This is a genomic window from Clostridium saccharobutylicum DSM 13864 (assembly GCF_000473995.1).
Lineage (GTDB): Bacteria > Bacillota > Clostridia > Clostridiales > Clostridiaceae > Clostridium > Clostridium saccharobutylicum.
Genome location: NC_022571.1, coordinates 765857 through 823527, shown reverse-complemented (window position 1 = coordinate 823527; position 57671 = coordinate 765857). Strand labels below are relative to the sequence as shown.

The following is a 57671-nucleotide window of genomic DNA, read 5'->3' as shown; positions in this document are numbered from 1 at the left end:
TTATATTATTATTTAATAAAAGCAAGTCATGCAAATAAAATTCAACTTATCTATAATAGCCCTCTGTTATATACCTATTTAATTACAATATAGGAATGTTACATTGACTATAAATCAAATAAATGATTTCATTAAATGCAAAACTTGCTTCTATTATTTCACTATTCTATTACTTTTTATTATTTTACATACTCTTTTCTAGTTTTACATATTTATCTTACTTCACACATCTTTATTCATATCTCTTTTTATAGTTTTACTTTTAAAAAATAACCTATTTTTAATTATTAATCTTTATATTAGTTACTACTTTTATTGCTTTTCCAACAACATTTTCTACAGTAAATCCAAATTGCTCAAATAAAATTTCTGCTTTTCCTGATGCGCCAAAAGTATCAATTGATATAATTTCACCATCAAGTCCAACATATTTATGCCATCCAAATGAACTTGCAGCTTCCACTGCAATTCTTGCTCTTACGCATTTTGGCATAACACTTTCTTTATAGCTTTCATCTTGTGCATCAAATAATTCAAAACTTGGAACACTTACAACTCTTGCATCTATTCCTTTATTAGCTAATTCATCTGCAGCCTTATATATTAATTCAACTTCTGAACCTGATGCCATAAGAATTACATCTGGTGTTTCTTTTTTAGAATCTTTAAGAATATATCCACCCTTTAAAGCTTGTTTACCACTCTCATCATATAACGGTAAACTTTGTCTTGTTAATACCAATGAAGTTGGAGAATTTCCATTAGTAAGCGCATAATACCATGCTGCTGCAGTTTCCTTTGAATCCGCTGGTCTAAATACAGTCATATTAGGTAAACTTCTTAATGCTGCTAATTGTTCAATAGGCTGATGAGTTGGTCCATCTTCTCCTACACCTATGCTATCATGAGTTAATACATAAGTTACTGGTAATTTCATTAATGCTGATAATCTCATGGCACCCTTCATATAATCACTGAATACAAAGAATGTTGAGCAATATGGTACAAGTCCACCATGAGCACATATTCCATTTGTTATTGCTGCCATAGCATGTTCTCTAACACCAAAATGAAGATTAGATCCGCTTCTATCTTCTGCTGAAAAATCGCCGCGTGTATTCATATGAGTTTTATTAGAAGGAGCTAAGTCAGCTGATCCCCCTATTAAATTAGGTACTATTTCAGCTAATCTGTTAATTATTTCTCCTGATGACTGTCTTGTAGCCATTGCTTTATCAAACTTCCAGAACTCTTCACTTTCTAGTGCTTCTCTATCTACTTTTCCACTAAACCAATTAGTATATTCTTCTGCTAATTGTGGATAAGACTCTTTATATTCTTTAAATAATTGATTCCATTTTTCTTCTTTGCAAATACCATTTTCAATATATTTATTCATATTACTATAAACTTCAGATGGTACATAGAACGCTGGTTCAGCTTTCCAATTTAAATTTTCCTTCAATTCTTTTACATTTTCAGCTCCTAATGGTTCCCCATGAGCTGATGCTTTTCCTTGCTTAGCTGGACAGCCAAACCCAATTTGATTTTTAACAATTATAATTGATGGTTTTGAAGTTTCCATTTTAGCTGTATCAATAGCATTAGATATTGCATCTATATCATTACCATCTTCTACCTTTAATACTTGCCATCCATAAGCTTCATATCTCTTAGCCACATCTTCTCTAAAAGCTATATCTGTACTTCCTTCAATTGAAATATTATTTGAATCATATAATACAACTAATTTTCCAAGTCCTAAAGTTCCTGCTAATGATGAAGCTTCTCCTGAAATTCCTTCCATAAGACATCCATCACCCACTATAGAATATGTATAGTGATCAACAATCTTATAATTTTCCTTATTAAATTTATTTGCAAGATGAGCTTCCGCTATAGCCATACCTACTGCATTACATATTCCTTGTCCAAGTGGTCCTGTTGTTATTTCAACACCTTCAGTATGTCCATATTCTGGATGACCTGGTGTTAAACTTCCCACTTGTCTAAAATTCTTAATATCATCAACTGTTACTCCATAACCAAATAAATGTAATAACGAATACTCTAACATTGAACCATGTCCAGCTGATAATATAAATTTATCTCTATTGTCCCAATGTGGGTTTCTTCCATTATGATTCATTTTAGTCCATAATGTAAAAGCCATAGTTGCTGCTCCAAGTGGTAATCCTGGATGACCAGACTTTGATTTTTCAATAGCATCTGCTGAAAGCACCCTAATCGCATTAATAGATAATTTATCTAATTCTCTACTCATATCTTTCCTCACTTTACATTAATTATTTTTTTATAATGTATATGTTGCAATAACCAAAATTCAATAAGTTAAATCTTATCGAGATTTGTTGTATATTAAAATTTACAACATATACAATTAGTTACAGTTAGTTAATCTTATTACTAAATATAATTTAAATGTACATTATACTTATTTTCCAAATGCAGCAGCCCAATCAGCTTTAAATTTTTCTAAACCTTGATCAGTCAATGGATGTTTTAGCATTTGCATAACTAAATTATAAGGAACTGTAGCTATATCAGCTCCTGCTTGTGCTGCTTGTATAACATGAATAGGATTTCTTACACTGGCAGCAATAATTTCTGTTTCTATACCATGTACTGCGAATATTTCTGCAATTGTTCTAACTAATTCCATTCCATCCATTGAAATATCATCTATTCTTCCTAAGAATGGACTTACATAAGCGGCTCCTGCATTAGCTGCAAGTAAAGCTTGAGTAGCTGAAAAAATTAAAGTAACATTAGTTTTAATTCCTTCTTTTGACAAAACCTTAACTGCTTTAAGTCCTTCAGCTGTCATTGGAATCTTTACAATCATATTTCTATGAATAGCAGAAATCTCTCTTCCTTCTTTTATCATGCCTGCTGCATCTTCGCTTATGACTTCTCCACTAATTGGCCCATCAACTATTTCAGTTATTTCTTTTATAACTTCATTAAAATCTCTGCCCTCTTTAGCAACTAATGAAGGATTAGTAGTAACACCACATATCACTCCCATTTCATTTGCCTCTCTGATGTATTCAACATTTGCTGTATCTAAGAAAAATTTCATTTCTTTATCTCTCCCATCCCTTTAATTTATTTTTTAATTTTATCTTATTAACATAATCTTATTGAAATTACTATATATAATTTCAATTTGCTGTTTAAGCTCCACATTAGTTATAATTCTATTTAAATACTTATTTCCCTTTTTATTACATATACTTTTTTATTTTTGCCCATAATAAGCATTAGCTCCATGTTTCCTAAGGTAATGCTTGTCTAATAAATATTGTTTAACTGGTTTTACATCTTTGTTTAATGTCATTGTTTTATATGCCATTTCAGCAACTTTATCTAGGACAACTGCGTTGTAAACTGCTGAATTACCATCTTTGCCCCACGCAAATGGGCCATGATTTTTAACAATAATAGCAGGGATTTCTAGTGGATCTTTATCTCCAATAGTCTCAACGATTACATTTCCTGTTTCTTTTTCATATTCTCCACTAATTTCTTCATCTGTTAAATCACGAGTACAAGGAATGTCGCCGTAAAAATAATCTGCATGAGTTGTCCCAAAAGCTGGTATAGACATTCCTCCTTGAGCAAATGTTGTTGCCCACTCTGAATGTGTATGAACAACACCTCCAATATTAAGGTAAGTTTTATACATAACTAAATGAGTTGGAGTATCAGTTGAAGGTTTATACTCTCCTTCTACTATATTTCCTTCTAAATCTACAACTACCATATCTTCTGGTTTCATAGTATCATAATCAACACCACTTGGTTTTATTACTACTAATCCAGTTTCTCTATCAATTTCACTAACATTACCCCAAGTATAAATTACAAGACCCTTTCTTTGAAGTTCCATATTAGCTTCATAAACTTTTTCTTTTAATTTCTCTAACATTTAAACACCCCTACCTCCTTGTTGTATATATGTACGTACAAGTGTACATAAAAAAAATAAAATCTAATGTATATATAATTAAATTCACCTTTACTTCAGGTACATGAAAATAAATAATAAGCCCATTTACCATGGATATTTTAGACTTGTTATTTATTTTTATGTACCTCAGTAGCCTTTAATCAAGTCGTCTAAAGCAAAGATAAAATTTAAACTCTAGAACAAGAATCCCTAACAATAAGTTCAGCATCATATGTATATTGAGGCTTGTCTATTCTTCCCTCAATCATATCTATAATACACTTAGCAGCCCTTATCCCCATGTCCTCTTTTGGATGCTTTATTGTTGTAAGCTTAATATCTGATGAAACCGCTAAACTAGAATCATCAAAACTTACTATTGATAAATCTTTTGGTATTCTTATATTATCTTTTCTACAATTATCTATTACTCTCAAAGCAACCTTATCATTATAACAAACAATTGCAGTTGGTCTTTCTTCGAGATTTAAAATCTTTTTCGTAAACTGATCTATATACATTTCTTCATTATCAGTTATATATTCTCCTACTATATTCTTGTTAAAACTTAAATTATATTCTTTAAGAGACTTTATGTAACCTCTTCTTCTTTTTTCACCTTGTAAATCATCCGCTTTAAATAATGCAGCTATATTTCTATGACCAAGTTCTAACAAATAACTTGTTAATTTATACCCACCTTGTTCATCATCAACTACAATATACGCAGAATTTTCTTCATCACAGTTAGCATTTATTGCAATGTATTTTATATTGTTCTTTTCTAATTTCTTAATACTATCATGATGAAGGTTGTTTATCGTACTTTGCGCAGGTTCAACTATCAGTCCTGCTATATCTTGATTTATAATATCTTCAAAACATTTTCTTTCATTTTGAATGTCATTATTACTATTGAATAGTAATAAGTTATATCCCTTGCGTCTTAGTTCTTCCTCTATACCTGATATAATTTTAGGAAAAATATAATCAGATATATAAGTTGTAAGAACTGCAACATTTTTCTTAGTTTCATTGCTTTTCTTGTTGGAGAAAAAGCTTCCTTTTCCTCTTTCTTTATATATCCAGCCTTCTTGTACCAAATAAGTAAGTGCTTGCCTTACTGTATGTCTACTTACATTAAATAAGTTGGCTATTTCATTTTCAGAAGGTAATTGGTCTCCTGCTGAAACCTTGTTTTCTTCTATTAGGCTGATGTAGTATTTTTCTATAATTTCATGCTTCGTCTCAGCTTCTTTCATTTCTCTCAACTACTTCCATCAAATAACTATGCGATAGATTCTTAGAGCTTTATTAGAAAATTAATTTTTATAATAAAGCTCTAAGCATTTGTACGCACTTGCTGATTTGATTATATATCTATTTTTTTTATATATCAATAGTTTTTTCTCAATTTATTTAGCTATCTACTTTAATATATATAATATATTTTTAAGATCTTTAATCTTCTTATTCAATATAAAGCACATGAAAGAACCTTACAACAAGCTTGCCTTCACATAATTTTAACTAATAATAATCTTTGCTACAAAAAAATATTATTATTATTTTTCATTTTACATCTTGTATGCACAACATTATTATATTATAATAAACTTGTACATACAGCAAAGCTTGTTTGTACTTATGAAAAGGTATACTTAATAAAAATAAATATTTTATATATGTAGGAGGAATGTTAAATGTTAAATGTTAAAAATTACGAATTCTGGTTTGTTACAGGAAGTCAACCTCTATATGGCCCTGAAGTAATAGATCAAGTATCTGATAACACAAAAATAATTGTTGAAGGTTTAAATACTAAAAATCTACCTTATAAAATCGTTTTCAAAACAGTTGCTACTGATTCTTCTTCAATTAGAAAAGTATGTAATGATGCTAATAACGATGAAAACTGTGCTGGAATAATTACTTGGATGCATACTTTCTCACCAGCTAAGATGTGGATTCATGGATTAACTGAACTTAGAAAGCCATTACTTCATCTTCATACTCAATTTAACAAAGAAATTCCTTGGGGTACAATTGATATGGACTTCATGAACTTAAACCAAGCAGCTCACGGAGATAGAGAATTTGGATATATTGGAGCTAGACTTGATATACCTCGTAAAATAGTAGTTGGTCACTGGACAGATGCTTCTGTTGCTGATGATATAGCTAAATGGATGCCATCAGCTGTTGCTGTAACTGAAGGCCGTACAATAAAAGTTGCTCGTTTTGGCGATAATATGAGAGATGTTGCTGTAACTGATGGTGATAGAATTGAAGCTGAAATTAAATTTGGTTGGACTATTGATTATTACGGAGTTGGAGATTTAGTTGAGTCTATAGATAAAGTAACTGAAGATCAAATCAGCAGCCTTATGTCTGTATATTCTGATTTATATGATATAGATCCTAATGCACCTGTTGAATCAATTCGTGAACAAGCTAAAATTGAAATCGGTTTAAAAACTTTCTTAGATAAAGGTGGTTATACTGCTTTCACAACAAACTTCCAAGCATTACATGGAATGAAACAACTTCCTGGCCTTGCAGTTCAACATTTAATGGCTGAAGGATATGGTTTTGGTGCTGAAGGTGATTGGAAAACTGCTGCATTAATTAGAGCTATGAAAATTATGGCAAATGGTAAAGGTACAGGCTTAATGGAAGACTATACTTACAATCTTGATTCTGACAACGGATTGATTCTTGGAGCACATATGCTTGAAGTTTGTCCAACATTAGCTGGAACAAAACCAGTTATTGAAGTTCATCCTTTAGGAATTGGTGACAAAGAAGATCCTGCTCGTTTGGTATTTAAAGGAGCTTCTGGTCCTGCTGTTGCTGCATCATTAATAGATCTTGGTAATAGATTCCGTCTAATTGTTAATAGTGTTGATGCTGTTGAAATGAAAGAGGACATGCCTAATTTACCTGTAGCAAGTGTTCTTTGGAAACCACAACCTTCATTAAAAGAAGGTGCTAAAGCTTGGATTCTTGCTGGCGGTGCTCACCATACAAGTTTCTCATTTGCACTTACAGAAGAACAACTAGTAGACTGGGCTGATATGGTTGGTATTGAATGTGTACTAATAAATAATGATACTAAACTTTCAACTTTCAAGAATGAATTAAAATTTGCTAGTGTTGCTTGGAAATAGATAGCTAAAATTTAAATTTATGTGGTAACTTACCGAAAAAAATGGTGCTCTTTTGTTCCGGTTACTAGAGAAAATAACTGTGGATTTCTAACAGCAGAAAGTTGTATCCATTCTTACATGTTCCTTAAACAAGTTAATGACAAGCAAGAATGGAACAACTTCGGCTGAAGAAATCCTACAATTATTTTCTCCATGTAACCCTCCACAAAAGAGCACCATTTCTTTCTGATATTAAGTACATTTCAAAATAAAAATCCAATAAATAGTAAAAAAATAAATACATATAATTTTATTAATAATCATCAATTTCTAAGCAAGCATTATTACGTTACAATTTTATTAAAAATAAATATTTTACTTAAAATTTTGTACTTGATAGACTCTTATAAATTCATGTTCTTATTAAATAATTATAGTAATAAAATTCACTTTATCACATACTACATCAATAATTTAATATTTCCTTAGATTTTTTAATTTATATATTAAAGTGTTCAAACACATATCTATTTTCATATTTAATATATAGAATTATATTGATCAAAAAAATGCAAATCCTCTTAATGTATCTTTAATTCTTAAATATTTTAAAAGCATTCATATTAAAATCCTTGATACTAACTATACCATGTCTCCCTAAGTACGCTTATTATACCATCTATATTATTTTCTCGTTCTCCATTTTAGAGCAAATGCTACATTGTGCCTCCTAATTATAGATAAACAAACTATAAATTATATTTATCCTTTGTAATGTATCCCAACTAGAAAGAAGCTGTATTCTTTTTCGGAGTGTTGCATTTATAATTCGGCTGTAGGCATTTCTTCAGTAGAAGTTGTTCTATTCCTGCTTGTCATCAACTTGCTTGAGGAGCATGCAGGAATAGAACAACTTCTGCTGTTAGAAATCCACAGCTGAATTATATAGCAACCGAGAAAAAGAATATAGCTTCTTTCGGTTAGTTACACCATAACTCGAAATTTCAAGTTGTTTATCTATGTTAATATTTTCCTTCTAAAACATTATAGATTGCTTTTGCAACACCTAAATTTGTATTAGTATCTGTAATATATTTTGCTACTTCTTTTATTTCTGGTATAGCATTTCCCATTGCAACTGATTCTGTAAATTCTTCAAACATAGAATAATCATTAAAACTATCCCCTATAACCATAACTTCTTCTCTCTTCAAGCCCATCTCTTTTGCTACCTTTGCTAATATAATTCCTTTTTGAGCTGTTATATGAGTTATTTCTATATTGTCTTCAAATGAAGAAGATACTGCAAGTCCCTCGATTTCTCCTATAACTCTTTTCATTTTGTTTATCAACTCTATATCATTGTGAAAAGCTACAAATTTTCTTATTTCTATATCACTATTCATAAATTCATTTAAATCACTTATATACTTAAGTTGCACAAAGTATGGCTGCTCTTTAGCAATTTCAATAGCTTCTTCTAACGTTAATGATGGATTAAATGATTTAGTCCTATAAGTCATTTCTTTCAATGCTTCCTCTTTAGTATCTGTAGTGTATATTCCTCTATTTGTAAATATACGTGCAGATACTTTAGCATCTTGTAATATATTTATAATTTTTGTTGCTACACTTTGTTCTATGTTGATTACTTCTAATATGTTTCCATCTTCATCTCTATATTCTGCACCGTTCATAAGCACACATTGGCATCTTATATCATTTACTTTAAGAAGCGGCTCAACATTGTCATATTCTCTTCCTGTTGAAATAGCAAATATTATTCCAGCCTCTTCTGCCTTATTTATTGCCATTACAGTTTCTTTATCTATCTCATGATTTGAATTTAATAATGTTCCATCCATATCTGATGCTATAAGCTTTATCATTATAAATCATTCCCTTCGTATATCTCTTTAGGTCATATTCAAAAAATAACAATTATATTTGCTTAATTAAAAACATCCACTGCAACTTGGGACTTGTTATTTATTTTCATATGCCTAATCTCATGTTGTACTTATTATCACACGTGTGATTAGCCAATTTTTCACTTTAATTTATTAACTTGTTTTTCAAAAGTAATAGAATGACCTCATTTTATATGTATTATTATTTCCATTTGGGGTGTAATCATCACTTATGCCATTTCATATATATGTCCATTTTATAATTATCATTACATATGTAATTATACTATCTTAAACTAAAGACATCAATTTAAATACAAAATCCTACATTTCTCATCTCATAAACAAAAAACGCATTGATTAAAGACCTATATTCTATCAATCAACACATTAAATATTTTATCATGAAATTCTGTAAGCAAACCTTACTGCTCGAAAATCTTATATTATCGTTCTTAAAAACTATATTCAATAGTACTTAAAAAGTTATATGTTTAAGTAACTTTTGCATAGGGATCATAAAAAAATAACAAGTCCAAAATGTCACGATGAAAAATATACTTGGCATATGGACTTGTTATTTTTTTGAATGTGTCTAAAAAGCATCATAATTTAAATATGGCTGTCCCACTAAAAAATATACTATTTTTAGTGTGGCAGCCACATAATTTTATAATGTTGCTTCTAATTCTTTTACTATTTGAGCATGCTTTTCTTCTGTTAATTTGATTTTAATTAAAAATATAATAGCTGAAATAATCATTAATGCTGCTGGTAAATAAAACGAATACATTTTAAATGTTGTAATACCTTTAGCTGTTATATCACTTGCCTGTGCATTTCCAATCATACCGCAAGTCACTGATATAAAACCTAAGATTCCATTTGATAATGCACCTGCTATTTTATCTAATAGAGGACGAAGTGATAATGTTACTGCTTCATTACGAACTCCATTTTTCCATTGTCCATATTCAACTGCATCACTTAGTGTCATAAGCACTGATAAGAAAATCAATTGGTATGGGAAGTAAAGGAATACCAAACCTATAACAATAAGTGTCATAGAACTTGCTGATGACATAGAAAGAAATACATATCCGATTAACATTGATACTATGCCTAAAACATAAACGTATTTTCTAGAAATAAATTTAGTTATAACTGGGAATATAGGAACTGCTATAATACCGCAAACTGCAGATACAATACCTACAACTGAGAATGCTGCAATGTTGCCGATTACATATTGGAAATAAAGCATCAATACTGCTGTCGTAGCTACATATGCAACAGCAAATAACATATATGCTAATGCTAACCACATTAATTGATCATTTTTAACAAGCGCACTGAATATATCTTTAATTGATGTCTTTTCACTTTGTTTACGCAAGACACTATCCTTCTCTTTTGTTCCAAATGCTGCTATCCAACTTGTAACACCATAAATTACTGCTGCTATAAGACCAAAGGCAAACCATCCACTAGCTTCCTGACCAGGGTGTCCACTAATAAATAATGTAAAAAATGAAACTATAGGCACTACTGCAAGCGTTGTTCCATTTGCTCCTAATGATGAAGCGAAACGAGCAAATGTTGCTAATTTTCCACGTTCACTTGAGTTCTCGCTAAGTGCAGGTATCATTGACCAAAATGCGATATCTTTAAATGAATATGTGCAATCTAAAATAACGAAAACAATTACAAAAAGAATTGTAAATAAAGTTTGATTACTTGTAGCTAAACCAAAGAAATTAGTAAATAACATTGCCAAGCAGACTGCACTGACTGTTCCACCAATGCAAAGCCATGGACGGAATTTACCCCATCTCGATTTAGTATTGTCTATAACTCCTCCAATAATTGGATCGAATACAATTTCAATTAACCTTATTGCTACAACTAATGTAGTAACTAATGCTATCATTTTTCCTTGAACATCCTTTGGTGCTCCAGTAAACATAGATTTCGTAACAAAAATCATGAAATATGTTGATAATGTTGCGTAATAAATGTCATGGCCAAATGCACCTAATGCATATGAAATTCTTTGTTTCATTTTTATTTCCTCCCCCATATACTTTCTTTTCGGTAGAAAACATTTACGCTTAAATAGAAAACGTTTCCTATCAATAAATTAATTCTATCAAATATTTTTTTATAATGCAATACCTTTTTTTAACGTTTTCAATTGATTTTTATTAGTATTTTCATCAATATGCTAAAAATCAGAAACCGTTTGATTTCATTATTGCATATACACTTCTTAATTGAATAACATTAAAATATAGAAAATGTTTTCTAAATTAATATCTATAATTTTTAAATGTATATTTTATGGAGATGGTAGCTCATTCACGTTCTATTTTCACCACGCACTCAATATGCAGCGTGTTAGATTATATATTTCTTATTGTATTATAGGATGTCTCACCTCTACAATCGTACCTTCTCCATAAATACTTTTATAAGTTAAACCATATTTCTTTCCATACATGATTTGTATTCTTTCATTTACATTAAAAATCCCGTATCCTATTTTATTATCATTAATTTTACGATTTAATAAATCATTATTAATCTTATTTAATAGCTGTTTATCAATTCCTTTCCCGTTATCAGATACAGAAAAATAAAGCATTTCATCTTTAACTTTACCAATTATAATTATATTTCCAACACCTCTTTTTTCTTTAATCCCATGATAAATTGAATTCTCTATTAAAGGCTGCAATATCAATTTTGTTAACTTATAGTCTAATATATTTTCATCAAATTCAATTTTATAGTTAAGTTTGTCTTCATATCTTATTTTTTGTATTGTCAAATAACCTTCTATATGCTTTAATTCTTCTTTAACAGTTATTATTTCCTTACCTTTACTCAAACTTATTCTTAACAAATTAGTAAATGCTTCTATTATTTCTACTATGTCATCTTCATTATGTTCTTCTGCCATCCAACGTATTGTGTCCAATGTATTATACATAAAATGTGGTTTTATTTGAGCCTGTAAAACGTTCATTTCAGCTATTCTCTTCTTTTTCTCTTCTATATGAACTAAATTAATAAGATTATTTATTTCTTTAACCATATTATTAAATGAACCGCCAAGTTCTCCTATTTCATCATTATATTTCGAATTAAATGATACTGTTAAATCTCCTTCTTGTGCTTTTTTCATAAGCTTCTTTAGTTTTAGAATTGGATTAACTATAGATTTTGTGAAAATTATAACTAATATTTCAGCAATAATTAATGCTATTATACCTATTATTATAGAATAATATCTTATATATTTTATAACTCTTAAACCTTCGCTTTCAGGAAATACGCCTATAGTCTGCCAGCCTGTATAATCAGAAACACTCTTTGTTAGTTGATAATTGTCCCCATCAATATTTTTTATTGCTACTTTATTATCTATACCATCTATCCACTCATCTTTAATTCTATATACAATTTTGTTTATGGGAGTATATACTATATCGTTCTTATCATCCAAAATATATATAAAGCCTGCTGTTCCTGGTTTTGCATTCTCAATAACTTCCTTAATAATATCTAATTTTATATCAATAAGAATTACTCCTTTAATATCCTTACTTATAGGATCTATAACAGCCTTAGAAACAGAAAAAACTTCATCTGCAGAATATTGAAATATATTATTTATGTTCCTTCCTATGGGTTTGGTGAATAAATGTATTGTTTTAGGTTCGTTATATGCTTTTAAATACCATTGTTCATTAGTTAACGAATCTTTTGAAACCTTATTCATAACATCACTAACATATCCACCTTTAACATTTACAATCATTATTCCAGCAATTTCAGGGTTAAACTTTGTAAATCTATATATTGACTTGTATGCTTCATCATCTATTGAAACTTCCTCATCTTTATTCTCTTGAAAAAAATTTAATATTCTAGGATCTGTCGACATATAATTAATAATATTTTCTGTATTTTTAATATAAACATCAATACCATTATTAATTTGTTTTATTATTTGATTGGTATTTTCATTTTGAGAATGGTTTATAGATTCTTTATATAATAAATTTCCTAAAGTAGTTATTGTTATTATTAATCCTAAAATTACTATAAAAAAATAAAATATAAGTTTATACCCTATGCTTTTATTCATTAAGTAAGTTTTTATTCTTTTCAATTTGTCCCCCTCAATGATAATGTTAAACATTATACACAACTCAATATTGAAATATATCTTTATTTATATTTTTCCACGGTTTTGATATAAATTCAACTTTTTCCATTATTATGCTATAAAAAAAGTGTAGGATCTCATTTTAAATCCATACACTCTTTTACGCACATGAAAGAAAATAACAAGTCCAAAATGCCATGATTATTTTGCATCAGGCAAGGAAGTGGATTTGTCTCATAGCTGGCTATTAGAGGAATCCGCTGATGAGCAGATAAGCGAAAGTCCAAATCTATGATTTGGTTTCTTGAACTTAGTTAACTCATTTGTGAGTTAACCTCATAAAAAATTGATTTGGTGTGAATCGCTTACTCAGTGAGCGTATGCGAGTCGAGCTTCCTCTGATGAAAAATAGGCTTGACAGATGGACTTGTTATTTTTTGAATGTGCCTTAAGGCATAAAAAATATACTCTTTATCTTAATTCATATATTCATTATTAACTTGATGTTACTTTTCTCTTTTCATCTCTAATAACAATAATTCTTTGCAATGCTATAAATATAAACAATAACATACCAACCGCTATTTTAGTCCACCATGAATTCAAAGTTCCATCAAACATTATAAGGCTTTGAATAATCCCTGTTGTGAGTACTCCAAATAATGGTCCTATAATATTTCCGCTTCCTCCTGTTAGCAATATACCACCTATTACACACGCTGCGATTGCATCCATCTCCATACCATTACAATGCAATCCATATCCTGAAAGTGTATATATTGTAAATAGCAATCCACCTAATGATGAACAAAAACCTGAGAATGTATACACAAGTATTTTTGTCTTTTCAACTGGCAATCCCATTAATTTTGCTGAATTTTCATTTCCACCAATTGCATATACTGTCCTTCCAAACTTAGTGAACTTTAACATATAAACAGCTGCTGCTAATACTATTAAACTCACAACCACATTAATTGATATAAATGCACCAGGAAATATCGATATTCTATATGATGATATTTTACTAAATACAGGATTATCAATTATGATTGTATCTATACTTATAATATAACTGGAACCTCTTGCAAAGAACATACCTGCTAAAGTTACTATCCATGGATGTAAATTGAATTTTTGAATCAATATACCTTGAACTGTTCCGAATACTATTCCAACTAAAAGAACTATTATCATTACTAGAAAAGGATTTACTCCCTTTTGAAGTAAACTTGCAGTAATCATACTCACAAATGCTATCATAGCTCCAACTGAAAGATCTATTCCTCCAGTTAATATTGCTACTGCTTCACCAATCGCTACAACTATAAGATAAGCATTATCTATAAATAGATTAGAAAATACTTGTATTGATAAAAAACCATCATATAAAACTGAACCAATTAAAAATAATAATATAAATAAAGCTATTGTTGCATAAATTGAAATGTAATCTTTATTTATCCTAAACTTTGACTTTTTTTCTATTGATTTATTCATGCTCCAATCACCTCTTTTTCTTTTACATTCACCTTATTGTTTTTCTTTACATTAATCATTTTTCTAAATTCAGGAGATTGAATTATACAAACAACTATAACAACTATAGCTTTAACCACTTGTGTGATTTCTGGTGGTACTCCTAAACTATAAATTGTAGTTGTTAAAGTTTGAATAAATAATGCACCAACTACAGTCCCTCCAAGATAAAATCTACCTCCAGCCATAGAAGTTCCCCCTATAACTGTTGCTAATATTGCATCAAGTTCTAGCCATAAGCCAACATTATTAGCATCTGCACTTTTTATATTTGAACATAAAATTATACCAGCTATTCCAGCAAGTATCCCACATATTACATAAAGTGAAAATACAACTCTCTTAGATTGAATTCCAGCAAACTTACAAGAATTACCATTAACACCTATAGATTCAATAAATAATCCTAATGCAGTTCTTCTAATTAAAAAATACATGATTAATGCTACTATGAGTGCAATAAAGATAGCTACTGGCAGCAATACATACCCAGTTCCTATAAATATAAAATCTTTATTTGTGAAAGTTAATATTTGACCACCTGTGATCAATTGTGCAATTCCTCTTCCAACAATATAAAGAATCAATGTTCCTACCATTGGTTGAACACCAATATACGAAACTAAAAATCCATTCCATATTCCACATAGCAAGCCTGCAGCTATGCCTATAAGTACAGCTGAAAAAACAGATCCACCATCAACTATAACTGTTGCTGAAAGTGCCGCACTTATAGCTATTATTGATCCTACTGAAATATCAATTCCCTGAGTCGCAATTACAAGAGTCATCCCTATAGATATAAGAATAAGCGGCGCTGAACGATTTAATATATCTATTGTATTTCCAAACAAATGACCATCTTTCATTGTTATGCTTAAAAAACCTGGTGTCATAATGAAATTGAATAAAAGAAGTACTATCAAACTTATTACTGGCCAAAATATTTTTGAACTATAAAATTTAAGAAAAATACCATTTTCCTTTTTAGATTCCATCTAAATTGCCTCCCCTGCTATAGTTTTCATAATATTTGCTTCTTCTATTTCATCTCCAACTAATTCACCTATAACATTTCTATCTCTTAATACTATTACTCTATCACAACACTTAACCACTTCTGGTAATTCTGAAGAAATAAACAATATAGTCATACCTTGTTTAGCCAATTTTAATATAAGTTCAGTTATTTCACCTTTTGCTCCAATATCTATTCCTCTAGTTGGCTCATCTAAAATTAAAAAATCCGGTTCTGTTGCCAGCCATCTAGCCAAAATCACTTTTTGTTGATTACCACCACTTAAATTGCTAATTTTTTGTTCCATACTTGGAGTTTTTATTTTAAGCAAATCTATATATTTTTTAGCAATTTCCTGTTGTTTCTTCATTGGTATATATTTGAATATGCCTTTATTACCTTGTAATGCTAAAATTATATTTTCCCTTATTGTTAAATCTCCAACTATACCTTCTGCTTTTCTATCCTCTGGGCAAAATCCCATGCCTTCTTCTATTGCTTTTTTAGGATAAATATATGAATAAGTTTTTCCACCAATGGTTATATTACCAGTCGTAGATTTATCTATACCAAAAATTGCTCTTGCACATTCGCTTCTGCCTGATCCCAAAAGTCCTGCAAAACCAAGTATTTCCCCTTTTTTAATTTCTATATTAAATGGATTTATTGTCCCAGCCCTTCCAAAGCTTTTTGTTACAATTAAATTTTCTCTTTTTGCATTACTAGTTTCTTTTTTAGTTCGTGTGCTCTTTTCAATTTCACCATAATCCTTACCTATCATTTTAGAAACTAAATCTATTCTAGAAAGTTTATCTGCATCATAAGTACCAACTAATTCACCATTTCTAAGTACTGTAAGCTTATCTGAAACTTCATATACTTGATCTAAGAAGTGAGTAACGAATATTATTGACATTCCTTCTTCTCTAAATTTTTTCATAATTTTGAACAATTGTTTTACTTCATTATCATCTAAACTTGATGTTGGTTCATCAAGAATTAATATTCCTTTAGAAATGTCTACTGCTCTTGCAATTGCTACCATCTGTTGTACTGCAACAGAATAATTATTTAATGCTTTTTTTACATCTATGTTTAAATTAAGTCTTTCCTTAAGCAATTTTTCTGCATCTACATTTATTTTCTTCCAATTTATTAATCCAGATTTCATTGGCTGACGACCAATATATATATTTTCAGCAACTGTTAAATTGGGACACAGATTAACTTCTTGATAAACAGTACTTATTCCATAACCTTGTGCCTCTTGTGTAGATGAAATTTTTATATTTTTTCCTCTTAGTATAATTTCACCTTCATCTATTTCATAAACTCCAGTTAATACTTTTATTAAAGTTGATTTACCAGCTCCATTTTCACCCATAAGTGTATGAATTTCGCCTTTTCTAAGAGTAAAATCAACATTTGAAAGTGCTCTAACCCCTGGAAAAACCTTACTTATGCCTTTCATTTCTAGAATTATATCCGAATCATTCATTTATACCCCTCCCTTTACTTTAATGAATATGTATTAACATGTACGTACTTTTAAACTTTAAATATAAGAGCTTGAACTTAATGTCCAGCTCTTATATTGCTTAATGTTATAGATATCCAATCTAAGATTAGACTTATAATTAGAATGTGTTTCCATACTAGAAATTACATACATTTTTGTGAAACAGGCATTGAAATTGAACTGTGAAGGTTCTTAGTACAAGGTTGTACCATTTTCTTGCTTGTCCTAAAAGTGAGAATCGAAATTTTACATTTCGTTATTCGAACTTTCTCTTTGAGCTTTTATATTAGGAGCATGCAAAAATGGGCACAACCTTGTATTTAGAACATTTCAGTGAAAATTTCATGGCTCTGTGGAACAAAAATGTATGGAATTTCGGTTAACTATCGCATAAATATGATTTATATTTTGGATATCTATATTAATATTGTCTATTAGGTAATTCAGTTGCTGCATCCTTTTGTAAGAATTGGCTTTCTTTAGACTTTATAGATCTTTCAACATCTTTACCATCTAGTATATCTTTAGACACTTCTAATAATTGAGGTCCAAGCAATGGGTTACATTCAACAATTGCATTTGATTTACCATCAGCCATTAATTGGAACATATCTTTAATACCATCACATGAAACTATAAATATATCTTTACCTGGTTGTTTTCCATATTCCTCTATAGCTTGAATAGCACCAACAGCCATATCATCATTATGAGACCATAATACATTTATATTATCTCCATCTGATTTTAAGAAAGCTTCCATTACTTCTTTACCTTTTGCACGAGTAAAGTCACCTGTTTGTGATTTTACTATCTTATAATTTGGACAATCTTTTATAGTTTCATTAAATCCTTTTTGTCTTCCAACCATTGCAGTTGATCCAACAGTTCCTTGAAGTTCAGCTATATTAAGTTTTGCATCCTTACCAAATTGATCAATTACAATCTGAGCTGCCTTTTTCCCTTCCTCTTCCATATCTGAACCTAAAAAGCATTTATAAAGTGAATCATCAGAAACTGTTACATTTCTATCAACAATTACTACTGGAATTTTAGCATCTTTAGCTTCTTGCAATACAGTATCCCATCCTGTCTCAACAACTGGATCTAAGGCAATTAAGTCTACCTTTTGTGCAATAAATGATCTTATTGCTTTAATTTGATTTTCTTGTTTTTGTTGACCATCAGAGAATTTTAAATCGAAATTTGAATCTAAAGTTGGGATTGATTTAATTGAATCAGTTTCTGCTGTTCTCCAACCGCTTTCTGCACCAACTTGTGCAAAACCAATTACCTTTTTATCTGATTTACTACTTGTTGATTGAGATCCTGTACTAGAGCTTGTACTTCCACATCCTGCAAGCATTCCTACACATAAAACTGTGCTAGCTACCAATGCCATCATCTTTTTAAATTTCATTACTAATCCCCCCATACTATGTTTTCGTTTTCATAAATCTATTATATATTTATAACTCCAAATTGTATTTGCACAATTTAGAACTTTTGTATACTTTTTAGCTCTTAATCTTAGATTCATAAAATAAAATAACAAGTTCAAAATTTCATCAAAATCAACTTGTTATTTTTTAAATGTGGCTTAAATTATTTATGCAAAGTATATGTTATTAATTTAAAGTTTTCTTAGTAATTTTATTACATTCTAATAAAATTTTTTTAGGAATTTCCTCTTTCTTTTTTAATATTTTTACTGCATATTGTACTGCTTCTTTCCCTCCAGTCTTACAAGTAAATGTTCCTTCGAGCTGTCCATTTTTAACCAGATGTATTCCATTTTCATGTCCTTCCAGCCCATCCACACCTATTATCTTTATATTTTTATCTCCTACGTTTTGAGCTGCATAATATGCACCTAATGCCATATAGTCACTATGTGCAAAAATTAAATTTATATTTGTATCATCCTTCAGAATATTTTCAATTTTATCTTGAGTTTCACTCTTTTGCCAATCTCCAACAATAGTTCTATCTATAGTTATATTTCTATTTTTTCCAATTGAATCTTTAAATCCATTGGTTATTTCTTCATCTGTAATAGAATTAAGCATACCTTGTACCTCTATAATCTTCATATTACTTGTACCTGTCAATTGATTTACTAACTCGCCTGCTTGTACTCCTATTGATTTTGCATCTGAACCTATATAAAGCGTATAATCATAACCTTCAACAGCTCTATCTAATACTATTACTGGTATTGATTCATACGCTTTCTTAACAGCTGGAGTTAATTCTTTAGAGTCATTTATTGATACTATTAATAAATTTGCTCCAAAATTAATTAAATCCTGTATATCTTTTTTTTGCTTTTCAGAATCTCCTCCAGCATCCTTATAAATTATTTTTACATTATTATGTTTTTTAGCTTCCTCTGAAATTTCCTTATTCATAGCTATTCTCCATGGTTCATATAAGTTTGCTTGAGACATTCCAATAACAAATGTATCTTTTTCTTTCATTTTTGATTCATATAGCTTTATTATAAGAAAAGTAATCATACATAAAAAAATTGTAACTATTATCATAAATATTATAATTCTTTTCTTCTTCATTATTATCGCCCTCTCTTATATTCTGTGGGAGAAACTCCAACAATTTTTTTAAAAGCTCTACAAAAATAATGCTGATTGCTATATCCAACTAATTCAGCAACATCATAAATCTTAACTATAGGATCTCTCATAATGCACATAGCTTGTTTTATTCTCACATTAGTTAAGTAATCTATAAACGATAATCCTGTTTCCTTTTTTATTAGTTTGCTTAAATATGAGGATGTTACTTCTAATTTATTTGAAATTTCATTTACACTTAAATTATTTAAATAATAATTTTCTTCTATATATTTAATGGCAAACAATACAATAGGATTATATTTCTTTTCGTCATTTATGGTATTTATAAGATCAGTATAAGCATTTTTTACTTTTAAAATGCCACCATATATTTCTTTTTGCTTAACTATTGCACTACATTTTAAATATTTTGATATATCTACTTGTATCCTTTTCTCAGTGTTAATCCAATTTACTGTTTCATTTATATTAGCAACTAATATAATATTTTTTTTATCATCTGTAAAAATAAGTTTATTTTTAAAATCTTTGAATTCTTCATTTAATAAGTTTGAAATCGCAAATTCTAATAAATCTTCATTCCAATCTTTGTTTACTATTTCAAAATTCATTTTATCAATAAGTTTTATAATTATAATTCCTATATTATCTTCAAATTTAATATTAAAAAAATTCATTTCAGCTAACGCTTCATCATCAGTTAATTTATTATCCAGCCATTCACTAAAAAATGTCTTTCTTAGTTTGTCTATGTTGTTAGTTAACTGTTTTTTCACCCATGTTTTATAATTTTCTTCCCTTTTAATTTCTTCAAGCCTACAAATTGCTTTTAATATTATTTCAGACATATTCTTCTTATTTACAGGTTTCAAAATATAATCAAATACTTTAAACTGTAATGCTCTTTGCACATATGAAAAATCATCATATCCACTTATTATTATCACAAGACTTTTAATATTTAAATTATTTAACTTTTTCAAAAGATTTAATCCATTTATAAATGGCATATTAATATCTAATAGAACAATATCAGGCTTTTTCTCACTAATTACCTCTAAAGCAATTTCCCCATCTTCTGCTTCACCAATTATCTCTATATCATAACTTTCCCAATTCATCATATTCCTAATGCCTCTTCTAATTTTAGGCTCATCATCTGCAATAATTAATTTCCACATAACTACCTCCTTTCTTGTCTCATAGATGCATATAATCACAATTATTTTTCCATTATTTGTAATATAATTTTAACATAATAATTCTTAAATATAATAATTATTAAATATATTCTTCTCGTTATTTTCTTTCATCTGCTCTAGCAGAATTTTTCAATTAATTTGCTGTAAGTAATTGTATGTACAGACCTATTGTATTATAATATACTTGTACATACATCTTTTGATGTACATGTTATGCAATCGTATACTATTAGTCAATATATATTAATTGTGAGGTGTTTATTATGTCTATAGAAAAAAATTTATTCGGTTTATTACCTAACGGAAAAGAGGTTTATATTTATACATTAAAAAATAATAATGGAATGGAAGTTAAAGTTTCCACTTATGGTGGTACAATTGTTTCATTATTAACTTCTGATAAAAATGGTGAATTTCATGATGTAGTTTTAGGTTATGATTCTTTAGAAGGCTATTTAAAAGGTGATAAATATTTTGGTGCCTTAGTAGGACGTTTTGCTAATAGAATCCAATATGGTACTTTTAAACTTAATGATAAGGAATATAAATTAGCTACAAATAATGGACCAAATCACCTTCATGGTGGAATAAAAGGCTTTGATAAAGTACTTTGGAATGCAACGTTAATTGAAGATAAAAATAATATATTACAACTTTCTTATTTAAGTGTTGATGGTGAAGAAGGTTATCCTGGAAATCTTAATGTTAATGTGAAATATATTTTAACTGAAGATAACTCATTAGAATTACACTATGAAGCAACAAGTGATAAAGATACTATTATTAATCTTACAAATCATTCTTATTTTAATTTATGTGGTCATTCATCTGGTGATGTTCTTAATCATAAGATAATGATTAATGCTGATAAGTTTACTGTAAACGATAAATATTCTATACCTACTGGAGAAATAAGAAATGTAGATGGAACTCCTATGGATTTTAGGACTTTAACTCCTATTGGTGCAAATATTAATAGTGACTATGAGCAAATTACTTTCGGAAATGGCTATGACCATAATTGGGTGTTAAACACTACAGATTCACCATTAACTAAAGTTGCTAAGGCAATATGCGAACATACTGGTATCTCTCTAGATGTATATACAACACAACCTGGAGTTCAATTTTATACTGCAAACTTTCTTGATGGCTCTGATATTGGAAAAGATAATGCTATTTATAATATGCGAAATGCATTTTGTCTTGAAACACAATACTTCCCTAATTCAATAAACTGTAGTAATTTTAAATCTCCAATACTTAAAGCTGGAGAAAAATATGACCATAAAACAATATATAAATTCTCAACAATTTAGACTTATGTTATAGCTAACCGAAATCAAATACATTTTTGTTCCACAGGACTATGAAAATTAGTTGGAAGTTTCTAAATAAGATATTGCCCTATTCCTGCATGCTCCTTAAGCAAGTTAAGGACAAGCAATAATAGAACAACCTCTTATTAACAAACTTCACAACTCATTTTCAAATGTCTGTTTCACAAAAATGTATTTGATTTCTAGTATAGAGACTACATTTGGTTTGGTAAATATATATTTATAATTACAAATCCACTTTTTAATTTGTATCCCTATGTATAAAGCCCATAATTTTATTTATATAATGTGGTGAGTAGTAAATTCAACATTCACATAATCATTTATGATTTCTATTGTTAAATAATTGTGTGATTTTTTACTATTCACCATAATTTTATGCAATTAATCAACAATATATTTCATAAAAATGAATTATTTTTTTCAAAAAATATCATTTTAAAAGGTCTAATCTTTTTTTATTATGTAAATTTAACATCTTTCTTGACTTTTAATTATTATTTATGTATTATTAAATCAAGGATTTGAACAATGGAGTTCGCAAATCAGCTAGGTTTGTGGACTCTTTTTTATTTTTTAAACATAAAACTCAAATTTTTCATAATTAATATATCTATTTTAGAAATTATGAAAAATGAAATTCTTATTTCATCTTCTATCATATTCTTATTTAAGGGGGATTTAAAAAAATGAAGAAAAAATCAATAATTTCAGTTTTACTAACAGGTGTATTAGCATTTAGTCTTGTCGGATGCGGTAATTCAAGCTCAAACACAAATGATGGGAACAAAAAGTATGTAATTGCATGTGATGCAAAATATGCACCATTTTCATTTGAAGAAAACGGAACTTATAAAGGTATTGACGTAGAGGTACTTGATGCTGTTGCCAAAGAAGAAGGATTTGAATACGAATTAAAACCAATGGATTTCAATGGAATTATTCCTGGACTTACAGCAAATCAATTAGATGGAGCAATAGCTGGTATGAGTATAACAGATGAGAGAAAACAATCTCTAGATTTCTCCGATGGATATTTTGTGTCTGGTTTATCACTAGTTGTTAATAAAAATAATACTACTATTAATGGAGAAAGTGATTTAACTAATAAATCTGCTTCTCTAAAAAAAGGAACTGCTGGAGCTAAATTTGCTGAAGATAATCAATCGAAATATAGTTTAAATTTAAACTACTTTGATGATTCTCCATCAATGTTCCAAGCTGTTGAAAATGGAAACTGTGATTTCTTATTAGAAGATTATCCTGTTATCGCATATAAACTTAAAGTTGACCCTAATTCAAAATTAAAAATCGCTGGAGATAAATTAACAAATGTTGATTATGGTTTTGCTGTTAAAAAAGGATCTAACAAGGAATTATTAGATAAATTCAATGATGGACTTAAGAAAATAAAAGAAAATGGTCAATACGATAAGATTGTTGATCAATACATCGCTAAATAAAACTCTCCTCTAAATAGACTATGTAATATTAATTTTATAGTTATATAAAATCATATTACATAGTTTATTTTGTTAATAAAACACACATAATAATATAAAATATAACTATTGAAAATATATAAATTAATTTTAAATTTATATATATTTATTTTCACCACACGTTGTTGCATATTTATGCATTGTTTTTTTCTATAATATTAATATAAATAAATAATGAAGGAAGTAATGCATTTCAATTCATATTTCATATTATATAAAAAATAATTTTTAAAAACTAAAATGTAGCATAATATATTATTATTATTGATACCATCTATAAAAATTACTGTCATTAAAATTATTTTATATGTATACTATTATTGACAGTTTTTGAATTGAATTATATAATAAATTTCATAATACAAAAAAAAATTTAAGTTTAAGTTTAGTAAATTGAAAAAAAAATTAATAAATATACAACAATTAATTTTTATATTATAAAAAAATAATTTTGTAAAGGGGCATATAATAATGAAGAAGAAATCAATTTTTAGTGTTTTATTAGTATCAATCGTTTCAATAGGAATGTTAGCTGGCTGTGGACAAAGTACTGATAATAAAAGCGGAAATAATAATAAAAAATATACTATTGCATGTGATGCAAAATTTGCACCATTTTCAATTGAAGAAAATGGAACTTATAAAGGCATAGATGTAGAACTATTAGATGCAATTTCTAAAGAAGAAGGATTTGAATATGACTTAAAGCCAATGGACTTTAATGGAATCATTCCTGGACTTGTATCAAATCAATTAGATGGTGCTATATCTGCTATTACAATTACAGATGCAAGAAAACAAACTTTAGATTTCTCTGATCCATATTTTGAATCTGGATTATCACTTGTAGTTAACAAAAATAATACTTCAATAAATTCTGTTAATGATTTAACTAATAAATCAGCTTCAATAAAAAAAGGAACTGCCGGATCTAAATTTGCAGAAGATAATAAAGATAAATATAATTTAACTTTAAACTACTTTGATGATTCTCCATCAATGTTCCAAGCAGTAGAAAATAATAATGCTGATTTCTTAGTAGAAGATTATCCTGTTATTGCATATAAAATTAAAGTTGATCCTGGTACTTCATTAAAAATGGTAGGACAAAAACTAGATACTGCAAATTATGGATTTGCTGTTAAAAAAGGATCTAATAAGGAACTACTAGATAAATTTAATGAAGGACTTAAAAAATTAAAGGAAAATGGAAAATATGACGAAATTGTTTCTGAATATATAGCCAAATAGTAAGGAGTGCACATAATGGAAATTATATCATTAATACAAGATAGTTTGCCTAGTTTATTAAGCGGACTTCTTGTAACTGTAGAGATTGCAGTAATATCATTAATTCTAGCTGTAATACTAGGAATTATTTTAGGAATATTTAGTATTAGTAAAGTTAAGATACTAAAATCTATAGCAACAGTTTACATATATATAATCAGAGGAACTCCGCTTATGATTCAAGCCTTGTTCCTGTTCTTTGGAGTTGGGCAAGCATTAAGCATAAAATTTGATCCAATGGTAGCTGCAATAATAACTTTAACAATAAACGCCTCTGCTTATATGGCTGAAATATTTAGAGCAGGAATACAAGCTGTAGATAATGGACAAATGGAAGCAGCTAGATGCTTAGGTCTTAGCTACACTAAAGCTATGAAAAAAGTTATATTGCCACAAGCTATTAAAATTATGATTCCATCTATAATAAATCAATTTATTGTGACAATAAAAGATACTTCAATTTTATCAGTAATAAGTATAAGAGAACTTACATTAAGCGGACAAATCATAATTGCAAGAAACTTTAAACCACTTCAAATGTATGCAATTATGGCTGTAATGTATTTTATATTAATAACACTATTAACTATAGCCTCAGGCTACATAGAAAGGAGATTAAGCTATGGCAATAAGCGCTAAAAATCTCAAAAAACGCTATGGATCATTAGAAGTACTTAAAGATATTTCAGTAGAAGTAACAGAAGGTGAAGTACTTTGCATAATAGGTCCATCAGGTTCAGGAAAAAGTACATTTCTAAGATGTTTAAATGGATTAGAAGAAATTCAATCTGGTAGTATAACTATATTAGGTGAAGAATTAGTAAATAATAAGGATATAAATAAATTAAGAGAAAACATAGGTATGGTTTTCCAATCATTTAATTTATTTCCACACCTAACAGTTTTAGAAAACATGCTTTTAGCACCTTTAGAATTGAAAAAAATGAACAGAGCCGAAGCTACTGAAAAAGCTCTTAGCTTATTAGATAAAGTAGGATTAAAAGATAAGAAAGATGTTTATCCTGATACATTATCAGGTGGTCAAAAGCAAAGAGTAGCAATTGCTAGAGCTCTTGAAATGAATCCAAAAATTCTTTTATTTGATGAACCAACTTCAGCTCTAGACCCTGAAATGGTTGGTGAAGTTCTTAAGGTTATGAAAGACCTAGCTCAAGAAGGAATGACTATGGTTGTTGTAACACATGAAATGAACTTTGCTAGAGATGTATCCGATAGAGTTATATTTATGGACAAAGGATACATTTTAGAAGAAGGTGCTCCAGAAGAAATCTTTACACACCCAACAAGTGATAGATGTAAAGAATTTTTAGATAAGGTAATAAATAATAAGTAAAATAAAGCCACAAACTTAAAAGTTTGTGGCTTTGTTTTTACTTATTATAATTATTATTCCTGCAAAAATTATAGATACTACACCTTCAAGGAACTAATCCTGATAATGCATCCTCTCTTGCTTTATGCAATATAAAAACTAATACAGTTATAAATAATTTTTTAACTCATAAAATATAATATAATATTTTATTATAATCACTCTAACTATCTTCTAAAATTTTATTGGTTATATATTTTATAAAAAGTCTTTGTAACAGAATTAATATAGAGGTTATTTTATTATGTTTAAAAAAGGAGATTTTCATATTCACTCGATTGCTTCTGATGGAAATTGTACTTCTAAAGAGATTGTTTTACTCGCAAAAAAACGAAATGTTGATATTATTGCTTTAACAGACCACAACACTACATTAGGCATTGATGAAGCTATTTTATACGGTAATGAAATTGGAATTAAAGTAATTCCCGGTGTTGAACTCTCTACCAGATATAACAGCACTAAAGTTCATATTCTAGGATATTTTAAAGATAATTCATATAAAAATGAACTTCTTATTGAAATATTGAAATATATTAAAACCCACAAAATTTCAGAAATAAAAAGAATTCTTGGTACGTATTTAAATGATGACTATAGGAGTAATAGATTATTCGTACATGAAGGTATTAAAATACTTAGGTTTTTTGGAGCCACTGTCGTTTTAGCACATCCAGTTCTTCTATCAACTCAAGACTTTATAAATATAATAAAAATGGATTTTGATGGATTAGAAGCTAGATATTTTAGTAATACCGAAAACGATACTGAATATTTTTTAAAATTTGCTGACGATAATAATCTTCTTTATACTGCAGGCTCAGATTTTCATAACTATAATGAGCTCTATAGAACTCATGGACTTATCGGAGATGTATATCTCAATGAAGAAGAAATTAATGCTTTTCTAATAAAAGGTAATCTTCAATTTGTATAAATAAATATAGATGGCTTATAAATTAGACTTATGTGCTCACTTACCGAAAGGATATATTTCAAAGTTTAATCTAAAGGATAGTTTGTTTATCAGGAGGATGTGATAAAGTACATTATTATATGCACAAATAATTACTAAGAACATCTGATCATATTTGTTCATTTAAATGTAAAATTTTATTTAATCACAACCTCCTATAGATATCTAATTGTTATTTTTTTGAATGTGCCTTAAATCCGTTAACTATATTTAATATCTCTTTTCCATAGGCTTCAATCTTCTTACTTCCAACGCCTCTGACTTCTAGTAATTCATTCACGGTTTTAGGTCTAGTGTTTGAAATTGAAATTAAACTTGTATCAGAAAAAATTATATATGGTTTAATTCTTTCTCTAAGCGCTTTATTTTTTCTCCATATCCTTAAAGCTTCAAATAATTCTTTATTTAAAATAGGTTCTTCATTATCTAATATCTTAAATACTACATTTTTTTCTCCCTTTAATATTTTCATTGAATTTGAGTTTAACTTTAACATTGAATATGTTCCTTCTTTTAAGCTAACATAACCTTCATCTAATAAACTTTTAATTAAAGCTCTTATGAATGACGTTCCATACTCTTTCATTATTCCATAGGTTGTAACTTTATCTAATTTATTTTGTATTATTTTAGGACCATTAAACCCTTTTAAAATATCTATAAGAACTGATACACCATATCTTTCTCTTGTTCTAAAAACTGTAGCTAAAATCATTTGACTTTCTTTTGTGAAATCTTTTAATTCATCATCATTTAAGCAATTACTGCAATTATTGCAATAATTTATTTTTTGATTATTTCCGAAATAATTTAATATATATTTTCTATAGCATTCCTTTAAATTACAATAGTCAATCATACATTGTAATTTTTTAAGATGTACTTCTCTTCTATTTAATGAAGAACTTTTATTTATTATATATTCAACTCTACTTATATCACTTTCTGAGTAGAATAAATAACAATTACAATTCTCCCCATCTCTTCCCCCTCTACCTATTTCCTGATAATAAGATTCTATATTTTGAGGAAGTGTAAAATGTACAATGAACCTTACATTAGATTTGTCTATCCCCATACCAAAAGCATTCGTTGCAACTATTATATCTATTTTCTCATATAAAAAGTCCTCTTGATAGTTTTCTTTTTCATCATCATTAAGTCCACCATGATATTTTCCAACACTAAATCCTAAATCTTTTAAATAATAATGTAAACTATCAACTTCTTTTCTTGAAGCACAGTAAATTATACCTGCTTCTCCTTCGTTATCCCTCAATATACTTTTTAATTCTTCAACTTTATCTATTTCTTTCAAGATAATAAGTTTTAAGTTTTCTCTATTAATATCCCCTTTATATATGTATGGATCTTTCAGTCCTAAAAGTTTTATGCAGTCTAATCTAACTTCCTCAGTGGCTGTAGCTGTAAAAGCTGAAATTATCGGTTTTTTCTTAAGCATGTTACAAAACTTAGAAATTCCTAAGTAACTATTTCTAAAATCATGCCCCCACTGAGAAACACAATGAGCTTCATCTATTGCTATTTGAGAAATTTCAAGTTCATTGACCATATCTAAAAATATTTTTGATTCTAACCGTTCAGGTGCAATGTATATGATTTTGTATTCACCCATAGATGCTTCTATCAATATGTTTCTTATAGTATTTATACTTTGTGTACTATTTATATACGATGCTTTGATTCCAACTTCAATTAAATTATCAACTTGATCTTTCATAAGCGAAATCAACGGAGATATTACAATAGTTATCCCCTTCATTATTATTGCAGGAATTTGATAACATATAGATTTTCCTGCACCAGTTGGCATAAGGCAAAAAGTATCTCTACCATTAAGAATACTATCTATAATTTCAAACTGCCCTCTTCTTAAAGTATCAAATCCATAATATTTTTTTAAAGCATAAAATATCTTATCCTTAATCTCCACGTTTCGCTACCTTTCCTACACTTTAGTAAATTATTAACATTTTTGTGCTTAAAAAATATACTTATCCACAATTTAATCACCAATATGATTTTTATTGTAGATAAATTATATTGCTTTTTAGGCATATGAAAATAAATATTAAGTCCAAAGTGCCATGGATATTTTTCATCAGGCAATGAGAAAAATTGTCCTCATTGCGGACTATTAGGTCAATTTACCGAACAAGGATGATGGAAAATAGGCTGGCAAACGGACTTGTTATTTATTTGATTGTGCCTTAATTAATAATCTTACTAAAAGTATATACCAGTCTTTTTAATACTTAAACATAAAAGTTATTATCTTTCAATTCTATTTCTACCTTTTTTCTTTGCTTGATACAACTTTTCATCTGCCTTTCTTATAATCTCAATTGCATCTTCATACGAATGCTCAATAATTCCACCACTAATAGTTATAGATAATCCTTTTTGTTTAAATTGTAGACTCATTATTCTCTGCCTTATTTTCTCTACAATCTTGTATCCTATTTCAATATTTGTTTTAGACAGAATTGCAATAAACTCTTCTCCTCCATAACGTCCAACTGCATCATTTTCTCTCATATGCTCGTTTATAGTTCCTGCAACTGCAACAAGAACATCATCACCACACTGATGACCATAATTATCATTTGTAGATTTAAAATGATCTATATCAAACATAATAACACATAATTTTTCATCGGACTCTTTTGCTTTTTTAATTTCAATTTTTAATTTTTCAATCATATATTTATGATTATAAATTTGTGTAAGACCATCTATATTTAACAAATTACTTAATTCCAAAGTTCTTTCATCAACTTTTTTATCTAAATTTGCATTGAGTTCTTCTATTTCTTTTGTTCTCTGCTGAACACGTTCTTTTAACTCATCATTCATTATTCTTATAGCTTGCTCTATTCTATTTCTCTCATCAACCATCGTATTAGCTGCAATAGCTAATTCCTTAAACTCATTATATTCCATTTTTTCTACATCTATTTTCACATGTTTTCTTGAAGCATTATTTAGAAAATCAAAAAATATATCAAAGCTCTTTTGAGTTTTTTTCATTAAATATCTAGTTAAAATAAAAGCTACTATTAACACCGCTATTAATAGTATAATAATATTTTTTATTTTCTGTATCACTTTCTCCTTTATTTTAGCTTCATTATCATTCACAGTATTTTGAAGTTCATCAAATTGAACTCCTGATCCAATCACCCAATTCCATTCTGGTACTGCTCTTACAAATGTCATTTTTTGAAAGACATTATTTAAATCTGGAGTTTTCCAATAATGCGTTAGAAAACCTCCCTCTTCATTATTTTTAGCTATAGAAGTTTGTTGTTGTATTATCTTTGTTCCATAGAGATCTTCCATATCCCAAATATTCTTACCAACATAACCAGGGTATACACTATTGCATATTTCAACTCCATCAAAATTATCAATAAATATATAATTATCATTTTTTTCTCCAAACCTAACAGCCCCAATTCGGTGTATAATTTCTTTCTTTATATCATTCTCTACATCATCTACATATTCTCCTGTTCCCATATACCAATTATATGGTTCAAATTTTTTCACAAATGTAATCTTTTTATGCCCTTCATTATCTTTATAATTAGGGTTTGTCCAATATCCAGTTATTATTCCTTCATTTTGACTCTTCACTAAATTTATCTCATCTTTTAAAGCATAGTTTCCTTGTTGATCTTTAATTTCTAAAATATTCGTACCTTCGGTTTCAGGCATAGTAGGATACAATATTACATTTCCATCTAGAGTATCTATAAAATAATATCCTCTACCATTGTTAAATCTTATATCCCTTAAAGTATCTTTAATTAACTTTTGAACTTCTTGCTTACTTTTCTTATCTTTATTTTGATTATAAATATTCATTGCAATATCATAAGCTTCATAAGTTCTGTTTTTTATATTCTCTTTTAATCTCTCTTCCGTCTGTACTCTCATATATTGAATATAATCAATTTGACTATTCACTTCATTTTTAAGGAGAATTTGCTGATTACTAATAAACTCTTGTTTTCTCTTTTCCGAGTCTTGATTAAATGTATTATATTCGCCGCTAATCCATAAATATCCCAATATAAATACAGTTGCTATAATTATAAATACAAGTTCTAAATAGATTACTTTCCTAAAGCTTTGCAGTGGTTTTATATACATCATATCACTCTCCTAATTTCACTTATCAAATGTTCTTTAAATACATATATAATCAATAAAGTCTAGTTAAAATTTTCATATAACTATTATAATTCAAATGGTATTTTAGTTCCATATTTACCATGTTTTTTAACTAATAAAAAGAACTGTAGATAAATTAATTAAAATTTATCTACAGTTCATACAAAACAAAACTATTATTAAATCACATCCAAAAATAAATTTTTTATCAGATTGAATGTGCCTTAATAAATTAACTTTTTGTAAAAATTGTTTTTAATTCTGTTGTAGCTTTAATAATATCTTTTTGAGCTATAATAGCTGAAACTATTGCAAGTCCATCAATTCCTAAACCTTCAAAATCTTTAACTCTCTCTTTATTAATCCCACCTATTACAACTATAGGTAACGATACACTTTCTCTTATTTTTTTTAGTTCTTCCATAGAAGTTGGATTTGCATCTTTTTTAGTTCCTGTTGCATACATTGCACCAACACCTAAATAATCCGCTCCATCTTTTTGACCTTTAATAGCTTGCTCCAATGTACCTGTTGATACTCCAATAATCTTATCTTCACCTATAATTTTTCTTACAATTGTTACTGGTAGATCACTTTGACCAACATGTACTCCTGTAGCATCAACCGCTAATGCAATATCTACTCTGTCATTTATTATTAATGGAACTTTATACTTGTCTGTTATTTGTTTTACTTTTATTGCTGTATTATAAAAATCAAAGGATGAACACTCTTTTTCCCTTAGTTGAACTAACGTACATCCTCCAATTATAGCTTGTTCAACAGCTTCCTCTAAAGTTTCTGTACTCATTAAATCTCTATCTGTTACAAGATAAATGCTATAATTCATTTTAGGTTTCATTAATTTTTACCTCACTAATATTAAATTTAATTTTTTGTTCTAAATATATTAATGCGTATACCCAATTTATATTATTAGATATACGCCTAAATTTATAATTATTTAATTTTAATCATATTTCTAATTGTTTCAGAGTCTAAGTTACTTATTGCATCTATAATTGCTATATGAAAACTACCTGTTCCAATTTTGCCTGCTTTTTCAAAAGCAATTTCACCTGCAATTCCCATAGATATAATCCCTGAAATAGCTGCTATAAAATAATCTGAACCTGCACCACAAAATCCTCCAACTAATGCACTTGTCATACAACCTGTTCCAGTAACATTTGATAGCATTTTAGTCCCATTTTTAAGTATAGCTACTCTTTCTCCATCAGATACTATATCCGTTACCCCTGTGATAGCTACAGTACAATTAAGTTTATTAGCAAGATTTCTTGCTACTTTTATACCTTGATCATTACATGTTTTTACGTCATTTTCAGAAGCATCAACTCCTTTAGTTGTTGATTTTAGTCCACTTATAAACTTAACTTCCGACATATTTCCACGTAAAACGCTTATCTTTATTTCTTCAAGTATTTTTTTAGTAGTAGCGTTTCTAAATTCTGATGCACCTGCACCTACTGGATCAAAAACAACTGGAATGTTTAATTCATTGGCTTTTCTTCCCGCTAAAATCATTGATTCAATTGTTCTTTCGTTTAAAGTACCAATATTTATTACAAGAGCAGATGAAATTTTAGTTATATCTGCTGCTTCTTTAACATCGTCAGCCATAATTGGCGATGCACCTAATGCAAGCAAGATATTTGCACAATCATTAACCGTAACATAATTAGTTATGTTATGTACAAGAGGTTTCTTATTTTTAACCTCATTTAATAATCTTTCTACCTCAAAAACTAGTTTATTGTCCATAAAACTCTAGTAAGAATATCTATTATCAAATTTCTTACTAAATTCCCTCCCTTCAAAATGTTTCTATAAACTTAATGTATATTTTCTTTCATATATCTAAGTTTATTTTTTATCAAAAAGTTCTACTTTTTCACCATTTAAGATTTTATTTGTAGTTCTTACAGCGCACATCTTTCCGCACATAGAGCAACTATGTTTTTCTTCTGGTGGTATACTTTCAAAATATTCTTTAGCTTTCTTACCATCGATAGCAATCTTAAACATCTCTTCCCAATCAAGTTTTTGGCGAGCATCTGCCATAGCGTTATCCCTATCTCTTGCTCCTGGAATACCATTAGCTATATCTGCTGCATGAGCCGCAATTTTTGATGCAATAATTCCTTCTTTAACATCTGATAAATCTGGAAGTCTTAAATGTTCAGCTGGTGTCACATAACATAAGAAGTTAGCTCCATGTGTTGCAGCAATAGCTCCACCAATAGCCGATGTAATATGATCATATCCTGGTGCAATATCAGTAACAAGAGGTCCTAAAACATAGAATGGTGCACCATGACATAATCTTTTTTCAATTTGCATGTTAGCAGCAATTTCATTCATAGCCATATGTCCTGGACCTTCAATCATAACTTGTACATCTTTTTCCCAAGCTCTTTTTGTTAATAGACCCAATTCTATAAGTTCAGTAATTTGACCAGCATCAGTTGAATCATCAATACATCCAGGTCTCATTGCATCTCCCAGACTTATTGTCACATCATATTCTCTAAGAATTTCAAGTAACTCATCATAATGTTCATAAAATGGATTTTCGTTACCTGTCATCTCCATCCAAGCAAATAATAATGATCCACCTCTAGATACAATATTTAACTTTCTTTTATCTTCTTTAAAAACTGAGATTGTTCTCTTATTTATTCCAGCATGAATAGTAACAAAATCAACTCCAGCTTTAGCATGAGCTCTAACTACGTCTAAAAAATCTTCTGCTTTTATATCTAAAAGTTCTTTTTCTAAGTATCCAATTGCATCATACATAGGAACTGTACCTATCATAGCAGGTGAATATTCAATAAGTTTTTCTCTAAATTCTTGAGTTTTTCCATAGTTGCTTAAATCCATTATAGCTTCAGCACCAAAATCAATTGCCATTTTTACTTTTTCCATTTCTCTGCAATAATCAACTGAATCACCTGAAATACCTAAATTTACGTTTATCTTTGTTTTAAGTCCATCACCAATTCCTTCTGGGCTAAGAGATTTATGATTAACATTAGCTGGAATAGCTACTTTACCTTCCGCTACAAGTTTCATTAATTTTTCTTCTGATATATTTTCCTTCTTAGCTACTACCTTCATTTCTTTAGTTACTATACCTTTTTTAGCTGCTTCCATTTGAGTTTTATAATTCATTGTTTATTCTCCTCTCAATTTTTACTAATAATTTAATTTGTAATGTTATTAAATAAATTCTTTATGTTTTTATATAATTAATCATTCTTATTAATATCTCTTGATTGTGTCTAAATTCCAGCTTTCTTATAAAGCTCATAAAAATGATTAGTAGGACCTACTCCTTTTCCTAATTCAAAGCCATGTTCTATAGCAGTTGTTACATACTTTTTTCCTTGTCTTACAGCTGCTTCTATTGTCATTCCTTTAGCTAAATTAGCAGCTATTGCAGATGATAAAGTACATCCTGTTCCATGAGTATGAGTAGTATTAATTCTTTTTTGTGGCAAAATTATGAATTCTTTTCCATCAAATAATAAATCAGTCGCTTCTCCCTCTAAATGTCCACCTTTAACTAAAACAGCTTTTGGTCCAAGTTCCTTAAGCTTTAAAGCTGATTGTTTCATATCATCTAAAGTTTTTATTTCTATTCCTAAAATTTCTTCTGCTTCTGGTAAATTAGGAGTTATTAATGTTGCTAACGGAAATAATTCATGAATTAATGTTTCTTTTGCATCCTTAGATAATAAGTTAAATCCACTTTTAGATATCATGACTGGATCTAATACTATCATTGGAAGCTTTCCTACCTTTTTTAAAGATTTTGATATAGACTTTATAGATTCAATCTTTGAAACCATACCTATCTTAATAGCATCTACTCTTATGTCATTAAAGATAACATCTACTTGAGCTTCAATCATTTCTGGATTTATATCTTGAATACCGAAAACTCCCATAGTATTTTGAGCCGTTACTGCTGTTATAACACTCATTCCATAAACTCCATTAGCTGAGAAAGACTTTAAATCGGCCTGAATTCCAGCTCCACCGCATGTGTCTGATCCAGCAATTGTTAATGCTCTAAACATAAAATCACCCCTTCTAGTTAATATAAATTTGATCTTATACTTTCCACAATTTACACTTCATTAAATTTTCTTAATATCTTTAAAATTATGTCTAGGCACGTTCAAAAAATAGCATATCCATTTGCCAGCTTATTTTTTATTTATTTTCATGTGCCTTATTTATTGACAATTCATTATTTATTAATATTTTTCTTATAACAGAAACCTTTAAAAAGAAATATGCTATAATAGCTCCCGCACTACAGCTCATAGTAAAAGGAATTATATATACAAAAAATGCTGCTTCCTTCCCTAAAATTAAGACCGCTACTGGATATGCTATCAATGCCCCTAAAATTCCAGTACCAAACACTTCACCAATAACAGCCATACTTGCTCTTCTAAATTTCTTATAAAAAATTCCTGAAAGAAAAGCACCTATCATACTTCCTGGAAAAGCTAGCAAACTGCCTGTGCCCATAATATTTCTTATAAGTGATGCGACGAATGCATTTAAAACTGCATATATTGGACCTAAAGTTATTGCTCCTACAACATTCACAAAATGTTGTACTGGAGATATTTTAGCTGCTCCAATTGGCATTGATAGTGTTCCAAAAATAACTGAAATACCAATTAATAATCCACTTAATGCAATTTTTTGTGCTTTACTTTTTTCTTGCATTCACTCTCCCTCCTTAAGACAAGATAAATTTTAATTTGAGTGACAACCTATTTTTCACATAAAAAAAATGTATCCCAAAGGGATACATAAATAAATCACGCGTAAACATTAATTAATATACTTCCCTCCGTTGGCATTAACCAAATCAGGTTATAAGGGTCCAGGAAATCACTCTTTCCAATCTCAGCTAAAATATTAGCTCCCCTAGTTATTCTGTTATAAAATTGTCTTTCTAAATTAAAGATTATACCATTCCAGAATAAATGTCAAATTTATTTACTTAGTTTTTTATCAATAATGCAAATTTTAGTACACAATATAAATAAATCACTAATCTATTTATCCACAACTATTCAAAATATCTCTATATACTTGTTATTATATATATAACTTTACTCCATATTTTGAAACATCTTAACAATATCTAGAATACCATATCCCCATCTAGCATTTGGATATATATCTCCACTTCTTCGTGATGTTCCCTTTGCTAAATATGCTTTAACAGTTTGGGAATATATATATGGATCATTGCCTTGAACAATTCCCCACTGAAATAACATAACACAAGCTCCAGCAACTACTGCTGATGATACACTAGTCCCATTTACAATAGCAGTTTTATTACTTGGTGCTACAGTTAAAGCATTTACTCCTCCTGCTGCAACATCTATTACATCAATCAAATTATCTCTAAAAGCCACTCCAGAATAATTAAGAACATTATTATTATTTTGATTATATGCTGCTGCAGTAACTACATAAGATGAAGTTCCCGGATTAGTTACTGTTCCATATGGATCAGATGAACTAAACTTAGTATTTCCTACTGTTATTCCTCTTTGAGGCAGCCAAGCATTGTATACGCCACTCAAAATATACTTTGCTCTCAATCTAAGAAGCCATATACCTGGCTGTAAACTATAAAATCTAATTCGTATCAATTCATCTCCTGTACTTTCCTCTGGAAAATAATAATTAACTTTTATCGATGTTTTTTCAAATACAAAAGTATAGTTTCTAGTTGAATTAATTATACTTGGTATTATACCTGTATTTTCACCTGATGGAGATACTATGTCTATAGTCATTACGTTAGGAAGTTCAGTCCAAATATCAATTATTAAGTGTTTCTGCTCTGGTGATACCTCAAGCTCAATTGCAATAGGCGTATCAACTTGAGATATAGTTCCAGATGTATGACCACCTGCATCTCTTTGATTTCCTGCTCCAGTAACCAATACTATACCACTACTACTTGTAATTGATTCTATGTATTCTTCTAAAATACCATTTCCTTTATGACTTCCTAAATTAGTTCCAAGAGGGAAATATACAATCATAGGTTTCCTACTTTTAAGTGCATATTCGTACAAAAATTGTAAAGCTGAGAAAATTGATGTTAAATTAAATACTGGTACTTTAACATCAAATTGAGCTTGATATGCAGCATCTATCATTAATTTGACTACTACAAAATCACATTCTGGAACAATCCCCTTTAATTCTGGATTTTTACCAGTAGCTCCAATTATTCCAGACATATTAGTACCATGTCCAATTTGATCTCTGCTAGGAACTATGTCATATGGTGATTTCCCTTCTCTATAAGCTTTTATAGCATCATTTACTTTTTCTTTTCTATAAACTGTTCCAAAAGGTACAGAAATATCATTATCCTTCTCATTTGAAATTATTGTTTGATCCCAAATGCATTCAACTCTTGTTTCACCAGCAGCAGTCATAAATTCATCACTTAAATAATCAATGCCAGAATCTATTACTGCCACATTTACGCCTTTTCCATTTAAACTTAAGGGCAAATTTAATTGCAAAAATCTAGCTCCAGATGCTTCTATTGGAGAAACATCTTGTAGTGTATACATTTCGGTTGGCTTAACATATACAACTGTTGTAAGTCTTATATCACCAATATCAACCTTTAAATCTCCACTTATAGATATAATTGCATAATTATCATTAATTATTGTAGCATAGTAACCTGGCATTTTTGAAACTTCATCCTCAATATTTCCTTCATATTGAACCATATAATGATAATAATTCGAATCACTAAAAATCTTTTCTGGAACCATACTTTGCTTCATTATAAACTCCTCCATATTTCTCTTGGAATTCTTATAAACAATTTATTACAATAATATTCAATAAAGTCATCATCAATATCCCCTCTATAATTCCTATATGTTCCGCTTATAATATTAAATGTCCCTAATAAATCAAGATATCCATAGCCAATCTCCCTATTGGGATATTTATAAATAACATTGCTTCTGTCAGCTCCATGTATTAAATAAGTTACAATTTTTCTAGAATACATAGTTATATCATTTCCTTCAACAATTCCCCATTGTAGTAAAAGTGCACACGCTCCTGCCGCTATTCCTGCTGCAGCTGAACTACCTGAAACTGTTGCTACTCCTCCACCAACTTTAGTAGTTAAAATATCAACTCCCAGAGTTGCAAAATCCGGATTAATTAATCCATTAGAATTAAATCCTTTACCTGAAGAAGCAACTAAGTTATTATTATTTCCAAAGTATGCTACAGTAGCAACTTTTCTCGCTGTGGATGGAATTGTTAGAGTTGTAAATGGATCTGATTGAAGAAATTTTGTATCTTTAGGTAATGTCTTTTGAGGTGGTAACCATATATCATATCTTCCATCGACTATATAATCACCTCTTAATTGAAATGTCCATATTCCTGGTTTAATAGAGTCAAAAATAACATGTATAAGCTCATGACCTGTATAATGTTCTGGTGAATAATATTCAACCGTCATTACAGTATTCAAAAAGAAAAATTCAATCTTAAATATTTTATTTGTTTTTACTTTAATAAATTTAGATGTTTCACCAGTTGGAGAAATGACATTTAAAGCAGCCTTATTAGGTTTTCTTACCCATATATAAAATGAAAAATATTTCATTTCTCTTGGAATTTTCAACTCAATTGAAGCTATATCTTCTACGTTGGCTATAACACCAGAAACATGTCCCTCTGATGCTCCTTCATTTCCAACTCCAGTAACAACAACAATACCTCTAATAGTACCAATTGACGTTATATATCTAGAAATTATATTATTCCCATCATGACTTCCTTCCGTAGTACCCACCCCTAAAAATATAACCATAGGTCTTTTAGATTTTACAGAAAAATTCTTTAAATACTCTATTGCTGCTAAAACTTCGGCATTATTATAAACTGGAGTATATTCTACTCCATTACTTTTTAACCTATTTTTGAAATTTATAGACTCAAATAGTTTTACAATAACAAAATCACAATCATGTGCAACTCCTTGAAATTTTCCATTATAACCTCTTGCACCTATTATCCCAGCTATCTGAGTTCCATGTCCAATATCATCCTTTGATGGTACAATTGCATAGGGGTCTCCATTATCTTTCTTAGCATTAATGGCATTATTTATTTGTTCATTTGAATAAACAGTTCCAATATATACGGATTCATCTGTAACATCTGAAATTGTTTGATCCCATATACTAATAATCCTTGATGTATCATCTTCTCTAATAAATTCCTGATTTAAATAATCTATTCCTGTATCAACCATACCAACTAGCACACCCTTGCCAGTCAAATTTAAATATGGATTAATTTTAACATTATTTATGTTATCGACATTTGACGGTGAAATATCTTGCAAGACAAACATACTTCTAGGATCAATAAAAATAATTGATGGAACATCTTTTAAAAGTTGATTCAAATAATCATATGATGTCGATACAATTGCAATAGTATTTGTAATTATGTTACCACATGCATAAGATACCTTCTCTATTTCTTCTTTAAAATTCCCTCTATATTCAACCAAAAAATCTGGTGAGTCCTCAAAATATAAATTACAATGCTTTAAGTCAGGCACATTTAACTCCAATATAAATATTGCTTATATTTAGTAATATTTATATTGGAGTTAAATTATTCATTATATTTAGGCTTATGTTATAACTTACCGAAAGTAAGTAGATTCTTTTACTCGATTGCTATAGAATATTACTATGGATTTCTACCCATAAAAGTTGTTCCATTCCAGCATGTTCCCAAGACAAGCTTGTGACAAGGAAGAATGAAACAACTTTTACTGAAGAAATACCTATAGTAATATTCTAAATGCAATGCTCCGCAAAAGAATCTACTTACTTTCTAGTTTTAAATATATTTCAAAGTTTATGTTTTTTATCTATATGAAAATGTGATAATGTACATCTTCTATCCATAAATAATCATTAAGGTACCTGAAAGAAAACAATTAGTCCAAAATGCCATGATTATTTTTCATAAATTGATCTCATGTAAAACCATTAGGACAATATTCTGATGAGCAAAGAATCCAAATCTATTATTTTATGATGGTCGCTTGCTCAGTGAGCGTATGTGAGTCGAGTTTCCTCTTATTAAAAACAAGCCAACAAATGAACTTTTTATTTATATTTTCACATGTCTTAAAATTTTAATACTTTAACAGTTCTTCTTTAAGCTTGTCTTCTACATCTTTTATCATATTAATATATCTTGTTTGTTTCCACCCATCTGTATCTTTTAGTATATCTCTAAGTTCTTCATTAGTCTTTAAATCATTATCAAACAACATTTTATAATCTTCTACTGTATTAAGTTGAAAGTTAGCTGGTAATCCAAAATTTTCTGGATAAGATGCTTTTAACATGAGTATAGCTTCTTCAGAAAATAATGCAGTCTGGGCTTCTTCATCATCTTTAGGAATACTTTCTTTTACTTTATTCCATGCTTCTTTAACAGCTGCTGGAGCAGTTAAAGGCGGAAAAACAAATAATTTTTCTTTATATTCATCCCACGCTTTACTTCCATACTCTATATTATTCAAACCTAATTTTTTACAATATTTATCATATAATTTTTCATCATCTATAAAATACTGCTTTATATCCCTTTCAGACATATTATTGTTTTTAGAATTAAGACAATCTTTAAATGAAGCTTTTGAATTACTTTTATTAACATAATTTATTGCTTTTACTGAATCTGTATTAAGCACATTAAAACTTTTTAGTTTAATATTCATAAGTTTAAAATCCTCTTCTATATTCCTATTAATCAACTAAATTAAAAGTGAAATTATCTTTCTTATAATTGCTTTATTTATCAATTTTATTAAATTTTTTGCGGCCACATATTACCACAAATATTAAGTTAAGTAAATGTCTATTCCTTAAATCGTACAAAATAAGGAATAAAACGTATATTATACACGTGAAAATATTGAACTTTGAAATATATTCTAACTAGGAAGTAAAAAGACTCCTTTGCACAAAATTACCTTTAGAATATTTATCTAGGTATTTCTTCAGTAAAAGTTGCTCTGTTTTCGCTTGTCCTTAGTTCATCTAAGGACAATGCAGAAATGAAGCAACCTTTACTGGTAGAAATCCATACCAATATTCTAAATGCAATGCTCCGCAAAAGAATCTACTTACTTTCTAGTTTTAAATATATTTCAAAGTTTATGTTTTTTATCTATATGAGAATGTGATAAAGTACACTTTCTATCTATAAATAATCATTAAGGCACATGAAAGAAAACAACAATTCCAAAGTTGCCATGGATATTTTTCATCAGGCAAGGAGGCAAACTGATCTCATAGCGGGCCTATTAGGTCAATTTGCCGACATAGCATGATGGCAAATAGGCTGGCAAATTAACTTGTTATTTATTTGATTGTGCCTAAAATAAAGAAAGTATATTTAGACTTATTTGGTGAATTACCAAAATCAAATACATTTTTGTTCCACATAACTATGAATTAGATTTAAACCTTCAAATATACTCCATACTAGAAAGTAAGAGGACTATTTTACGTAGTGTTGTGTTGATAATTTGGCTGTAGGTATTTCTTCAGTAGAAGTTGTACCATTCATGCCTGTCACAAGCTTGCCTTGGGAACATGCATGAATGGTACAACTTATATTGATAGAACTCCACAGCCAAATTATCTATCAACCGAGTAAAATAGTCCTCTTACTTTCGGTAAGTTATATCACAAGTCTAAATTCAAAGTTACTTAGCTTGGCTTAAAGCATCTGATACTGCACTTATTATTCCTTTACTACTATATGTAGCTCCTGAAACTGTATCTACTGATGTTGATTGTTTTGAAAGTATGTTATTTATTACAGTTCCAGATGCTTTTTTATAGTACTGTGGAGTATCTCCATTTGATAAAGTTTCTACACTGGTTATCTTTCCATTAACTACAGTAACAGAAACCTTAGTTGTTCCTCCTTTGAATCCTTTTCCACTTCCTGTATATGTACCATCCTTATACATACCTTGACTACTATTTGTTGAATTAGTAGACTTTATATCTTCTGAATTTACTATTTTATTTGAATCTGTAGCCTTATTTTCAGTTGCAGTATTATTTGATTCATTATTAGTAGATGTGTTAGATGCTTGATTTAATGCATCTTGTACTGCACTTATTATTCCTTTAGAACTATAAGTAGCTCCTGAGACTGTATCTACTGATGATGATTGATTTGAAATTATTTTCTTTGTTATAGTTCCTGAAGCTTTTTCATAGTATTGTGAAGTATCTCCATTTGATAAAGTTTGTATATCAGTTATATTTCCACCTGCTATTGTTACAGAAATTTTAGTTGTAGCCCCCCTAAATCCTGTACCAGTTCCTGTATATGTTCCATCTTTATATTTTTCTGAAACATTACTTGAAGCTTCACTATTACTTAAAACTTTATTATCACTTAAACCTAAACTAGATTTGCTTAATGCATCTGCAGCTAAATTTGTCACTCCATAAACACCTAACATTGTAGCCATAGCAACAGATCCAACTAAACTTTGATCTAAGTCTTTTCCAAGTATATTAATCCTTGCATTTTTTCTTGGACATACTTCAGTACATTTTAAACAATTTATACAATCTCCACCACGAGCACCATCTACTTTATAAAGCTTTAAGCCCATTGAACAGTTTATTGTGCATGCTCTACACTTGCCACAATCAGCCTTAGGTTTATTAATTTTTGTTATTCCAATTTTAGAAATTATAGAAAATACAGCTCCTAGAGGGCATAAATATCTACAGAAAAATCTTTCAATAAAAGCTGCTCCAATTGTAATAAGAATCAAAAATATAAAACCTATAAGTAAACTTGAAAAAATTGTTGATAAGTCAGTTATTTGTCCAAAAACATCCCAAGGACTTGTACTTTCTAAAATACTACTTTTCATTGTCCAGGAAATAATAATTATAAAAACTAATACTATGTATTTTACGTATTTTAATATAGAGTCAACTTTTTCATCTACTTTAAATTTCGTTTTAAATACCTTTTTAGATATAAAATATATGAAATCATTATATGCTCCAAAAGCACACATCCATCCACAGAACCATCTTCCAATTAGCATTGTTAAAAGCATTATGCACGTAAATTCAATCAAACTTGGAAATGCTTGAACAAAATTAAAATCACCTCCAATAATCATTTGATAAACTGTTTTTAGTTCACTAAACGTCATTGAGTATAATCCAGGTAATAATAAAAATAAAATTAATTGCATAATATGTCTTAAAACTTGTGATTTTTTTAATTTCTTAGCCATATTTCTTTCTCCTTCTATAAGGCATATTCCTAATTAATTTTTTCATATGCCTAAAATTATAAACTTATTTGCTTCTATATTAAGATAATTTTCAATAAACTCTTTTTTACAAATTTAAGTTGGTTATTGAAAATTCGTTATTTGTTAATGTAAAAAGTTCATCACTAACCCCACTTGTTGTATATATTTTTTTATCTTCTGTAATAAATATTGCTTCAATTCCATTCATACATTCTATAATATTAATTGCTTTATCAATTCCAAGAATGTAAACACCTGTTGATAACCCATCTCCATCAATCGAGTTATCAGATATTATGGTTGCACTTATAATTTTGCTTTGTGATGGATATCCTGTTCTAGGATCAAGTATATGATGAAACATTTTTCCTTTCTTTATAAAGTACCTCTCATAATTACCAGATGTAACTACTGACTTATTTTTTATATTTAATATTCCAATATGTTCTCCTCGAGGTTCAAATGGATTTTGAATTCCTACTCTCCAAGGTTCACCATTTTCTTTACTTCCAAGAGCAAAGATATTTCCTCCTAAATCAATCAATGCACTTTTAATTTTATATTTATAAAAAATATCTCTAACTTCATCAGCCGCAAATCCTTTAGCTATACCTCCAACATCAAGAGCTTGTTTTATTTTTTTTAACATTATTGAACTATTATTATCATCTAAAATGACATCATTATAATTTACAAGCTTTAATCTTTCTTCTATTTGATATTTTCCTGGAATTTTCTCGTCTCCTTTTCCTATATTCCAAAGACTTACTAATGGCCTTATAGTTGGATCAAAAGTTCCTTCTAATATTTTGCTATATTCCACTGCCTTTTTTATTACATAATAAGTATCCTTACTTACTTTTTCCATTGAAATGCCAGCTTTAGAATTTATTTTTGATATTTCACTATTTTCTTTAAATACTGACATTTTATCATCAATATTATTTAATCTTTCAATACTCTTTTCAATTGCATTATTAGCATTTGCACCATATGCTCTTAGATTTACCATAGTTCCAAGAACATAATTAGTCTTTGTTATTGTATCTTTACTGCGTTTCCCAGTAACAAATACAATTATCAAAATTACTCCTACTAAGCCTACCAATATTAACAATTGAATATTTATTGTATTTATAATCAAATTGCCTCACCTACACACATTAATTTATAATCTTTAAACAAAGCAGAATTTGAATGTGCCTCATTGATTGAAGTATATCAAATTAACCTTAATAGTTTCTGAATCTAAACTGAGAGTTTGCTGAGAATTTTAATATTGAACTATAATATAGATAACTTATGTGGTAACCAACCGAAAGAAAGGGAACTATTTTACTCGGTTGCTATATAATTTAAAATCTAATTCATAGCTTGTTTATCTATAAGAAGAGGCTATTTCAAATGAAATAGCCTCTTCTTATAGATATTAAAAAATAATATTAGACATATAAAAGAAAATAACAAGTCCAAAATACCATGATTATTTTTCATCAGACAATGAAACAGATTAGTCTCATAGCAAGGCTAGCTTCGCCTCATGAAAAATAAGCTTGGTAGATAAACTTGTTATTTTTTAATGTGCTTCATATACATTAACCATTTGTTTCCATTTTAATTTCTCAAACTATTCTACCAATTTTAAATATACGGAAAATGTTGTTCCAACTCCTAGTTCACTTTCTACATGTATTTTTCCTTTATTAGCATCCATTATAGATTTTACTATGGACAATCCCAGACCATATCCGCCTTGCTCCCTAGATCTATGTGAATCACTTCTGAAAAATCTATCATATATTTTATCAAGATGATTCTTTGGTATACCTGTACCATTATCTGATATTTTTAAAACACCGAAAGTTTCATTTTCTAATTCTTCTATATCGGTAGATATTATTATACTTCCATTCTTATTGTCAGTATGTAAAACTGCATTTTGAGTTATGTTAAATATTACTTGCTTAATTTGATTTTTATTAATATATACACTTATATTTTCTCTTAAGTTTAAATCTAATACTCTTTCTTTAGAAAGAATTTGAAGTTGAGGCAATATCTCTTTTATTACACCATTTATATTTTCCTTATTCATCTCTACAACTGGTTTTTGCTCTAATCTAGTTAGAACTAATAGATCATTTACTAATTTTGTTAGTCTTTCGCTTTCTGTCAATATACTATTTAAAGCTAAATTCAATTGTTCCTCATTCTTCGCTGCCCCTCTTAGTAAGATTTCTACAAATCCATGAATTGATGTTAGTGGTGTCTTTAATTCATGAGATGCATCGGATACAAATCTTCTCATTTTCTCCTTTATATATTGCTCTTTTTGGAATGAAGATTCTATTCTTTTAAGCATTATATTAAATGAGTTTGCCAACCTATCTATTTCCAATTGACCATTCTTATTAGGTAATCTTTTATCTAAATCAGTTACACTTATTCCTTCAACAGTATTAGTAATATCATATAAAGGTTTTAAAGTACGTTTGAAAATTGCAGATGCTAGTATTATTCCTATTACTAAAATTAAAATTGAAAGACTTGTATGAACATATACTTCACGCTTTATTATATCTTCAGTATCATCTATTGGAGTGCTTAATTGTATTAATCCAGATGGTGAATCTAAATTTCCAATTTTTCTCCATACAACCAATTGACAACTACCATTTTCATCTCTTATGACTTTATATGTATGTTCTAAATTACCTTCTATTTTACATATACTCATATAAGATTCTTTAGAAAATTTAGGAACAGGTATTGTTCTTATATTTTTTTCATAAAAATCTTTTGTATCATCATCCCCATCATGATCTTCCTTCGTTATATTGTCTGTATTTATTGATGTTAATAATATTTCTCCGTTTTTATCTATTACAGCCATACTCATGTGCTTATCTACTAATTTTTTAGAAATTTCTTTAAAATTAATTTCACTAACATCTGTTATATCATCTTTTGATAAATTCTTAAAATCTAAATTATGAAACTTCTGCTGAAGAACTTCAGTCTTAGTTGTATATAAATATTCTTTCATACTTATATATTCAAAAATCCCCATTGAGCCTACTAGGATAACTAATATTACAATAAAACCAAATAGTAGCTGCCATTTCAAACTCTTTATCTTTAGTTTATATAATAGCTTCTTCATTGTGCCACCATTTTATATCCGACACCACGAACAGTTTTTATAAGATTATGTTCTTTATCTTGAAGTTTATCTCTTAAATATCTTACATATACTTCAACAATATTTTCTTCTCCATTAAAATCATATCCCCAAACTTTTTCAAGTATTAGAGATTTGCTTAATACTATTCCGTTATTCATAAGTAAAAACTTTAATAAGTTATATTGAGTAGGAGACAAATCTAAGACTTCGCCGCAATATATGAATTCATGTGCTCCATCGTCTAATGTAAAATCACCAATTCGAATCATATCATCTAATTTTGGAAAATCACTTCTTATTCTTGCATTTATACGTGCTAAAAGCTCTTTAAAACTAAAAGGTTTTGCCATATAATCATCTGCCCCAATATCTAATCCTCTTACTTTATCATCAACATCATCTCTTGCTGTAAGCATTATAATGGATGTCTTTATGGATTTTTTAATTATTGAACATACTTCATATCCATCCATTCCTGGCAACATAATATCTAATATAATTATTTGTGGCTTTATTTTTTCAGCTATTTCAATAGCTTCCATTCCATCAAAAGCACTATATACTGTATATCCCTCTGCTTCCAATCCCATTTTCACAAAGTCTATTATGCTTTTTTCATCATCTACTATAAGAATATTAATTTGCTTTTTTAATAATGGATTCATTAATTTTCATTCCTTCCATTAGGCATATTCAAAAAATAACAAGCCAATTCTGCCATAAACTTATTTTTCACAATGTAGTAGATTGCCTTAATATACTTACTCTAAAAAACACTCTGCTTATTTATACGATGAAAAATCCCTATAACAGATTGACTTGTTATTTATTTTCATGTGCCTTATTTTCACGTGCCTTAACAAATTCACACAATCTATGTACTAATTTTCACCAAAAACTTTTTCCTTAAGTCTTTGCCCTTCTTTTGTTATTGCAATTCCTCCCATTGCTGTTTCCCTTAAAGATTCTGGTAAACTCTTTCCTACTCTATACATGGCACTTACTGTATCATCAAATGGAATCTTAGAAGACACACCTGCCATGACCATATCAGCTGTACAAAGAGCAGTTATAGCACCTTGAACATTTCTCTTAGCACATGGTATTTCTACAAGTCCTGCAACAGGGTCACAAACAAGACCAAGTACATTTTTAAGTATTATTGCACCTGCATCCAAACTCATTTTAGGTGTTCCCCCCATCATTTCAACAACTGCTGCTGCTCCCATTGCTGATGCCGAACCACATTCGGCCTGACATCCACCTTCTGCTCCTGATAGCGTAGCGTTTAATCCTATAATAATTCCAACTGCTGCTGCTGCAAATAATCCCTTTATAAGCCCCTCTTCATCTAGGCCTAATTCTTTACCTGCAGATAAGATTACTGCTGGCAATATTCCACAAGATCCAGCTGTTGGGCAGGCTACTATTTTTCCCATTGATGCGTTAACTTCTGATGAAGAAAGTGCCATTGCCATTGCCATAGTAGTTACATGTCCAGTAAGTGATTTACCACTTTGCGCATATTTATTTAGTTTATAACCATCACCACCAATTAATCCACTAACCGAATATACTTCTTTTTCCATACCTTCATTGGCCGCTGAAATCATAACTTTTAGATTTTTCCTCATCTTTTCTATTACTTCTTCTCTAGTAAATCCCTTTTCTTCCACTTCACATCTTATAGCATATTCACTTAATGAAATATTATATTTCTCACATATTTCTAATAATTCTTCCCCTGTTCTCGCAAGCATCTTTATTTGTCTTCCTTCCTATTTATTATTTAATGATCTTAATTTTCTAAACACCTAACATTAGAATTATAATTGTCTTTGTAACATACATTCATAAATTAATCTTCTTTAGCTGGACTTATAGAAATAACATTTCTCACAAGCTCTATTTTCTTAATCTTTTCTATTATTTTATCATTAATTTTATTATCCATTTCAAAAATCATTGTTGCTTCCTGCCCTTTTCCATCTCTAAAAACTTTCATAAAGGCTACATTTATATTTTCACTATAGAGTATATGACTTACGCTATTTATAACTCCTGGTGCATCCTTCTGTGCAACTATTAATGTTTCATACATTCCAGTAAAATCCACTTCAATACCATTAACTTTACAAACTCTAATATTTCCACCACCAATAGATGATCCCATAACTTCACAATGCTTTCCATCTATCGTTTGCATAATAAACTTTACTGTATTAGGATGAACATCACCTAAATCTGCTTCTTGGAATGAAAACTTTATATTCTTTTCTTTAGCTATATCCATTGAATATTTAAGTCTTTCATCCTTTGGCTCCATACCTAATATTCCTGCAACTAATGCTCTATCAGTTCCATGCCCTCTATACGTTTTTGCAAAAGAACCATGTAATAAAAATGTTACTTCTATAACATCTCCACCAGCTATACTTCTTGCAATTTTTCCAAGTCTTGCTGCTCCTGCTGTATGTGAACTTGATGGTCCTATCATAATAGGTCCTAAAATATCAAATACTCCTATACCTTTCATCTTAACAACTATCTCCTTTAGTTTTTTCCTTATATCTATCTCTTCATCTTATTTAGTTAGCATAATTAGGCATAAGCAAAAAATAATAAGCCAAAGATATGATGCATATTTCTTATCAGACAGAAAAGATAATTCTACTCATAGTTGCTCTATTAGCTGAGTTTACTGACACAGTATGACATAAAATGTACAAGCATACTGGTCTATTATTTTTTTGATTGTGCCTTAACAAAACTTCTTTGTTACTCCCTAAAATAATAACACAAATTTAGTTCTAAAAAATATATATTTTTAAATAAACAAAGTATAATGTAAACTTATGAGATAGTTAACCTAAATAGAGGTCATGCATTTGTTTTCGTTACTAAAAATTTTGATGGATTGTCTAAGATTGCAGGTTGTACCTACAATGTTTGCCTCACAAACATATTGTGAACAAGCACATGTGGAACAACTTACAATTTAACAAGCATACCTATCAAAATTTTTTAAAGTAACGCTACACAAAAGCATAACCTCTATTTATGCTTTGAATATATATTCAAAGCATAAGTTAAATATTTAGTTCTTTCATAATTTATTTTATAAAATAGATTTTATCACACATTTCTATACATAAACTTTAAAATATATTCTGCACTAGAAATAAAGAATACTATTTTACGTAGTGTTGCGTTTATAATTCGGCTATAGGATTTCTTAAGTAAAAGTTGTTCCATTCTTGCATGTCCTTAATTTGCTTAAGGAGTATGCTGGAATTGATACCACTTGTGCTGTTAGAAATCCATACCCAAATTATATAGCAACCAAGTAAAATAGTACTCTTTATTTCGGTAAATTAACACAAAAGCTTAAATTATATTTTGAACTTTTGAACTATTTCATTAAGTTTTTCAGCAAGTTCTGCCTGACCTTGCGCTGTTGTTGCTACTTGTTCTAAAGCTTGAGTAGTTTCATTTATACTTTCTTTTATTGTTTCTACTTGTTCATTAGATTTTTGAGCTGTTTCTGACATATTTTGTACAGCTTCGCTTACTTGTCCCACAGTAGCATTAACCTCTTCTGACATAGCTGCAATTTCATCTGACATTTTGCTTACAAAATCAGAATCTTCATAATATTGATCACCTGTTTTTTCATATGCAATAAATTGTTTATTAACATCTTTATCAATAAAATCTAGTATGTCACTTCCTGTAGCAATACTATTTTTAAATGCTGCTTGAACATCAACTATAGTCCTTTGAATATTCTTTACCGCTTCCGCTGATTGTTCTGATAAAGCTCTAACTTCCTCTGCTACAACTGCAAATCCTTTTCCATGTTCTCCAGCCCTAGCCGCTTCTATTGCTGCATTAAGTGCCAATAAATCAGTTTGTCCTGCTATACTAGCTATTGTATCAGCCATTACCTTAATATTTTCAACTATCTTACCATCTTCAATAGCTTTTATCATATTTTTTTGCTTTTCATCATATATTTTTTTAGTTTCTTCAATAGCTTTTTTACTATCATTTTTAACTTGTGTCGATCTTTCCTTAGCTCCTAAAGCATTATTACTTCCTTCCATAGCCTTTTCCGAAAGTTCAGTGATGCTTGAGTCTACTTCTTGAATGGATGCACTTATCTCCTCTGTTCCAGTACTAGCTTTTTCCATATTATTCGCAATATGATTTACAGCTTCATTAATACTAATTGATTTTGATGATAACTCTTCTACAGTTGCTGAAAGTTCATCTGAAGAATCATTCATATTTTGAGCATTTTTCATAATTGTTTCTATAAGCTCTTTAATATTACTTTGTGCCTTAATCAGCCATTTATCTGTTTCTCCAAATTCATCACCTCTTGTAACTTTAAATTCATGTGACAAATCATAATTTGCAAGTCTCTTACCATATAATCTCATTCTTTGAAGAGGTTTATTTATGTCATTTGATAATATTAATCCTATTGCAACTGCTATTATAAGACCAGCAATACTTAATATACTCATAATCATGTTTGATTTTTTATATATTAAATTAATATTTTCATTTGCATGTTTAGCACTATCTAAATTTATTTGTATTAATTTCTCTAAACCATCAAACATCATGTCGCCAGTTTTTGACATATTAATATATTGCTTATCTGCCTCATCAAAATTTTCTGCATCTAAAACTTTAATAATATTTCCTGTTAATGATTTATATTGCTGCAAATAACTTTTAAAATCTTCATATGCTTGTTTTTCTTTTTCCCCCATAGGTATTTTCTCATATTCACTAATTAATTCATTATTTTCATCTGTATTCTCTTGAATGTTTTTTTCTAAAAAATCCTTTTGAGAAGAATCTTTTACATATGATAATTGTAACAAATCGCCCTTTACTTCAGTAAGATTTTGCTCCATATGCGTTAATATGTAAACACATCTAAGATTATTATCATACATTTGATGAGCACTGTTATCTACATTTTTAAGTGATTGAATTCCTATTCCTCCCACTATACCAATTAAAATTGCTACAATTAAAAATGATAAGATTAACTTAACTCTCACCTTCATATTTTTTAATAGATTCATTTATATTCACTTCCTTCTAAAAAAATATTTTCGCCACATTTTACGATATAAATAAATATTTTTATACTTAATTATATCATATTGCCCTTTATTTTTACATTAATTGAAATTAAAATAAATATTTCGAAACAATATGGGTAATAGGTAACATAACCTCAAACTCACAGAGAACATTAATACTATTTCAAGTTATATTAGAATATTAAATTTATTTACATTAATTTATCTTTTATTTAATGTAATATATTTGAATATACTTAAATAAAAAATTTTTACCATACCAATGATAATTTTGTGGTATGGTAAAAATTTTTCTATTAATATTATATTTGATTTTAATATTCATAAAAACAAGAACCACCAATAAACTCTCTCAATATAGAATTCTTTGGTACTTCATCAATATCAATTTCTTTAAAAAAGTTTAAAAATGCTTTCAATCTTATAGCTTCCGAATATACTGGACTTTCTGACTTTACTTTTTCTAATTCTCTTAACGCATAAGGCTTTAATACTCCAAGTTCGTACACTAATGTAGAATTAAAAGTCACATCAGCTTCCTCTTGATAAATAAAAATATTTTCACTTTCTCCTTTTTTTATAGCAGGCCACATCTTGAGCGTATCCTCTGCTCCATATCCTCTTGATAAAGAGTCTCTAACTATTCTCCTAACTTTTCTTGAATCAGTTGTAGAGATTCTATTATGATTATCAATATTTAATTGAGTTAGTGCTGATATATATATCTTAAATATATTATTATTTAATTTTTTAGATATTAAATTAGGATTTAATCCATGAATTCCTTCAAGAATAAGCACTCCATTATGAGGAACTTTAACCCTATAATCTTTCCACTCTTTCTCTCCAGTCTTAAAATTATAAATTGGAAGTTCTACCTCCACTCCTGTCATAAGTTTTTCTAAATCATAATTTAGTAATTTTAAATCCAATGCATTAATAGATTCATAATCATAATTTCCATTTTCGTCTTTAGGGGTCTCTTCACGATTTAAAAAATAATTATCCAAAGATAACGGAATAGGTATTAGTCCATTCACTCTTAATTGTACACTCAATCTATTAGCAAAGGTAGTTTTACCAGATGAAGAAGGCCCTGCAATCAATATTATTTTCACATCCTTATGCTTTAAAACTTCATCAGCAATATTAGCTATCTTCTTTTCATGAAGAGCTTCTGAAACCATAATTACACTTTGAAGTTCATTATTAATTACTTTTTCATTTAATGTGCCAACTTCACCAATTCCTAATATATTAAGCCATCTTTCTGTTTCAATAAAAATCTTAGTTAAACTTTTTTGTTCCTTGAATTTAGGAATAACATTTAAGTTTTCTTTTTTAGGATTTTGTAAAATAAATCCCGATTCATAATTAATTAAATCAAAAGTTTTTATTACTCCTGTCGAATATGCCATAGAACCATAGAAATAATCATATCTTTCCTCAAGTTTATATAGATTTAAATCATCAATATCACTATATTCAAATAGTTTAACTTTATCTTCCATTTTATAATTTTTAAAGATTTTTATTGCATCATCTTTAGACGTTTTAACTTTCTTTATAAGAATGTCTTTATCTATTATTTCTTTCATTCTTTTTTTAATGTTATTTATATCCTCTGGGCTTAAAGACTCTTCCTTATGAACTTCGCCATATATTGATTTACTTATACTGTGTTGTATAGTAATTTCCGAATTTGGAAACAAATCTAAAACTGCTTTAATAAAAATAAACTGTAATGTTCTAGTATAAATTTTTATTCCTTCTTCAGTGTCAAATCCTATTAATTCTACATTTCCATCTTCTTTAATTGTCTCCGTTAACTCATAGTATCTCCCATTTAATTTACATATAGCTACTTCTTTAATTTTATCTTTGCAATTGCTCAGAATTAAATTATAAAATGTTATTCCTTTTTTAGCCTTAACACTAGGATCTTTTAGGTTAAAATCTTTATTTATCATATAATTTAAAATCCTTTCTTCTAATAATTAATATAAGTTTAAATGTATCTTACTTTTTAGGCACATTCAAAAATAACAAGTTCATGTGCCTTATTGTATAATTCTTTATTTTCAACATAGCTTATAAATAATTGCTTCTTTGAACAAAAATATTTTAACTATGTTTTTCGTAATTGTTTAAATGTTTTAACACTTCTACAATATGGATAAAAAGTTTATAAATCGGATTTATGATTTAAATATATATCCAAAAGTAGAAATAGAATCATCCTTTTGTATAGTGTTGCTTATAGTTTGAATATTTAAATGGTTTCCTATATATTATATACATTTTCTATTAAAAAGGATAAAAGTATTTTTTATCTGAATATTAATTATATTTTTGCAAATATTATTTTTGCGAGGTGATTTTTTTATGTTTGTAGTATCCATTAGAACAGCAATCTTATACCTATTAGTTGTTTTAACCATGCGATTGATGGGAAAAAGACAAATAGGTGAACTTCAACCTTATGAATTTGTAATAACTATTATGATTTCTGATTTGGCCTCTTTGCCCATGCAAGATACACGATTGCCATTATTACTCGGAATTATCCCCATAATAACTTTGTTATTTTTAAAAACACTTTTAACACTTATTGGATTAAAATTTCAATCTACAAGAAAATTTGTAGATGGAGAACCATGTATATTAGTTTATAACGGAAAAATTAATTATCCAACTTTAAAAAGACAGCAATTAAACATAGATGAATTACTAGAAGAATTGAGACTTGCAAATTATTTTAATCTTGATGAAATTCAATACGCCATATTGGAAAATGATGGACAAATATCAATCTTACCTGCAGATTATAATTCTTCAAAAAAATCTAATTCGACTTCTTCTAATAGTTCACCAAGCACAGAAGTTAAATTACCAAAAGTATTAATATCAGATGGCAAAATTAACAAAAATTCATTAACTTCTATGAATAAAGACGAGAAATGGATACTTAATTTACTTAAAAATCATAACATTATGTCAATCAAACATGTGCTTATTGCTTTATATGATACAGAAGGTAAATTTAAATATCAGCTTTTTGATAAATATGAGACACAATCAAAAAATAATAGACCAGTATGAAGGAGTATACAAAATGAGAAATGCACTATTATCAATAACTTTATTTATCTTAACCATGATATGCGTATATTTTCTAAACAGCTCTGTACTAAGCCTATGTGATAATATTGAAATGCAAGCAGAAGATATAGAACTTAAAATTACAAGTGGTCAGATGGAAGAGGCATATAATGGTTCTCTTCAATTACTTAATTGTATTAATGAAAAAAATATATTAACATCGCTCTACCTTAGTCATCAAGAATTTGATAACTTACTGAATGAATCCGTGAGATTATCTACATATTTAGTTCATAATGATGAAACAGAAGCTCATACTTCTTTACATTTAGTAAAACATAATACTGAACATATAAAAAAATTACAGATGTCAAGCTTAGAAAATATTTTCTAAGGGATGATTAAACTAGCTATTTATAGTTAAGTCTTATTGCAATCAATAAATATACTTCAATTTCATAATTATTCACTTTAGTTTAATTTTATACTGCAATTAAATATGCATAAAAATTAATAACTTATGCATATTTAATGTGTTTTTGTATATTTTTTTATTATTTATGAATAAAATTACTTTTTTTACTTGATTATTTCATTTTTAAATTGTATAATTATAAATAACAAATCACTTACGAAAATTATAATTTATATTTTATATATAGGAGGGCTTTTAAAATGACAAAATATAACAAAGTAGTTTTAGCTTATTCAGGAGGTTTAGACACATCAATTATAATTCCATGGCTTAAAGAAAATTACGGATGCGAAGTTATAGCTGTATGTGGTAATGTAGGCCAAAAGGATGAATTAGACGGATTACAAGAAAAAGCAATAAAAACAGGGGCATCAAAATTATATATAGAAGATTTAACTCAAGAATTTGTAGATGATTATATATTCCCTACTATTCAAGCTGGTGCAATATATGAAGGTAAATATCTACTTGGAACATCTTTCGCTAGACCATTAATCGGAAAAAGATTGGTTGAAATTGCTAAAGCTGAAGGTGCAGATGCAATTTGTCACGGATGTACAGGTAAAGGAAATGACCAAGTAAGATTTGAAATGGCTGTTAAAGCATTTGCTCCAGAAATGCCAATAATAGCTCCTTGGAGAATTTGGGATATTAAATCAAGAGAAGATGAAATAGATTATGCAGAAGCTAAAAATATTCCATTAAAAATTAATCGTGAAACAAACTATAGTAAGGATAAAAATATCTGGCATTTAAGTCACGAAGGCCTAGATTTAGAATTTCCTGAAAATGAACCACAATACGATAAAATCTTGGAACTTTCTAAAACATTAGAAGCTGCTCCAAATGAACCAACTTATATTACATTAACTTTTGAAAAAGGAATAGCTGTTGCATTAAACGGTAAAAAAATGAACAGCGTTGAGTTATTGGATGAATTAAATAAAATTGGTGGAGAAAATGCTATAGGTATTACTGATATGGTTGAAAATAGACTTGTTGGCATGAAATCAAGGGGTGTTTATGAAACTCCAGGCGGAACTATCCTATACAAAGCTCATAAAGATTTAGAAGAACTTTGCTTAGATAAAGAAACATCTCATTATAAAGAACAAATAGCTTTAAAATTTGCTGATATAGTATATAACGGACAATGGTTTACTCCACTTAGAGAAGCATTATCTGAATTTGTTACTAAGACACAAGAAACAGTTACAGGAGAAATTAAATTAAAATTATACAAAGGAAATGTTGTCAATGCTGGTATGACTAGTCCATACTCATTATACAGCGAAGAATATGCAACTTTTGGAGAAGATGGCGTATACGATCAAAAGGATTCTGCTGGATTCATTAATTTATTTGGTCTTCCAACAGTTGTAAGCGCTAAAATGCAAGAAAAAATTAAGAAAGAGGAAGTATAATAATGAAGCTTTGGGGCGGACGTTTTAAAAAAGGCACTGACAAATTAGTTAATGATTTTAATTCTTCTATAAATGTTGATTCAAGAATGTATAAAGAGGACATCGAAGGAAGTCTTGCTCA

General features: G+C 28.8%; 42 protein-coding genes and 1 riboswitch (1 of these 43 cut by a window edge). Of the genes, 11 read left to right on the top strand and 31 right to left on the bottom strand.

Annotated features, from left to right (window positions below; all coding sequences use genetic code 11):
• Positions 1–280: 280 nt before the first annotated feature.
• The 4 genes from tkt to CLSA_RS03695 form a co-directional block, all read right to left on the bottom strand.
• The gene (tkt, locus tag CLSA_RS03710; RefSeq protein WP_022744060.1) at positions 281–2284 is read right to left on the bottom strand and encodes a transketolase; all 2004 of its coding nucleotides are present in this window, start codon (positions 2282–2284) and stop codon (positions 281–283) included.
• A gap of 171 nt (positions 2285–2455) precedes the next feature.
• On the bottom strand, positions 2456–3103 hold the full coding sequence (gene fsa / locus CLSA_RS03705) for a fructose-6-phosphate aldolase (RefSeq protein WP_022744059.1): 648 nt from the start codon (positions 3101–3103) through the stop codon (positions 2456–2458).
• Between the two features lie 159 nt (positions 3104–3262).
• Positions 3263–3952 carry an L-ribulose-5-phosphate 4-epimerase gene (locus tag CLSA_RS03700; RefSeq protein ID WP_022744058.1) on the bottom strand — a complete coding sequence of 230 codons (690 nt, stop codon included), beginning with the start codon at positions 3950–3952 and terminating at the stop codon, positions 3263–3265.
• Between the two features lie 209 nt (positions 3953–4161).
• The gene (locus CLSA_RS03695; RefSeq protein ID WP_022744057.1) at positions 4162–5235 is read right to left on the bottom strand and encodes a GntR family transcriptional regulator; all 1074 of its coding nucleotides are present in this window, start codon (positions 5233–5235) and stop codon (positions 4162–4164) included.
• Positions 5236–5676: 441 nt separating this feature from the next.
• Here CLSA_RS03695 and araA point away from each other — a divergent pair, with 441 nt between their 5' ends.
• A complete protein-coding gene (araA, locus tag CLSA_RS03690) occupies positions 5677–7143 on the top strand; it encodes an L-arabinose isomerase (protein ID WP_022744056.1) in 1467 nt (488 codons plus the stop codon).
• Between the two features lie 1001 nt (positions 7144–8144).
• Here the strand turns inward: araA and CLSA_RS03685 are convergent.
• From CLSA_RS03685 to CLSA_RS03645, 9 genes are all read right to left on the bottom strand, one after another.
• Positions 8145–9011 carry a Cof-type HAD-IIB family hydrolase gene (locus CLSA_RS03685; protein WP_022744055.1) on the bottom strand — a complete coding sequence of 289 codons (867 nt, stop codon included), beginning with the start codon at positions 9009–9011 and terminating at the stop codon, positions 8145–8147.
• A gap of 691 nt (positions 9012–9702) precedes the next feature.
• Positions 9703–11094 carry a glycoside-pentoside-hexuronide (GPH):cation symporter gene (locus CLSA_RS03680; RefSeq protein WP_022744054.1) on the bottom strand — a complete coding sequence of 464 codons (1392 nt, stop codon included), beginning with the start codon at positions 11092–11094 and terminating at the stop codon, positions 9703–9705.
• A 351-nt stretch (positions 11095–11445) separates the two neighbouring features.
• The gene (locus CLSA_RS03675) at positions 11446–13209 is read right to left on the bottom strand and encodes a cache domain-containing sensor histidine kinase (protein ID WP_022744053.1); all 1764 of its coding nucleotides are present in this window, start codon (positions 13207–13209) and stop codon (positions 11446–11448) included.
• A gap of 492 nt (positions 13210–13701) precedes the next feature.
• A complete protein-coding gene (gene yjfF, locus CLSA_RS03670; RefSeq protein ID WP_022744052.1) occupies positions 13702–14706 on the bottom strand; it encodes a galactofuranose ABC transporter, permease protein YjfF in 1005 nt (334 codons plus the stop codon).
• Entirely contained in the window at positions 14703–15743 is a 1041-nt protein-coding gene (locus CLSA_RS03665; RefSeq protein ID WP_022744051.1) for an ABC transporter permease, read from the bottom strand. The genes yjfF and CLSA_RS03665 overlap by 4 nt, the downstream gene beginning before the upstream one ends.
• On the bottom strand, positions 15744–17261 hold the full coding sequence (locus tag CLSA_RS03660; protein ID WP_022744050.1) for a sugar ABC transporter ATP-binding protein: 1518 nt from the start codon (positions 17259–17261) through the stop codon (positions 15744–15746).
• A gap of 442 nt (positions 17262–17703) precedes the next feature.
• Positions 17704–18702 (bottom strand): ABC transporter substrate-binding protein, encoded by a 999-nt coding sequence (locus CLSA_RS03655; RefSeq protein ID WP_022744049.1) that lies wholly within the window; start codon positions 18700–18702, stop codon positions 17704–17706.
• Positions 18703–18910: 208 nt separating this feature from the next.
• The gene (locus CLSA_RS03650; protein ID WP_022744048.1) at positions 18911–19855 is read right to left on the bottom strand and encodes a substrate-binding domain-containing protein; all 945 of its coding nucleotides are present in this window, start codon (positions 19853–19855) and stop codon (positions 18911–18913) included.
• Between the two features lie 2 nt (positions 19856–19857).
• Positions 19858–21060, bottom strand: coding sequence for a response regulator transcription factor (locus CLSA_RS03645; RefSeq protein WP_022744047.1), 1203 nt, complete (start codon positions 21058–21060; stop codon positions 19858–19860).
• 284 nt (positions 21061–21344) lie between these two features.
• Between CLSA_RS03645 and CLSA_RS03640 the strand changes: the two genes are divergently transcribed.
• The 6 genes from CLSA_RS03640 (at position 21345) to CLSA_RS03615 (ending at position 27543) form a co-directional block, all read left to right on the top strand.
• Positions 21345–22400, top strand: a complete 1056-nt coding sequence (locus CLSA_RS03640) for an aldose epimerase family protein (RefSeq protein WP_022744046.1) — start codon at positions 21345–21347, stop codon at positions 22398–22400.
• Between the two features lie 710 nt (positions 22401–23110).
• Complete coding sequence (locus CLSA_RS03635) at positions 23111–23884, top strand: transporter substrate-binding domain-containing protein (protein ID WP_022744045.1); 774 nt, start codon at positions 23111–23113, stop codon at positions 23882–23884.
• Positions 23885–24394: 510 nt separating this feature from the next.
• Positions 24395–25174 (top strand): transporter substrate-binding domain-containing protein, encoded by a 780-nt coding sequence (locus CLSA_RS23565; protein WP_022744044.1) that lies wholly within the window; start codon positions 24395–24397, stop codon positions 25172–25174.
• A gap of 15 nt (positions 25175–25189) precedes the next feature.
• Positions 25190–25852, top strand: a complete 663-nt coding sequence (locus CLSA_RS23560; RefSeq protein ID WP_022744043.1) for an amino acid ABC transporter permease — start codon at positions 25190–25192, stop codon at positions 25850–25852.
• Positions 25836–26567 carry an amino acid ABC transporter ATP-binding protein gene (locus tag CLSA_RS03620; RefSeq protein ID WP_022744042.1) on the top strand — a complete coding sequence of 244 codons (732 nt, stop codon included), beginning with the start codon at positions 25836–25838 and terminating at the stop codon, positions 26565–26567. Before CLSA_RS23560 ends, CLSA_RS03620 begins: the two co-directional genes overlap by 17 nt.
• 283 nt (positions 26568–26850) lie before the next feature.
• On the top strand, positions 26851–27543 hold the full coding sequence (locus CLSA_RS03615) for a PHP domain-containing protein (protein WP_022744041.1): 693 nt from the start codon (positions 26851–26853) through the stop codon (positions 27541–27543).
• 211 nt (positions 27544–27754) lie between these two features.
• On the opposite strand, the gene recQ is transcribed toward CLSA_RS03615, so the two are convergent.
• The 18 genes from recQ to CLSA_RS03525 form a co-directional block, all read right to left on the bottom strand.
• Positions 27755–29536 carry a DNA helicase RecQ gene (gene recQ, locus CLSA_RS03610; RefSeq protein WP_022744040.1) on the bottom strand — a complete coding sequence of 594 codons (1782 nt, stop codon included), beginning with the start codon at positions 29534–29536 and terminating at the stop codon, positions 27755–27757.
• Between the two features lie 338 nt (positions 29537–29874).
• Positions 29875–31764, bottom strand: coding sequence for a sensor domain-containing diguanylate cyclase (locus CLSA_RS03605; protein WP_022744039.1), 1890 nt, complete (start codon positions 31762–31764; stop codon positions 29875–29877).
• A gap of 250 nt (positions 31765–32014) precedes the next feature.
• Positions 32015–32644: a thiamine phosphate synthase gene (gene thiE / locus CLSA_RS03600; protein WP_022744038.1), complete on the bottom strand. Its 630-nt coding sequence runs from the start codon at positions 32642–32644 to the stop codon at positions 32015–32017.
• A gap of 98 nt (positions 32645–32742) precedes the next feature.
• On the bottom strand, positions 32743–33567 hold the full coding sequence (gene thiM, locus CLSA_RS03595) for a hydroxyethylthiazole kinase (protein ID WP_022744037.1): 825 nt from the start codon (positions 33565–33567) through the stop codon (positions 32743–32745).
• A gap of 102 nt (positions 33568–33669) precedes the next feature.
• The gene (gene thiC / locus CLSA_RS03590) at positions 33670–34980 is read right to left on the bottom strand and encodes a phosphomethylpyrimidine synthase ThiC (RefSeq protein WP_022744036.1); all 1311 of its coding nucleotides are present in this window, start codon (positions 34978–34980) and stop codon (positions 33670–33672) included.
• A gap of 110 nt (positions 34981–35090) precedes the next feature.
• Positions 35091–35891: a bifunctional hydroxymethylpyrimidine kinase/phosphomethylpyrimidine kinase gene (gene thiD, locus CLSA_RS03585; protein ID WP_022744035.1), complete on the bottom strand. Its 801-nt coding sequence runs from the start codon at positions 35889–35891 to the stop codon at positions 35091–35093.
• Between the two features lie 136 nt (positions 35892–36027).
• A complete protein-coding gene (gene thiW / locus CLSA_RS03580) occupies positions 36028–36555 on the bottom strand; it encodes an energy coupling factor transporter S component ThiW (protein WP_022744034.1) in 528 nt (175 codons plus the stop codon).
• Positions 36556–36660: 105 nt separating this feature from the next.
• Positions 36661–36771, bottom strand: a riboswitch (TPP riboswitch).
• 176 nt (positions 36772–36947) lie between these two features.
• Positions 36948–38663 (bottom strand): S8 family peptidase, encoded by a 1716-nt coding sequence (locus CLSA_RS03575; protein WP_022744033.1) that lies wholly within the window; start codon positions 38661–38663, stop codon positions 36948–36950.
• Positions 38663–40474: a S8 family peptidase gene (locus tag CLSA_RS03570; protein ID WP_022744032.1), complete on the bottom strand. Its 1812-nt coding sequence runs from the start codon at positions 40472–40474 to the stop codon at positions 38663–38665. Before CLSA_RS03570 ends, CLSA_RS03575 begins: the two co-directional genes overlap by 1 nt.
• A 588-nt stretch (positions 40475–41062) precedes the next feature.
• The gene (locus tag CLSA_RS03565; RefSeq protein WP_022744031.1) at positions 41063–41653 is read right to left on the bottom strand and encodes a hypothetical protein; all 591 of its coding nucleotides are present in this window, start codon (positions 41651–41653) and stop codon (positions 41063–41065) included.
• A 993-nt stretch (positions 41654–42646) separates the two neighbouring features.
• Positions 42647–44218 carry an FMN-binding protein gene (locus tag CLSA_RS03560; RefSeq protein WP_022744030.1) on the bottom strand — a complete coding sequence of 524 codons (1572 nt, stop codon included), beginning with the start codon at positions 44216–44218 and terminating at the stop codon, positions 42647–42649.
• 106 nt (positions 44219–44324) lie between these two features.
• Positions 44325–45377, bottom strand: coding sequence for an FAD:protein FMN transferase (locus tag CLSA_RS03555; RefSeq protein WP_418235963.1), 1053 nt, complete (start codon positions 45375–45377; stop codon positions 44325–44327).
• A 489-nt stretch (positions 45378–45866) separates the two neighbouring features.
• Entirely contained in the window at positions 45867–47402 is a 1536-nt protein-coding gene (locus tag CLSA_RS03550) for a sensor histidine kinase (RefSeq protein ID WP_022744028.1), read from the bottom strand.
• Positions 47399–48088, bottom strand: a complete 690-nt coding sequence (locus CLSA_RS03545) for a response regulator transcription factor (RefSeq protein WP_022744027.1) — start codon at positions 48086–48088, stop codon at positions 47399–47401. Before CLSA_RS03545 ends, CLSA_RS03550 begins: the two co-directional genes overlap by 4 nt.
• A 216-nt stretch (positions 48089–48304) precedes the next feature.
• Positions 48305–49183 carry an L-serine ammonia-lyase, iron-sulfur-dependent, subunit alpha gene (gene sdaAA / locus CLSA_RS03540; protein WP_022744026.1) on the bottom strand — a complete coding sequence of 293 codons (879 nt, stop codon included), beginning with the start codon at positions 49181–49183 and terminating at the stop codon, positions 48305–48307.
• 98 nt (positions 49184–49281) lie between these two features.
• Complete coding sequence (sdaAB, locus tag CLSA_RS03535) at positions 49282–49959, bottom strand: L-serine ammonia-lyase, iron-sulfur-dependent subunit beta (RefSeq protein WP_022744025.1); 678 nt, start codon at positions 49957–49959, stop codon at positions 49282–49284.
• An 856-nt stretch (positions 49960–50815) separates the two neighbouring features.
• Positions 50816–52528 (bottom strand): HAMP domain-containing methyl-accepting chemotaxis protein, encoded by a 1713-nt coding sequence (locus CLSA_RS03530; RefSeq protein WP_022744024.1) that lies wholly within the window; start codon positions 52526–52528, stop codon positions 50816–50818.
• Positions 52529–52863: 335 nt separating this feature from the next.
• Complete coding sequence (locus CLSA_RS03525) at positions 52864–54519, bottom strand: nucleoside kinase (RefSeq protein WP_022744023.1); 1656 nt, start codon at positions 54517–54519, stop codon at positions 52864–52866.
• A gap of 415 nt (positions 54520–54934) precedes the next feature.
• Here CLSA_RS03525 and CLSA_RS03520 point away from each other — a divergent pair, with 415 nt between their 5' ends.
• The 4 genes from CLSA_RS03520 to argH form a co-directional block, all read left to right on the top strand.
• Positions 54935–55651 (top strand): DUF421 domain-containing protein, encoded by a 717-nt coding sequence (locus CLSA_RS03520; RefSeq protein WP_022744022.1) that lies wholly within the window; start codon positions 54935–54937, stop codon positions 55649–55651.
• Positions 55652–55664: 13 nt separating this feature from the next.
• The gene (locus CLSA_RS03515) at positions 55665–56045 is read left to right on the top strand and encodes a DUF4363 family protein (RefSeq protein ID WP_022744021.1); all 381 of its coding nucleotides are present in this window, start codon (positions 55665–55667) and stop codon (positions 56043–56045) included.
• 281 nt (positions 56046–56326) lie between these two features.
• Complete coding sequence (locus CLSA_RS03510) at positions 56327–57550, top strand: argininosuccinate synthase (protein ID WP_022744020.1); 1224 nt, start codon at positions 56327–56329, stop codon at positions 57548–57550.
• Positions 57551–57552: 2 nt separating this feature from the next.
• Positions 57553–57671: the beginning of an argininosuccinate lyase gene (argH, locus tag CLSA_RS03505; RefSeq protein ID WP_022744019.1), read on the top strand. It continues 1270 nt past the right edge of the window; 119 of the gene's 1389 nt are visible here — the first part of the coding sequence; the start codon lies at positions 57553–57555; the stop codon falls past the right edge of the window.

Coding starts and splice junctions, on each gene's coding strand:
- tkt (WP_022744060.1), bottom strand. CDS start 2,284: ATGAGTAGAGAATTAGATAAATTATCTATTAATGCGATTAGGGTGCTT.
- fsa (WP_022744059.1), bottom strand. CDS start 3,103: ATGAAATTTTTCTTAGATACAGCAAATGTTGAATACATCAGAGAGGCA.
- CLSA_RS03700 (WP_022744058.1), bottom strand. CDS start 3,952: ATGTTAGAGAAATTAAAAGAAAAAGTTTATGAAGCTAATATGGAACTT.
- CLSA_RS03695 (WP_022744057.1), bottom strand. CDS start 5,235: ATGAAAGAAGCTGAGACGAAGCATGAAATTATAGAAAAATACTACATC.
- araA (WP_022744056.1), top strand. CDS start 5,677: ATGTTAAATGTTAAAAATTACGAATTCTGGTTTGTTACAGGAAGTCAA.
- CLSA_RS03685 (WP_022744055.1), bottom strand. CDS start 9,011: ATGATAAAGCTTATAGCATCAGATATGGATGGAACATTATTAAATTCA.
- CLSA_RS03680 (WP_022744054.1), bottom strand. CDS start 11,094: ATGAAACAAAGAATTTCATATGCATTAGGTGCATTTGGCCATGACATT.
- yjfF (WP_022744052.1), bottom strand. CDS start 14,706: ATGAATAAATCAATAGAAAAAAAGTCAAAGTTTAGGATAAATAAAGAT.
- CLSA_RS03665 (WP_022744051.1), bottom strand. CDS start 15,743: ATGGAATCTAAAAAGGAAAATGGTATTTTTCTTAAATTTTATAGTTCA.
- CLSA_RS03660 (WP_022744050.1), bottom strand. CDS start 17,261: ATGAATGATTCGGATATAATTCTAGAAATGAAAGGCATAAGTAAGGTT.
- CLSA_RS03655 (WP_022744049.1), bottom strand. CDS start 18,702: ATGAAATTTAAAAAGATGATGGCATTGGTAGCTAGCACAGTTTTATGT.
- CLSA_RS03650 (WP_022744048.1), bottom strand. CDS start 19,855: ATGAAGAAGAAAAGAATTATAATATTTATGATAATAGTTACAATTTTT.
- CLSA_RS03645 (WP_022744047.1), bottom strand. CDS start 21,060: ATGTGGAAATTAATTATTGCAGATGATGAGCCTAAAATTAGAAGAGGC.
- CLSA_RS03640 (WP_022744046.1), top strand. CDS start 21,345: ATGTCTATAGAAAAAAATTTATTCGGTTTATTACCTAACGGAAAAGAG.
- CLSA_RS03635 (WP_022744045.1), top strand. CDS start 23,111: ATGAAGAAAAAATCAATAATTTCAGTTTTACTAACAGGTGTATTAGCA.
- CLSA_RS23565 (WP_022744044.1), top strand. CDS start 24,395: ATGAAGAAGAAATCAATTTTTAGTGTTTTATTAGTATCAATCGTTTCA.
- CLSA_RS23560 (WP_022744043.1), top strand. CDS start 25,190: ATGGAAATTATATCATTAATACAAGATAGTTTGCCTAGTTTATTAAGC.
- CLSA_RS03620 (WP_022744042.1), top strand. CDS start 25,836: ATGGCAATAAGCGCTAAAAATCTCAAAAAACGCTATGGATCATTAGAA.
- CLSA_RS03615 (WP_022744041.1), top strand. CDS start 26,851: ATGTTTAAAAAAGGAGATTTTCATATTCACTCGATTGCTTCTGATGGA.
- CLSA_RS03605 (WP_022744039.1), bottom strand. CDS start 31,764: ATGATGTATATAAAACCACTGCAAAGCTTTAGGAAAGTAATCTATTTA.
- thiE (WP_022744038.1), bottom strand. CDS start 32,644: ATGAAACCTAAAATGAATTATAGCATTTATCTTGTAACAGATAGAGAT.
- thiM (WP_022744037.1), bottom strand. CDS start 33,567: ATGGACAATAAACTAGTTTTTGAGGTAGAAAGATTATTAAATGAGGTT.
- thiC (WP_022744036.1), bottom strand. CDS start 34,980: ATGAATTATAAAACTCAAATGGAAGCAGCTAAAAAAGGTATAGTAACT.
- thiD (WP_022744035.1), bottom strand. CDS start 35,891: ATGTTTAGAGCATTAACAATTGCTGGATCAGACACATGCGGTGGAGCT.
- thiW (WP_022744034.1), bottom strand. CDS start 36,555: ATGCAAGAAAAAAGTAAAGCACAAAAAATTGCATTAAGTGGATTATTA.
- CLSA_RS03575 (WP_022744033.1), bottom strand. CDS start 38,663: ATGAAGCAAAGTATGGTTCCAGAAAAGATTTTTAGTGATTCGAATTAT.
- CLSA_RS03565 (WP_022744031.1), bottom strand. CDS start 41,653: ATGAATATTAAACTAAAAAGTTTTAATGTGCTTAATACAGATTCAGTA.
- CLSA_RS03560 (WP_022744030.1), bottom strand. CDS start 44,218: ATGGCTAAGAAATTAAAAAAATCACAAGTTTTAAGACATATTATGCAA.
- CLSA_RS03550 (WP_022744028.1), bottom strand. CDS start 47,402: ATGAAGAAGCTATTATATAAACTAAAGATAAAGAGTTTGAAATGGCAG.
- CLSA_RS03545 (WP_022744027.1), bottom strand. CDS start 48,088: ATGAATCCATTATTAAAAAAGCAAATTAATATTCTTATAGTAGATGAT.
- sdaAA (WP_022744026.1), bottom strand. CDS start 49,183: ATGCTTGCGAGAACAGGGGAAGAATTATTAGAAATATGTGAGAAATAT.
- sdaAB (WP_022744025.1), bottom strand. CDS start 49,959: ATGAAAGGTATAGGAGTATTTGATATTTTAGGACCTATTATGATAGGA.
- CLSA_RS03530 (WP_022744024.1), bottom strand. CDS start 52,528: ATGAATCTATTAAAAAATATGAAGGTGAGAGTTAAGTTAATCTTATCA.
- CLSA_RS03525 (WP_022744023.1), bottom strand. CDS start 54,519: ATGATAAATAAAGATTTTAACCTAAAAGATCCTAGTGTTAAGGCTAAA.
- CLSA_RS03520 (WP_022744022.1), top strand. CDS start 54,935: ATGTTTGTAGTATCCATTAGAACAGCAATCTTATACCTATTAGTTGTT.
- CLSA_RS03515 (WP_022744021.1), top strand. CDS start 55,665: ATGAGAAATGCACTATTATCAATAACTTTATTTATCTTAACCATGATA.
- CLSA_RS03510 (WP_022744020.1), top strand. CDS start 56,327: ATGACAAAATATAACAAAGTAGTTTTAGCTTATTCAGGAGGTTTAGAC.